The sequence below is a fragment of the Saccharothrix luteola genome (genome assembly GCF_020859565.1).
Taxonomy (GTDB): Bacteria; Actinomycetota; Actinomycetes; order Mycobacteriales; family Pseudonocardiaceae; genus Actinosynnema; species Actinosynnema luteola.
This window is the reverse complement of record NZ_JAJHUO010000008.1, coordinates 1-57,671: the sequence shown is the minus strand read 5'-3', so window position 1 is coordinate 57,671 and position 57,671 is coordinate 1. Positions and strand designations below refer to the sequence as shown.

Annotated in this window: 49 protein-coding genes, 1 other RNA gene and 1 pseudogene (1 of these 51 running past the window's edge); 35 read left to right on the top strand and 16 right to left on the bottom strand. The window is 72.0% G+C overall.

Annotation, left to right across the window (positions count from 1 at the left end; translation table 11 throughout):
* Positions 1-431 carry the 5' portion of a neutral zinc metallopeptidase gene (locus tag LNK82_RS13040; protein ID WP_268996313.1) on the bottom strand. Its footprint begins 757 nt before the window's first position, so the window shows 431 of its 1,188 coding nt (coding positions 1-431); the start codon lies at positions 429-431; its stop codon lies beyond the left edge, outside the window.
* Between the two features lie 135 nt (positions 432-566).
* Here LNK82_RS13040 and LNK82_RS13030 point away from each other — a divergent pair, with 135 nt between their 5' ends.
* The 5 genes from LNK82_RS13030 (at position 567) to LNK82_RS13010 (ending at position 7,664) form a co-directional block, all read left to right on the top strand.
* On the top strand, positions 567-2,207 hold the full coding sequence (locus LNK82_RS13030) for a DUF2207 domain-containing protein (protein WP_230567223.1): 1,641 nt from the start codon (positions 567-569) through the stop codon (positions 2,205-2,207).
* Positions 2,208-2,543: 336 nt separating this feature from the next.
* Positions 2,544-3,830, top strand: a complete 1,287-nt coding sequence (locus LNK82_RS13025; protein ID WP_230567222.1) for a M16 family metallopeptidase — start codon at positions 2,544-2,546, stop codon at positions 3,828-3,830.
* Positions 3,827-5,215 (top strand): M16 family metallopeptidase, encoded by a 1,389-nt coding sequence (locus LNK82_RS13020; protein WP_230567221.1) that lies wholly within the window; start codon positions 3,827-3,829, stop codon positions 5,213-5,215. Before LNK82_RS13025 ends, LNK82_RS13020 begins: the two co-directional genes overlap by 4 nt.
* Positions 5,212-6,162: an NAD(+) diphosphatase gene (gene nudC / locus LNK82_RS13015; RefSeq protein ID WP_230567220.1), complete on the top strand. Its 951-nt coding sequence runs from the start codon at positions 5,212-5,214 to the stop codon at positions 6,160-6,162. Before LNK82_RS13020 ends, nudC begins: the two co-directional genes overlap by 4 nt.
* Before the next feature lie 299 nt (positions 6,163-6,461).
* Positions 6,462-7,664 carry an ROK family transcriptional regulator gene (locus LNK82_RS13010; RefSeq protein ID WP_230567219.1) on the top strand — a complete coding sequence of 401 codons (1,203 nt, stop codon included), beginning with the start codon at positions 6,462-6,464 and terminating at the stop codon, positions 7,662-7,664.
* A gap of 38 nt (positions 7,665-7,702) precedes the next feature.
* Here LNK82_RS13010 and LNK82_RS13005 read toward each other — a convergent pair whose 3' ends face one another.
* Positions 7,703-8,776, bottom strand: coding sequence for an alkene reductase (locus LNK82_RS13005; RefSeq protein ID WP_230567218.1), 1,074 nt, complete (start codon positions 8,774-8,776; stop codon positions 7,703-7,705).
* A 113-nt stretch (positions 8,777-8,889) separates the two neighbouring features.
* Between LNK82_RS13005 and LNK82_RS13000 the strand changes: the two genes are divergently transcribed.
* On the top strand, positions 8,890-9,264 hold the full coding sequence (locus LNK82_RS13000; RefSeq protein ID WP_230567217.1) for a MerR family transcriptional regulator: 375 nt from the start codon (positions 8,890-8,892) through the stop codon (positions 9,262-9,264).
* Here the strand turns inward: LNK82_RS13000 and LNK82_RS46710 are convergent.
* From LNK82_RS46710 to LNK82_RS12980, 3 genes are read right to left on the bottom strand one after another with little or no spacing between them, the layout of a single operon-like run.
* Entirely contained in the window at positions 9,261-13,475 is a 4,215-nt protein-coding gene (locus tag LNK82_RS46710; protein ID WP_308257203.1) for an SbcC/MukB-like Walker B domain-containing protein, read from the bottom strand. The two genes, LNK82_RS13000 and LNK82_RS46710, sit on opposite strands and share 4 nt — an antisense overlap.
* Positions 13,472-14,638 (bottom strand): TIGR02678 family protein, encoded by a 1,167-nt coding sequence (locus LNK82_RS12985; RefSeq protein WP_230567216.1) that lies wholly within the window; start codon positions 14,636-14,638, stop codon positions 13,472-13,474. Before LNK82_RS12985 ends, LNK82_RS46710 begins: the two co-directional genes overlap by 4 nt.
* Positions 14,638-16,119: a DUF2397 domain-containing protein gene (locus tag LNK82_RS12980; protein ID WP_230567215.1), complete on the bottom strand. Its 1,482-nt coding sequence runs from the start codon at positions 16,117-16,119 to the stop codon at positions 14,638-14,640. The genes LNK82_RS12985 and LNK82_RS12980 overlap by 1 nt, the downstream gene beginning before the upstream one ends.
* 51 nt (positions 16,120-16,170) lie before the next feature.
* On the opposite strand from LNK82_RS12980, the gene LNK82_RS12975 reads away from it, so the two are divergent.
* On the top strand, positions 16,171-17,139 hold the full coding sequence (locus tag LNK82_RS12975) for a cobalamin biosynthesis protein (RefSeq protein WP_230567214.1): 969 nt from the start codon (positions 16,171-16,173) through the stop codon (positions 17,137-17,139).
* Here the strand turns inward: LNK82_RS12975 and LNK82_RS12970 are convergent.
* From LNK82_RS12970 to LNK82_RS12955, 4 genes are all read right to left on the bottom strand, one after another.
* A complete protein-coding gene (locus LNK82_RS12970; RefSeq protein ID WP_230567213.1) occupies positions 17,081-17,884 on the bottom strand; it encodes an SURF1 family cytochrome oxidase biogenesis protein in 804 nt (267 codons plus the stop codon). The two genes, LNK82_RS12975 and LNK82_RS12970, sit on opposite strands and share 59 nt — an antisense overlap.
* Positions 17,885-17,900: 16 nt before the next feature.
* Complete coding sequence (locus LNK82_RS12965) at positions 17,901-18,464, bottom strand: DUF1349 domain-containing protein (RefSeq protein ID WP_230567212.1); 564 nt, start codon at positions 18,462-18,464, stop codon at positions 17,901-17,903.
* Between the two features lie 7 nt (positions 18,465-18,471).
* Positions 18,472-19,314, bottom strand: coding sequence for a fructosamine kinase family protein (locus LNK82_RS12960; protein ID WP_372470476.1), 843 nt, complete (start codon positions 19,312-19,314; stop codon positions 18,472-18,474).
* Between the two features lie 489 nt (positions 19,315-19,803).
* Entirely contained in the window at positions 19,804-20,259 is a 456-nt protein-coding gene (locus LNK82_RS12955) for a low molecular weight protein-tyrosine-phosphatase (protein WP_230567446.1), read from the bottom strand.
* 63 nt (positions 20,260-20,322) lie between these two features.
* On the opposite strand from LNK82_RS12955, the gene LNK82_RS12950 reads away from it, so the two are divergent.
* From LNK82_RS12950 to LNK82_RS12915, 8 genes are all read left to right on the top strand, one after another.
* On the top strand, positions 20,323-20,796 hold the full coding sequence (locus tag LNK82_RS12950) for a hypothetical protein (RefSeq protein WP_230567211.1): 474 nt from the start codon (positions 20,323-20,325) through the stop codon (positions 20,794-20,796).
* A 142-nt stretch (positions 20,797-20,938) separates the two neighbouring features.
* A complete protein-coding gene (locus LNK82_RS12945; protein ID WP_230567210.1) occupies positions 20,939-21,088 on the top strand; it encodes a hypothetical protein in 150 nt (49 codons plus the stop codon).
* Positions 21,089-21,172: 84 nt separating this feature from the next.
* On the top strand, positions 21,173-22,177 hold the full coding sequence (locus LNK82_RS12940; RefSeq protein WP_230567209.1) for a polyprenyl synthetase family protein: 1,005 nt from the start codon (positions 21,173-21,175) through the stop codon (positions 22,175-22,177).
* A gap of 27 nt (positions 22,178-22,204) precedes the next feature.
* On the top strand, positions 22,205-23,257 hold the full coding sequence (gene cobC, locus LNK82_RS12935; protein WP_230567208.1) for an Rv2231c family histidinol phosphate aminotransferase CobC: 1,053 nt from the start codon (positions 22,205-22,207) through the stop codon (positions 23,255-23,257).
* Complete coding sequence (locus tag LNK82_RS12930; RefSeq protein WP_230567207.1) at positions 23,254-24,087, top strand: Nif3-like dinuclear metal center hexameric protein; 834 nt, start codon at positions 23,254-23,256, stop codon at positions 24,085-24,087. Before cobC ends, LNK82_RS12930 begins: the two co-directional genes overlap by 4 nt.
* Positions 24,088-24,232: 145 nt before the next feature.
* Positions 24,233-25,204, top strand: coding sequence for a zinc ribbon domain-containing protein (locus tag LNK82_RS47665; RefSeq protein ID WP_230567206.1), 972 nt, complete (start codon positions 24,233-24,235; stop codon positions 25,202-25,204).
* Entirely contained in the window at positions 25,201-25,938 is a 738-nt protein-coding gene (locus LNK82_RS12920) for a zinc ribbon domain-containing protein (protein WP_230567205.1), read from the top strand. The genes LNK82_RS47665 and LNK82_RS12920 overlap by 4 nt, the downstream gene beginning before the upstream one ends.
* Positions 25,935-27,041, top strand: a complete 1,107-nt coding sequence (locus LNK82_RS12915; RefSeq protein WP_230567204.1) for a bifunctional RNase H/acid phosphatase — start codon at positions 25,935-25,937, stop codon at positions 27,039-27,041. The genes LNK82_RS12920 and LNK82_RS12915 overlap by 4 nt, the downstream gene beginning before the upstream one ends.
* Here LNK82_RS12915 and LNK82_RS12910 read toward each other — a convergent pair.
* Positions 27,038-27,598 (bottom strand): NAD(P)H-dependent oxidoreductase, encoded by a 561-nt coding sequence (locus LNK82_RS12910; RefSeq protein WP_230567203.1) that lies wholly within the window; start codon positions 27,596-27,598, stop codon positions 27,038-27,040. The genes LNK82_RS12915 and LNK82_RS12910 overlap by 4 nt on opposite strands.
* Before the next feature lie 221 nt (positions 27,599-27,819).
* On the opposite strand from LNK82_RS12910, the gene rnpB reads away from it, so the two are divergent.
* An RNA gene (gene rnpB, locus LNK82_RS12905) (RNase P RNA component class A) lies at positions 27,820-28,220 on the top strand.
* A 341-nt stretch (positions 28,221-28,561) separates the two neighbouring features.
* On the opposite strand, the gene LNK82_RS12900 is transcribed toward rnpB, so the two are convergent.
* A complete protein-coding gene (locus tag LNK82_RS12900) occupies positions 28,562-28,906 on the bottom strand; it encodes a ParB family protein (protein WP_230567202.1) in 345 nt (114 codons plus the stop codon).
* A 383-nt stretch (positions 28,907-29,289) separates the two neighbouring features.
* Between LNK82_RS12900 and LNK82_RS12895 the strand changes: the two genes are divergently transcribed.
* The 13 genes from LNK82_RS12895 to LNK82_RS12835 all read left to right on the top strand — a co-directional run bounded on the left by LNK82_RS12895 (position 29,290) and on the right by LNK82_RS12835 (position 45,417).
* The gene (locus LNK82_RS12895; protein ID WP_053721548.1) at positions 29,290-29,565 is read left to right on the top strand and encodes a hypothetical protein; all 276 of its coding nucleotides are present in this window, start codon (positions 29,290-29,292) and stop codon (positions 29,563-29,565) included.
* A 3-nt stretch (positions 29,566-29,568) separates the two neighbouring features.
* Positions 29,569-30,042 (top strand): hypothetical protein, encoded by a 474-nt coding sequence (locus LNK82_RS12890; protein WP_230567201.1) that lies wholly within the window; start codon positions 29,569-29,571, stop codon positions 30,040-30,042.
* Between the two features lie 25 nt (positions 30,043-30,067).
* Complete coding sequence (locus LNK82_RS12885; RefSeq protein WP_230567200.1) at positions 30,068-32,884, top strand: ATP-binding protein; 2,817 nt, start codon at positions 30,068-30,070, stop codon at positions 32,882-32,884.
* On the top strand, positions 32,881-34,779 hold the full coding sequence (locus LNK82_RS12880; protein ID WP_230567199.1) for a hypothetical protein: 1,899 nt from the start codon (positions 32,881-32,883) through the stop codon (positions 34,777-34,779). Before LNK82_RS12885 ends, LNK82_RS12880 begins: the two co-directional genes overlap by 4 nt.
* Positions 34,779-35,387: a hypothetical protein gene (locus LNK82_RS12875; RefSeq protein ID WP_230567198.1), complete on the top strand. Its 609-nt coding sequence runs from the start codon at positions 34,779-34,781 to the stop codon at positions 35,385-35,387. The genes LNK82_RS12880 and LNK82_RS12875 overlap by 1 nt, the downstream gene beginning before the upstream one ends.
* Before the next feature lies 1 nt (position 35,388).
* Entirely contained in the window at positions 35,389-36,390 is a 1,002-nt protein-coding gene (locus tag LNK82_RS12870) for a C40 family peptidase (protein ID WP_230567197.1), read from the top strand.
* 12 nt (positions 36,391-36,402) lie between these two features.
* On the top strand, positions 36,403-36,933 hold the full coding sequence (locus LNK82_RS12865) for a hypothetical protein (RefSeq protein WP_230567196.1): 531 nt from the start codon (positions 36,403-36,405) through the stop codon (positions 36,931-36,933).
* 37 nt (positions 36,934-36,970) lie between these two features.
* Positions 36,971-37,159 (top strand): hypothetical protein, encoded by a 189-nt coding sequence (locus tag LNK82_RS12860; protein WP_230567195.1) that lies wholly within the window; start codon positions 36,971-36,973, stop codon positions 37,157-37,159.
* 21 nt (positions 37,160-37,180) lie between these two features.
* The gene (locus LNK82_RS12855) at positions 37,181-38,587 is read left to right on the top strand and encodes an RNB domain-containing ribonuclease (RefSeq protein ID WP_230567194.1); all 1,407 of its coding nucleotides are present in this window, start codon (positions 37,181-37,183) and stop codon (positions 38,585-38,587) included.
* Positions 38,588-38,985: 398 nt separating this feature from the next.
* Entirely contained in the window at positions 38,986-40,578 is a 1,593-nt protein-coding gene (locus LNK82_RS12850) for an FAD-binding oxidoreductase (RefSeq protein WP_230567193.1), read from the top strand.
* Positions 40,579-40,600: 22 nt separating this feature from the next.
* The gene (gene fgd / locus LNK82_RS12845) at positions 40,601-41,605 is read left to right on the top strand and encodes a glucose-6-phosphate dehydrogenase (coenzyme-F420) (protein WP_230567192.1); all 1,005 of its coding nucleotides are present in this window, start codon (positions 40,601-40,603) and stop codon (positions 41,603-41,605) included.
* Between the two features lie 150 nt (positions 41,606-41,755).
* Entirely contained in the window at positions 41,756-43,321 is a 1,566-nt protein-coding gene (locus LNK82_RS12840) for a 4-hydroxyphenylacetate 3-hydroxylase N-terminal domain-containing protein (RefSeq protein ID WP_230567191.1), read from the top strand.
* 95 nt (positions 43,322-43,416) lie between these two features.
* Positions 43,417-45,417, top strand: coding sequence for a carbamoyltransferase family protein (locus LNK82_RS12835; RefSeq protein ID WP_230567190.1), 2,001 nt, complete (start codon positions 43,417-43,419; stop codon positions 45,415-45,417).
* A gap of 472 nt (positions 45,418-45,889) precedes the next feature.
* Here the strand turns inward: LNK82_RS12835 and LNK82_RS12830 are convergent, their stop codons facing one another.
* From LNK82_RS12830 to LNK82_RS12820, 3 genes are all read right to left on the bottom strand, one after another.
* A complete protein-coding gene (locus tag LNK82_RS12830) occupies positions 45,890-46,828 on the bottom strand; it encodes an LLM class F420-dependent oxidoreductase (protein WP_230567189.1) in 939 nt (312 codons plus the stop codon).
* Between the two features lie 133 nt (positions 46,829-46,961).
* Entirely contained in the window at positions 46,962-47,948 is a 987-nt protein-coding gene (locus LNK82_RS12825) for a sigma-70 family RNA polymerase sigma factor (RefSeq protein ID WP_230567188.1), read from the bottom strand.
* Between the two features lie 362 nt (positions 47,949-48,310).
* The gene (locus tag LNK82_RS12820) at positions 48,311-49,258 is read right to left on the bottom strand and encodes an LLM class F420-dependent oxidoreductase (protein ID WP_230567187.1); all 948 of its coding nucleotides are present in this window, start codon (positions 49,256-49,258) and stop codon (positions 48,311-48,313) included.
* Positions 49,259-49,575: 317 nt separating this feature from the next.
* On the opposite strand from LNK82_RS12820, the gene LNK82_RS12815 reads away from it, so the two are divergent.
* The 5 genes from LNK82_RS12815 to LNK82_RS12795 all read left to right on the top strand — a co-directional run bounded on the left by LNK82_RS12815 (position 49,576) and on the right by LNK82_RS12795 (position 54,519).
* Positions 49,576-51,216 (top strand): amidase, encoded by a 1,641-nt coding sequence (locus LNK82_RS12815; protein WP_308257202.1) that lies wholly within the window; start codon positions 49,576-49,578, stop codon positions 51,214-51,216.
* Between the two features lie 183 nt (positions 51,217-51,399).
* On the top strand, positions 51,400-51,789 hold the full coding sequence (locus LNK82_RS12810; RefSeq protein WP_230567186.1) for an SgcJ/EcaC family oxidoreductase: 390 nt from the start codon (positions 51,400-51,402) through the stop codon (positions 51,787-51,789).
* 112 nt (positions 51,790-51,901) lie between these two features.
* Positions 51,902-52,867: an LLM class flavin-dependent oxidoreductase gene (locus tag LNK82_RS12805; protein ID WP_230567185.1), complete on the top strand. Its 966-nt coding sequence runs from the start codon at positions 51,902-51,904 to the stop codon at positions 52,865-52,867.
* A 13-nt stretch (positions 52,868-52,880) separates the two neighbouring features.
* Positions 52,881-53,630, top strand: coding sequence for an SDR family NAD(P)-dependent oxidoreductase (locus tag LNK82_RS12800; RefSeq protein ID WP_230567184.1), 750 nt, complete (start codon positions 52,881-52,883; stop codon positions 53,628-53,630).
* A 19-nt stretch (positions 53,631-53,649) separates the two neighbouring features.
* A complete protein-coding gene (locus tag LNK82_RS12795) occupies positions 53,650-54,519 on the top strand; it encodes an NAD(P)H-binding protein (RefSeq protein ID WP_230567183.1) in 870 nt (289 codons plus the stop codon).
* A 109-nt stretch (positions 54,520-54,628) separates the two neighbouring features.
* Here LNK82_RS12795 and LNK82_RS12790 read toward each other — a convergent pair whose 3' ends face one another.
* Both LNK82_RS12790 and LNK82_RS12785 read right to left on the bottom strand, forming a co-directional pair.
* A complete protein-coding gene (locus LNK82_RS12790) occupies positions 54,629-56,284 on the bottom strand; it encodes an FAD-binding oxidoreductase (RefSeq protein WP_230567182.1) in 1,656 nt (551 codons plus the stop codon).
* 237 nt (positions 56,285-56,521) lie between these two features.
* Entirely contained in the window at positions 56,522-57,181 is a 660-nt protein-coding gene (locus tag LNK82_RS12785; RefSeq protein WP_230567181.1) for a peroxiredoxin-like family protein, read from the bottom strand.
* Between the two features lie 215 nt (positions 57,182-57,396).
* Between LNK82_RS12785 and fbiC the strand changes: the two are divergent.
* Positions 57,397-57,671 (top strand): annotated as a pseudogene (fbiC, locus tag LNK82_RS12780) (7,8-didemethyl-8-hydroxy-5-deazariboflavin synthase); the annotation flags it as partial.

The following is a 57,671-nucleotide window of genomic DNA, read 5'->3' as shown; positions in this document are numbered from 1 at the left end:
GTGCTGCTCGACGTGGTGGACGCCGTCGTCGTGGTCGTCGTGGTGGTGGTGGGTTCGGGGGTGTATGTGTAGCTGTCGTACCCGGCGTTGGCCGAATCGCTCGGCTTCTTGGAGCTGCTGTTCGCGGCCACGATGCCGATCGTGGCGACACCCAGCACGAGGAAGCCGACGACCAGCGCGGCCACCAGCGGGCCCTTGCTCTTCTGCCGCGGCAGCGGCGGGTACGGCATCGGGGCGGGGCCCCAGCCCGGGGGCGGTCCGGGCGGTGGGCCCCAGTTGACCGGTGGCGGCTGCGGCGGGGCCATGGGCGGCAGGTGCCGCGGGGTCATCGGCGGCGGCATCGGGGGCGCCTGCCCCGGCCAGGACTGCGGTGGCGGCGGCTGCTGGGCGGGCCACTGCTGGGGCTGTTGGTGGTGGAGCGGGGCGGGCATCGGCGGCGGCCCAACCGGTCGTGGCGGCGGCCAGCCACCCGGCGGCGGTGGTTGCGTCATCGCTGGTGGTCCCCCATATCGCGGATGCCCGAATCAGCACAAGAGCTTAGGGGAACTCCGCTATTCTCCGCGGCCGTGTTGAAAAACTGGGGAGCGGCGGCCATCTGCGCGGTCGCGCTGTGCGCGGGTGCCGGCACGGCGACGGCGCAGCCGAGCGACGCGGCCGGGCTGCCCGGGACGGTCGGCGCGGACGTGCGGCTCAAACTGGAGCGCGACGGCAGGCTGACCGTGACCGAGGTGGTCACCGTCCCCGAGGGCGCGACCGCCACGCGGGTCGTCCCGCTGCGCGTGCCGGTCTCCGCCGATCGCGAGCGGGTTTTCCAGGTCGGCGACGCGGCCGTGGACGGCGCGGGCACGGCCACCGCGTCGGACGACGAGCTGAGGATCGCGCTCCGGGCGGGCACGTCCACCGTCAAGTACTCCGTGGTCGGCGCCGTCGCCAAGATCGGCGACACGCTGGAGCTGAGCTGGCAGCCCGCGAGCGGCTGGGACACCCCGCTCGACTCGGTGAAGGCCTCCGTGATCACGCCGGACGTGCCGCGGTCGGTGAACTGCCTGGCCGGCGAGCCGGGCACGTCGAAGCCGTGCACCAGCGCGGACCTGGGCGACGGGCGCGGCGTGCGGGTGACCGAGATCGGCCTGGCCGCCGGCGAGCGGGTCGACGTGACGGTCGGGTTGCAGGAGGGCGCGGCCCCCGCCAACGCGCGTGTGGAGGAGTCGTCCGGGCTGGCGGCGGCGTTCGCGTTAACCCCCCTCACCGGCGCCGGGCTCGGTGGGCTCGTGGTGCTGCTGCTGTGCGGCGGGTTGTTGTTGTGGTACCTCCGCGGCCGTGACGCGCGGGCGTTGGCCGGTGAGGTCGGGCCGGTGAACGTGCTGGTCACCGACGGTTCCGGGCGGGTGGCGTTCGCCTCGCCGGACGGCGTGCTGCCCGGCCAGGTGGGGACCGTGGTGGACGAGCACGTGGACGTGGTCGACGTGACCGCGACGATCGTGGACCTCGCGGTGCGCAACTACGTGTGGATCGAAGAGGTCGACGGGCACGACTGGCGGTTCGTGCGGCGCAACCCGGCCGACCCGGCGCTCTCGGGGTACGAACGCGCGGTGTACGAGGCGTTGTTGCCCGACGGTGTGGACGCGGTGTCGCTGTCGGAGCTGCGGGGCAGGCGGATCGACCTGTCTCGCGTGCGGGACGCGCTGTACGCGGACGTGGTGGCGAAGAACTGGTTCGCGCGCCGGCCGGACGCCGAGCGCAACCTGTGGTGGTGGGCCGGTGTCGGTGTCGGCGTGCTGGGCGCGGTGCTGACGGTGGTGCTGGCGCTGGCCGGCGGGGCGGCGTTGTTCGGGCTGGTGGTCGTGGTCGCCGGGGTGGCGTTGGCGGTGGGCGCGCGCACCATGCCCGCGCGGACCAAGCGCGGCAGCGTCTTGTTGGAGCACGTGCGGGGGTTGCGCGGGTACCTGCACACGGCGACGCCGCAGGACATCCCGGAGTCCGATCGGGAGATGGTGTTCTCGCGGTCGTTGCCGTACGCGGTGGTGCTGGGGGAGACGGAGCGGTGGTTGGCCACGTTCGCCGGCACGCGGCCGGGGCTGTACTGGTTCGGCGAGGCGGAGCAGGGCGGTGACCTGCGGCGGTTCGCGCAGCGGTTCCCGGCGTTCCTGGGCGCGGTGGACGGGGTGCTGGCGCAGGCGGGTCACCTGCGGTCGTTGCGGGGCTGACCCGACGTTCACTCGAAAGTGATCTTGCACATCTCGAACAGAAGTTCGACACTGGAGCCATCCCCCAACACGAACCCGCGGGCGGCGGGCGAAGGTCCACGGGGGGCGCAGCCGCAGTCGACCCGGTGTCCACACGCGCCGGCTCCACCGGGTTGGCGGCCTGCTGAGACAGGTGGTGGTCCGGACCGGCGCGGGCGCGTGCCCGGTTCCGGATCGGCGGTCGAGGCGCTGGTCGGCCGGTCGGAACCCGGTCGGTTCGCGCTGGGCGTAGCGGGATGCTTCGGTGGGTGGGCGACCATCGAGCCCGGCGGTGGTGTGAACCCGTAGGCTGCGTTCATGGCGCTACCCGAACTGCACAGGTTCACGCTTCCCAACGGTCTGCGGGTGGTGCTCGCACCCGACCGCAGCGCCCCGGTCGTCGGGGTGAGCGTGCACTACGACGTGGGTTTCCGCTCCGAGCCCGAGGGGCGGACGGGGTTCGCCCACCTCTTCGAGCACCTCATGTTCCAGGGCAGCGAGAGCCTGGAGAAGCTGGCCCACTTCCGGCACGTGCAGTCCTCGGGCGGCACGTTCAACGGGTCGACCCACCCCGACTACACCGACTACTACGAAGTGCTGCCGTCGGCGGCGCTGGAGCGGGCTCTGTTCCTCGAGGCGGACCGCATGCGGGCGCCGAAGATCACCGAGGAGAACCTGCGCAACCAGATCGACGTCGTGAAGGAGGAGATCAGGCTCAACGTGCTCAACCGACCGTACGGCGGGTTCCCGTGGATCCTCCTGCCGCCGGTCCTGTTCCAGACCTTCCCCAACGCGCACAACGGCTACGGCGACTTCACCGATCTGGAGAACGCCACCGTGGACGACTGCGCCGCGTTCTTCGACACCTACTACGCGCCGGGCAACGCCGTGCTGACGGTGGCGGGCGACTTCGACCCCGAAGGGGCGAAGGCACTCGTCGAGAAGCACTTCGGTGACGTGCCCGCCCGACCGGTGCCGTCCCGGCCGTCGTTCGCCGAGGCCGCGCCGAAGGGCGAGCTGCGGGCCGAGCACACCGACAAGCACGCGCCGATGCCCGCCATCGCCGTGGGCTACCGCATCCCGGACCCGGTGAACGAGGTCGAGGGCTACCTCGCGTACCTGGTCCTGGCCGGTGTGCTCACCGACGGCGACGGGTCGCGGCTGCAGCAGCGACTGGTGCACCGCGACGCGATCGTGGTCGACGTCGGCGCCGGGTGCGGTCTGTTCGGGCCGTTGGAGGCGCGCGACCCCGACACGTTCAGCATCACCGCGATCCACCCGGCGGAGGTCACCTCCGAGCAGGTGCTCGCGGCGGTGGACGAGGAGCTGCTGCGGTTGGCCGAGGAAGGGCCGACGGAGCAGGAGTTGGCGAAGGTCACCGCCCGCTGGGTGTCGACCATGCACCGCGAGCACGACCGGCTCACCAGCCGGACCCTGGGGCTCGGGTCGGCCGAGCTGCTGTTCGGGCGGGCGGAGCTGCTGTACGAGCTGCCGGAGAAGCTGGCCGGCATCACCACCGACGAGGTCGCCGCGGCGGCCAAGGCGTTGCGGCCCGACTCGCGCGCCGTCCTGATCCTCAACCCCGCCGACGGAGGTACCGAGTGAGCGCCCCGACCAAGCACCGCAGCGCCGAGGAGATCGGCCGTACGGAGCTAGGGCCTCGCCCGTTCCCGGAGCTGGGCGAGCAGCGGGCGGCGGCGGACCTGGACACCGTCGACACCACGCTGGCCAACGGCCTGCGGGTGCTGGCCGTGCGCCGGGACTCGGTGCCTCTCGTGGAGGTGCGGCTGCGGATCCCGTTCGGCGACCCGGCGGCGAGCAGCGTCGGCTCGACGCACGCGGCCCGCGCCGAGGTGCTGGCGAACACGATCCTCACCGGCACGGCCACCCGCAGCCGGGTGGACGTGGACACCGAGCTGGCCCTCGTCGGCGGCGAGCTGGACGCGGTGGTCGACCCGGAGCGGCTGGCGTTCTCCGGCAACGCGCTGGTGTCCGGTTTCGAGACCGTGCTGGACGTGCTGCGGGACGTGCTGACCGGCGCGACCTACCCGGCCGACGAGGTCGAGCGGGAACGCGCGCGGTTGGTGGAGCGGATCCGGTTGGCGCGCTCGCAGCCGAACGTGATCGCGCGGGAGGCGTTGCAGCGCCACCTGTACGGCGACCACCCGTTCGCCAAGGAGATGCCCGAGGCGGACGAGGTCGAGGCGGTGACGCGGGACGACGTGCTGGCGCTGCACTCGTCGGCCGTGCTGCCGCGCGGTTCGGTGATCGTCGTGGTCGGCGACGTGTCGCCGGACGCGGCGGTGCGCGCGGTCGAGGGCGCGCTGGGCGGCTGGACCGGCGAGGGCACCGCGGTGGCGTTGTCGCCGCTGCCGCCCGTGCGGGGTGGTGACGTGCTGTTCGTGCACCGCCCCGGCGCCGTGCAGTCCCAGATCCGGCTCGCCGGGCGCGGGCTGGAGCGCACCGACGACCGGTACCCGGCGTTGCAGCTGGCGAACCTGGTGTTCGGCGGGTTCTTCTCGTCCCGGCTGGTGGAGAACATCCGCGAGGACAAGGGCTACACCTACAGCGCGCGGTCGCACCCGGAGTTCACGCCGGGCGGCGCGACGCTGCTGGTGGACGCCGACACCGCGAGCGAGGTGACCGCGGCGGCGCTGCTGGAGACCCGGTACGAGCTGGGCAAGCTGGGTCTCGTGCCGCCGACGGAGTCCGAGGTGGACACCGCGCGCCGGTACGCGATCGGGTCGCTGCTGACCGCGACGTCGTCGCAGGGCGGGCTGGCGTCGTTCCTGATGAACCTCGCCGGGCTCGGGCTGGACGTCGAGTGGTTCACCGGGCACCCGGGCCGGCTGGCGGCGGTCACCGTCGAGCAGGTCACCGAGGTGGCGTTGGAGTTCTTCGCGCCGACGTCGTTCACCGGCGTGCTGGTGGGTGACGCGGACCTGTTGACCCCGCAGCTGCGGGCGCTGGGCGGCGTGACCCTGCCGTGAGCTTCGAGTTGGTGGACCTGCCCGCCTTGTCGCGGTTCACGGTGGATCGGCGGGAGCCGTTGCGCGGCGACGCGGAGCGGGTCGCGCAGCTGTGGCCGAAGGCGCGCGTCCTCACCGTGGACGTGCACGGCCGCACGTTGGTGGCCGACCAGGCATCGCGCCTGGTCGACCGCCCCGCCACCGAGTTCGGCGACGGTCCGCCGGACACGGCGGTGCTGCTCGGCGAGCAGGACGGCGTGGCGTACTGGGCGGTTCCGCTGACCGAGGACGAGACGGACGTCGGCGCGCCCTCCGGCCGGGCGTGGATCCGGCCGGAGCTGACGGACGAGCCGCAGTGGCTCGACCTGCGGGCGTGCGGCGCGTTGCTGGACGACACCGGCGCGGGCCTGTTCACGTCCGCGGTGGCGTTGTTCCACTGGCACCGGTCGGCGAAGTTCTGCGCGGTGTGCGGCGGGACGACCGAGTCGATCAAGTCCGGGTGGGCCCGGGTCTGCGAGCGGTGCGGGCACGAGGAGTACCCGCGCACGGACGCGGCGGTGATCTGCCTGGTCCACGACGGCGCGGACCAGGTGCTGCTCGCCCGCGGCGCGGGGTGGCCCGAGGGGCGGTACTCGGTGCTGGCCGGGTTCGTCGAGGCGGGCGAGTCGCTGGAGGCGTGCGTGGCGCGGGAGATCGAGGAGGAGGTCGGCGTCGAGGTCGTCGGCATCCGCTACCTCGGCAGCCAGCCGTGGCCGTTCCCGCGGTCGTTGATGGTGGGGTTCGAGGCGGTGGCCGACCCGACCGAGCCGCTGAGCCTGGCGGACGGTGAGATCGCGCAGGCCCGGTGGGTGAGCCGGGCCGACGTGCGGCAGGCGCTCGCCGAGCCGGGCAGCGTGCCCGACCTGCTGCTCGCGCCGGGCGCCTCCATCGCCTACCGGATGATCCAGTCGTGGGCGGCGGTCGACTGACCCGCCGCACCGCCTGCTGATGTCCGACCTGCTCCCGGTCGGCCCCCGGCGGCGTCACCCGGCCGGCCGAACGGCCGGTGCGGCGTGGCCGGGTCGCGCGCGAGCAACAAGCCGACCGCCGCAGGGTCGTCAACGCCGGGGCGGCCGCCGACGGGCAGCAGGTGCCGGCGACGCCGACCTGCACCGAATCGGGCGGACACTGCCGGAAGCGCACGGCAATTGGGGCACCAAGCGGATCGCAACCGACTAACGTCGAAAGTTCTACGCGCCGGTGTGGCGGCCGTGGTCATACTCGCCCGATGGGGGTCGCCGTGCACCGCAAGCTGACCGTGCGCGACCTGCGTGCCGGTAACCGGGCGCGGGTGTTGCGCGCGCTGTACTTCGACCAACCGCGCAGCCGGCAGGAACTCGCGGGCGCCACCGGGCTCAGCCAGGCGTCGGTCAGCAACGTCGTCGCCGAGCTCATGGCGGACGGCGTCGTGGTGGAGGCCGGGCAGGTCGACTCGGACGGCGGGCGGCCCCGCGTGCTGCTGCGGGTCGACCCGGGGCACGCGGCGGTGGTGGGTGTCGACGTCGGCGAGACGCACGTGCTGGTCGAGGTGTTCGACCTGACGCTGCAACGGCTGGCGGAGGCGACGTTCCCGATGGAACCGGACGTCCACTCGGTCGACGACGTGGCGCGGCGGGTCCTCGAAGGGCTCGACCGGTGCCTCACGGCCAGCGGGGTCGGCGACGTGCTCGGCGTCGGCATCGGCGTGCCGGGGCAGGTCGAGCACGGGCTGGTGTACGCGCAGACCGTCGGCTGGCGCGGTGTCGCGTTGGAACAGCTGCTCCGGACCGGGACCGACCTGCCGTTGTTCCTGGACAACGGCGCGAACACGCTGGGGCAGGCGGAGGTCTGGTTCGGCGCGGGCCGCGGCACGGGTGACGCGGTGGTCGCGTTGATCGGGTCGGGCGTCGGCGCGAGCGTCATCACCGGCGGCGTGCTGTACCGCGGCTCGTCGGGCGGTGCGGGGGAGTGGGGACACACCACGGTCGCGCTGGACGGCCGCCCGTGCCGGTGCGGCGCGCACGGGTGCCTGGAGGCGTACATCGGCGCGTCGGCCGTGGTGGAGCGGTACCGCGCGGTGAAGGCGGACGTGCCGGCCGAGCAGGAGGCGGCGTTGGCGGCGCTGGTCGCGGACGGTTCGCGGGCGGCGCGGGACGTCCTCGCCGAGACCGCCCGGTACGCGGGCCTCGGCATCGCGAACCTGATCAACCTGTTCAACCCGTCCCAGGTGATCGTCGGCGGCTGGGCCGGGCTCCTGCTCGGCGGGCGGATCCTGGACGACGTCCGCGCGCAGGCCTCCCGCCACGCCCTGCGCCGACCGTTCGAGCAGGCGTCGATCACCCTGTGCGAACTGGGTCCCGAATCCGTCGCGCTCGGCGCGGCCACGCTGCCGGTGGCCGAGTTCCTCGCCGCGGGTGGCGTGCGCCGCCGCACCCCCAGTCACGTGCTCTAGCGACGGCGCTCGCCCGCGCGAAGCGGACCCCGCTCCGGTCAGGCGGTGTGCTGGTACGTCGAGTAGGTGAGGTAGCCCGCGTCGCCGCCCTGGTAGTACGTGTCGGCGTCGACGGGCGCGATCGGCAGCGTGGCGCGGAGCCGTTCCACCAGGTCGGGGTTGGCGATGAAGGCGCGGCCGAAGCTGATCAGCTCCGCGCCCAGGCCGAGCCAGTGGTCGGCGGCGGCCCGGTCGGTCTGCTTCGGACCCATCGGGACCACCGGGTTCATGACCAGGGTGCCCGGCCACGCGCGGCGCAACCCGATCAGCACCTCCTCGTCGGCGGTCGCCTCCAGGTGCACGTAGGCGAGGTCGAAGCGGGCGAGCTCGGCGAGCAGCGCCGCGTACAGCTCCGGTACCTCGGTCTCCTCGACGCCCCAGAACGTGGCGCCGGGCGAGAGCCTGATCGCGGTGCGCTCCGCGCCGACGGCGTCCACCGTGGCCGCGACCGCCTCGACGGCGAACCGGATGCGGTGGGCGATCGGGCCGCCGTAGGAGTCGGTGCGCAGGTTGGCGTTGGACGACAGGAACTGCGAGATCAGGTAGCCGTTCGCGCCGTGCAGCTCGACGCCGTCGAACCCGGCGTCGACGGCGCGGCGGGCGGCCTCGGCGTACGAACGGGCGTGCTCGGGCACCTCGGCGGTGGCCAGGGCGCGGGGCACCGGCGCGGGCCGCGGTCCGTTCGGGGTGAACACGTCGCCCACGGCGGCGACGGCGGACGGTCCGACCGGCTGGAGACCGGTGGTGTCGGGGTGCGACACCCGGCCGCCGTGCATGATCTGGGCGAAGATGCGTCCGCCGTTGACGTGCACGGCGTCGGTGACGGGCCGCCAGGCGGCCACCTGCTCGTCGGTGTGCAGGCCCGGTGTGCTCGGGTTGGACTGCCCGATCAGGCTGGGCTGCACGCCCTCGGAGACGATCAACCCGGCCGTGGCGCGCTGGGCGTAGTAGGTCGCCATGGCCGGGGTCGCGAGACCGCCGGCCGCGGCCCGGACCCGGCTCATCGGCGCCATCACGACGCGGTTGGGCAGGTCCAGACCACCGAGGCGGTAGCGGTCGAACAGCGTGGTCATGCCGGAACTCCTTCGCACTGGTCGAGGCCCGCGACGGGCCCGACCGGTACGCTAAAACCTGACATCAATGTGAGAGGCAAGCCGTGCGGCCGGCGTCACAATCGGAGGGTCGGATGAGGATCGGTGACCTGGCGGCGCGAGCCGGGGTCAGTGTCCGTTCGCTGCGGTACTACGAGGAGCAGGGACTTCTCAGCAGCACTCGCAGCGCGGGCGGGCAGCGGCAGTACACGGAGTACGACGTCGAGCGGGTCGCGTTCGTGCAGCGCCTGTACGCGGCCGGGCTGTCCAGCCGCACGATCACCGAGCTGCTGCCGTGCCTCGACTCGCCGAGCGACGAGAACTCGGACGCCGCGATGGAGCGCATGGCCAGGGAACGCGACCGGCTCTCCGACCACATCGAGGAGCTGCTGCGCACCCGTGACGCGCTCGACGTCCTGATGATCACGGCCCAGGCCCACCGCGACGGCCGCCGCGTTGCCGCCTGCTAGGGGTCGACCCGGTCCAGCGCCGCGCCGTCCCACGTGGTCTGCGTGCACGCCACGCCGCGGCCGTTCTTGGGTCGCAGCACGTCGTAGATGTGCATGCGCGGGATCTTGTCGGACACGCCCCAGCCGCTGGGCCAGGTGATCACCCAGTCCATGTCGAGGTCCACCAGCAGGCCGAGCATGCGCGCGATCGTCGGGTCGTCCAGCCGCTCGAACGCCTCGTCCAGCAGCACCAGGCGCAACGGCGAGAACTCGCCGCTCACCGCGTCGTAGAACGAGGCCGCCGCCGCGAACAGCGTCACGTACGAGATGAGCCGCGTCTCGCCGGACGACAGCTGCCGGAGCCTGCGTTCCCGCGGGTTGCCGTCCGGGCCCGTGTCGGCGACCGTGACGGTGAACTGGTGCCACGTCCGGTAGTCCAGGGCGCGGGACAGGATTTCGGCGTAGTTGCCGGTGTGCGCGTCGCGTTCGGCTTCGATGCGTTCGGTGAAGACGCGGCGCAGCGTGGCGTCCTGCTCGGGATCGCGTTGCGCGTAGGGGAGGCGGACCAGCGCCAACGCGTCGCGCGTCTCCTCCTCCAACGCCGACGACGGCTTCCACGCCAGCTTCACGTGCACGCCCTGGCTGGACCGGGCCTTGCCGAGCACCTCGTTCATCCGCTTGCACAGGTCCTCGGCGACGGCGATCTGCCCGCGCAGCCACTCGGCCAGGTCGCGGATCAGGTAGTCGGCGAAGATGTTCTGGTACTGCTCGTCGAGGAAACCGCGCTGTTCGGCCAGTTTCGCGGTGACCTGCCGTGCGGCGACGGCGACCGGGCGGGCGCCCTCCTCACCGGTGACGGTGACGGTGAGCAGGCCGACGTGCTGCTCGGCGGCGATGTCGTGGCTGCCGGCCAGGGAGGTCTGCAACGCCTGGAGCTTGGTGATCACCGTGGCCTCGCCCGCGCCGCGCCGGTCGGACGCCGCCAGGGCCGTGCGGACCGACGTGACGTCGTCCGGCGTGTCCGGCAGGGCGGCGACGAGGATGCCGGGCGCCTGCACGGTGGCCTTGAAGTGCTCGGTCGCGCGGGTCAGGGTGTCGCGGGCGGTGGCGAGTTGTTCGGCCGAGGTGTCCAGTTGGGCGTTCAGCTTCGCGGCCTGCTCGCGTGCAGAGGTGACTTGTTCGCGCACGCCCTTGAGCTCATCGCGCATCTCGCGCCGCGAACGCTCCAAAGTGGACAGTTGGTCAGCGATTTCCCTTGCCTCGCCCCCGATCGCGTCGGTCAGCTCGGCCAACGTCGACGCCTGGGACGCGTAGTCGACGCACCGCGCCTCCGCGTCCGCCTCCGCCGCGGCCCGATCCTCCACGGCCGCGTGGTACCGGTGTGCCGCGTCGGTCAGGTCGGCCACCGTGCCGCGGCACTGGCGGCGCAGGACGTCGCCCAACCGGTCGGCCGTGCGCTGCGCCTCGGCCGCCGCCTGTTGGGCCTGGTGCAGGCCGTCGGTGGTGGCGGGCAGGTCCGCGTCGCCGGCCTGGCGCACGACTTCGGCGGCGGCGGCTTCGCCACGCGCTTGGGCGGCGGCGAGCTCGTCGCGCAGCTCCTCGGCGCGGCGGGCGGCGCGGTCGGCGGATTCCTGGGCGGCCTGGAGGCGGCCGTGGCGGGCGACCAGTTCGCGGTCGGCAGGGAAGCGGTCGAGGTGGGTCTCCCACTGCTCGACCAGGCCGTGCGCGGCGGCCAGGTCGGCTTCCGCCGCGCCGAGGTCGGCGCGCAGGGCGGCCAGCTCGTCCTCGAGGTCCGCGATCCGGCGCTGGCGGGCGGCTTCGCGGGCGCCGGCGCCGATGAACTCCGCCGCCTCCTTGTGCCACGCGCCGGTCAGCACGCCTGCCTGCCACCGGCCGTCCGGGGACACCGCGAACGCGCCGGCGGCCGGGGCCAGGGTCCGCAGGGACACCGAGGCGAGCAGGTCCGCCACCACCGCGGCCGGGACCGGTGAGGCCGGCTCGACGGCCGGGATCAGCACCGTCGCCAGGGACGGGCCGTCCACCGGGGTGCCGGGGATGGCCAGCACGTCCTGTCCGGGTGCCTCGGGTGCGGGGTGTGCGGCAGCTGCGGGGTGGGTTGGGTCGAGGGTCAGGTCGGCGGGGTCGGCGGTGAGGGTGTGGTGGGCTGGGTCGGGGCGGTCGGGGGTGGTTTCGGCGGGTCCGCTGGTTTTCAACCGAGGTGCGGTAACAGTGTTTCCGTACATATTCGGGGCAGGTTCACCCGTTTGTGTGACCCAGGCGTCCAGAAGGCCCGATGCCTCAAGGGCTGCCTCAAGGCCTGCGCGGGAGCTGTCGTCGACGGTGGGGTGGAAGTCGACCAGGCGGTAGAACGGGGCGCCCGTGGTGGGGTTCCGGTCCGACGCGGTGAAGCGGCCGCGGGCCGGGGTTTGGGCGGTTCCCGAGCGCAGGCGCGACAGTTCGGCGTCACGGCCGTTGATCGACGTGACCAGGTCGGCACGTCGTCGCGCGGCCGTGTGCGCGCCGTCCCGGGCGGCGGTGACCAGGGGACCCACCCACTCCCGGGCGGCGGTGGTCAGGGTGCGGGCGGTGGCCGGGTCGATGGTGGTCGGCAGGGAGAGCGGTGAGTCGGGGTGGCCGGTCGCCAGGGGGCCGGAGGTTCGCCACGACTCGACGTCGGCCAACCACCCTTGGGCGACCTCGGCCAGTTCCTGCGCCTCCTGGTTGCGCAACGCCGCCGCCTCGGTCGCCGCGTGCTGAGCATCCCGCGCCGTCTGGCGCAGCGCCTCCACCTTCCGCTGCGCCGAATCCAGCTCGGCCGCCCGCGCCGCCAGCGCCAACGCCAACGCACCGCGCTGCCGCGCCGCCGAAGCGATCTCCGACGTCCGCGCCGCCACCTCCGCCAACGTCCCCTCGTCGACCGACACCGAAGGCGGCACGCGGCGTTCGATCGGCAGCGGCTCGGCTTCCGGGTCCGGCTTGGCCCGCACCGACTCCGTGCGCACGACCGCCTCCGAGCTCGACACCCGCGGCACGTCCGGCACGGTGTCGGTGGGCAGACCCGCCACGCGCAGGTGGTGGCGCAGCGGCTCGACCAGCTCCTGCGCCGAACCCAGGTCCTCGGCCAACCGCCGCAGCAGCCGCAGCACGCCGTCGACCGCGCCGTCCTCCTGCAACCGCTGCTTGTTCGCCATGTCCAGCGCCGCCACCGCCGACGAACGCTTCTCCGCCACCAGCTTCTCGCGCGTCTGCAAGTCCTGGAGATCGCGGAACGCCGGCAGTTCCTTCAACGCGCCGATGGTCTCCTCGGCCTGCTGCTCACCGGCCTCCAACGACGCCACCGAGTGCTCCGCCGCCGCACGCGCCGCCAGCGCCTCCTCCAACGACGCCGCCAACCGGGCCGACGTCCGTTCCAGCTTCCGCACCCCGTCCTCGGCCCCGCCCAACCGCTCCGCCGCCGCGCGCAGCCCGCCGAACGCGTAGTCCGAGTACGTCTTCAGGAACGTGCCCAGCGCCGCGTCGGCCGACGACAGCCGCGTGATGTTCTCCCGGATCGACTCCAGGTCGTCGAACGACGTCGCCAGCTGCTCGACCATCGCCTGGTCCAACGGCGGCAGCGCGTCGGACAGGATCTGCTCCAGCTGCCCTTCCAGCACCTTCAACCCGACGTCCGGGTTGCGCAACGTCCGCTGCAGGTGCAGCAGGTCGCCGTACCGGGGCCCGGGCACGCCGTACACGGTCTCGGCCACGCGCGCCCGGAACGCCGCCTCCTCCAGCACGCAGTCCGCGCCGATCAGGTCGCGCAACTGCACCGGGCCCAGCGGCGTGCGGTCCGCGCCGACCAGCGTCAACCCGTGACCCACCCGCGACGAGGTGATGAACCGCCACGAGTCGGTGATCGCCTGCGAGGTCTTGGACGCCTTCACGCCCAACCCGCAGGTCAGGTACTCCCCGGCACCACGGGTCAGCTCGACCCACGCGTACCCGATCCGGTTCGGCCCGCCGTCGTAGTCGTCCAGCATGAGCCGCCGCAGCGACACCGTGTCGAAGCCCTTGGAGCCGACCTGCCGCAGGTCACCGTCCAGGCACAGCGGCAGCAGCAGCTCCAGCGTGCGCGACTTGCCGGACCCGTTGGTGCCCTGGAAGATCGCGCGCCCGCCCGAGAAGTCGAACGTCTGCTCGGTGTACTGCCAGATGTTGACGATGCCGCCCCTGTGCAGCCGCCACCTGTTCACGCGGTCTCCTCATCGAACAACGACCAGCTGGGCACGTCCGGCACGACCACCGGCTCGACTTCACGTTCGGGGTCGCCGTCGGGCGAGGGCAGCCACCGGTGGGCGGCGGCGTTGAGCAGCCACCCGTCCTCGGAGGCGACCGCCAACCCCATGCGGCGCAACAGCTCCAGCACCTCGTCGACCAGTCGGTCCAGGTCTTCGGTGAACTGCTTGGACCACGCGGTCGGGTAGTCCTCGACCAGCCGCGAGCACACCTCGGACAGCCGCGCCCGGTCCACGGCGTGCCGTCCACCGGCGAGAGGGTCGGACTCCAGCAGCTCCGGCAGCGCCAGCAACGCGATCCGCGCCACCGTGGACGTGCCGGGGAAGTACAGGTCGGTCAGGTAGTCCTCGGGATCGGCCGCCAGCACGCCCTCGACCCGGCACTCGGTGTGCAGGCCGAAGCACGTCTCCAGCAGCGCGGACTCCTTGCGCTGGTTGCGCCGCAACCACTCCGCCTGCTCCGGCGGCAGGTCCGCGTACAGGACGACGGGGTTCTCCACCAGCTTGCGCCGCACCGCGTGCTCCACGCCGCGCGGACCGGGCCGTGCCGCCAGCTCCACCAGCCGGGCCGGCGACGACGCCTCCGCCACCGGCCCGGTCAGCAGCTGCCCGAGCAGGTCGGTGTCGATCGTGATCAGCGCCTCGGCCTGCACGTCCACCGTGCCCTCGGTCTCGTGCAGCACGCCGAGCGAGACCAGGTGCCGCAACGCCGCCGTCAACGCCCGCCGGTCCGCCACGTCGTCCACCACGGTCAGCCCGGCCTCCACCGCGGCCGCACGGATGTCCGCCACCAGCCGCGACAGCAGCGCCTGCCGCCCGACCCCGGTCAGCACCGCCATGGTCAGCGCCACGTACGCGTACCCGCGCGGCGACATGCCGAGCACGCCGCGCGAGTCGTCGGGACCCGGGCCCGCCTTGTAGAGCCGGGCGAACCGCCGTTCCACCACGAGCCGGTAGCCCAGCTGCCGGGCGAACAGGTCCTGCAACGCCGCCCGGTGCCGGTAGACCAGCGCCAACAGCTCGCCGTCCGGCCCGTCGGCGCGCAGCAGCGGCCGTCGCAGCAGGGTGCGGGCGCAGCGCACCACGTTCGCGGCGTCGATCTCGGAGAGGTCGTCGAACATCAGTCGAGCACCAACGTCGAGTCGTGCAGCGTCAACGTGCCCGCCGCCGAACGGATCCGCGTCGAACTCCCGGCGGTGTGCGAGACGGTCACCCGCAGCCCGCGCACCGGATCCGTCGCCGAACCGGAGTCGGCCGCGGTGTCGCGCTGCGCCATCGCCAAGGTCAGCAGCTCGCACAGCACCTCGAGCGCCTCACCGGACAACGTCGTGGACGACAGCCGGGGCGCCGCCGCCGCCAGCTCGGCCACCGACGCCGCCCGCCGCTCGTCGGCCTCCCGCGCCTCGGCCAGCAGCGACTGCTCGGTCATCGGGTCGTCCAGGATCCGCGAGGTCCGCCCGCGGGCGCCGCGATCACCGCGGCTGCGCACGCTCACCTGCACGTCGACCACCGGCCCGTCACGCCACGCCGTGCGCTCGTTGTCGCGGTCGTGCTCGGGCGCCGGCGACACGTGCCGCGCCGCGTACAGCCCGAACGCCGCCGCGTAGAGCTCGTGCGCCTCCGAGCGCGTCCCCGCGTCGAACCACCCGGCCAGCTTCAGCAGCTCCGCCCGCCTGCTCGGCAGCAGCCCGCCGCCGGACGTCGCCCGCTTCACGCTCGCCAGCAGCGACCCGATCGCGCGCGCCGTCGCCTCCCGCAACGCCGTCACCTGGCTCGGCCGCCCGGGGCGGTCCACGAACCAGTCGGTCAGGTCCTGCCAGTCCTCCGCCGACCGCCCGCGGGCCCGTTCGACCTTCTCACCGAGGTCGGCACGGCCCAGCAGGCGCAGGAGCTCGGACCGCGCGGAGGTGACGCGGGCCAGGGCGTCCGCGATGGCCGGCGTGTGCCGCAGCACGTCCTCCACGACCATCTGGATGTACTCGACCAGCAGGTTGCGGAACCCGGAGATCTCCTCGGGCGCGAGGTGGTGCCGCGTGACGACCTGACCCAGGTAGGCGTAGAAGTCGCGCACGGTCGCGGCCAGCTCGGCGTGCTGGAGGAACAGCGTCGTGACCTGCTCGGCCAGCACCTCACGCGAGCGGGGCGCGCCGCTGATCAACGCCTCCGACAGCGACTGCCCGAGCCGGTCGAGGCCGCGTTCCACGGCGGGCAGCAGCTCCCGGGACACCTCCCGGGCGCCCTCCGGCACGCGCAGCAGCTCGTCCACGTCGCGCTGCACCCGGACCGCGAGCTTGCTGACCTGGTAGCGCACGCTGCCGTGCTGGAACTCGGCGATGCTGGAGGCCACCACCTCGCGCCTGCCCTGCACCAGGTTGCCCCACTCGACCAGCTGCCGGAGCCGGTTGATCACGTTCTCGATGCGCGACTCGCCCGCCTCGACCCGGCCCTCCCGCTCGGCGCCCGCCAACGCGCCCGCGACCTCACCCGCCGACAGGTCGGCCAGCAGCGTGGACGTGAACAACCGCATGATCGCCAGGTACGTGCGCTGGTGATCGCGGGCGTCCAGGTACGCGTAGAGCTTGAGGCGGCCGGCTGGTTCCACGGTGCGCCACCCTAATGCGGCGGTCCGACACGTGCGGGCTACCGTGCCCGTGTGAGTCTGGGGCGCGCGGTGGGGTTGGTGCTGGGCGTGGCCGCTGACGCGGTGTTCGGCGACCCCGAGAGGTATCACCCGGTAGCGGGATTCGGACGGGCGGCGGCGGCGCTGGAGCGCAAGCTGTACCGCGACCACCGGGCGGGCGGTGTGGCGCACACGGTCGCGCTCGTCGGCGGCACGGTCCTCGCGGGAGTCGCGGTGGAGCGGCTCGGCAAGCGCAGCCAGGTCTTCCAGGCCCTGAGCACGGCCGCCGCCACGTGGATCGTGCTCGGCGGGTCGTCGTTGGCCGACGAGGGCACCGCGATGGGCCGCGAGCTGGACGGCGGCGACCTCGAAGCGGCGCGCAATCGTTTGCCCAACCTGTGCGGGCGCGAGCCGCGCAAGCTCGACACGATGGGCCTGGCGAAGGCGACCGTCGAGTCCGTGGCGGAGAACACGTCCGACGCCGTCGTGGCCCCGCTGTTCTGGGGCGCGGTCGCGGGCGTGCCCGGTCTGCTCGGCTACCGCGCGGCGAACACGCTCGACGCCATGGTCGGCCACCGCAACGAGCGCTACCGCCGGTTCGGCTGGGCCGCGGCACGGCTGGACGACGTGGCGAACCTGCTGCCCTCGCGGCTGGCCGCGCTGCTCACGGCGGCCGGTGCGCCGGTCGTCGGCGGGTCGGCGGGCGAGGCGTGGCGGACGTGGCGGCGGGACGCGGCGGCCCACCCGAGCCCCAACGCCGGCCAGGTCGAGGCGGCGTTCGCGGGCGCGTTGGAGGTCCGGCTGGGCGGGCGCACGGTGTACGCGCACGGCGCGGAGGACCGGCCGGTGCTCGGGCACGGCCGCAACCCCGACGCGGGTCACGTGACGCGGGCGGTGGAGCTGTCGCGGGTGGTCGGCGCGTCGGCGGCGGCCGTGACCGCGGTCATCGCGCTGGCGCGGCCTCGTCTTCGGCGAGCTGTTCGGCGACGGACTTCCGCCTGACCTTCTTGCCGGTGGTGTCCGCCTGGAGCGCGCCGCCGGGGCGGATCTCGCGGACGGTGAAGTACAGCCAGCCGCCGAGCGCCATCGCGCCGAACGCGATCCACTGCAACGCGTAGGAGAAGAACGGTCCCGCGTCGAGCTTCGGCAGCGGCAGGGACTCCTCGACCCCGGGCTGGCCCTCGGTGAGCTGGAAGTAGCCCGGCCGGAGGTCCAGCCCGGCGGCGCGGCCGACCACGGCGGAGTTCACCGAGTACACCTGCCGGTGCTCGTCCTCCTGGAACGCCTCCCGGGTGTCCGACTCGTCCCGGCGGACCAGCGCGACCAGCGTCACGTCACCGGTCGGCACCGGCTTGAGGTCGGGCACCTTGATGCCGTTGACCGGCCGCACGTAACCCCGGTCGACCAGCACCGTCGGCCCGTCGGCCAGCCGGAACGGCGTCAGCACCTCGAACGCCGCCTCGCCCTGCACGGTCCGCAGCCGCGCCACCGCCTGCCCCTCGGGCAGGTAGCGGCCGGTCAGCGTCACGCGCCGCCACTCGACCTCGGCGGCGGGCCGGTCGAGCAGCGTGGCGACCGGCACCGGGTCGGTGCGCAGGGACGACGTGACCGCGTTGTTCTGGGCGTCGCGCTCGGTGTCGCGGTCGAACTGCCACGGCGCCAGCAGCGTGAAGCACGCGCCCGCGAACACCCAGACCGCCAGCGTCAACGCCAGCCACCCGGGCTGCAACAGGAACCTCAACCGCACGTGACCACGGTAAGCCCTAGGCCGTTGTGACCTGCACCCGGTCGAAGCGGGCGGTGAAGCCCGGGCCCGTCGGCGCCGCGACCATCACGCCGACCAACGCCTCCACCTCGGGCGGGAAGTACGCCAGCCGCAGCAGGGTCGTCGGCTCGGTGTCGCCGGTGCCGTAGCGGACGGTCACCGCGTCGCCCTCGCGCACCGCCGCGATCGTCACCCGACCGACGCGTCCGGCCGGCACCACCGACCAGTCGGAGAAGTCCCTGGTCACGACGGTGCTGACCTGGAACTCGTCGTCCACGAGCTCGACGCCCGCCTTGATCCAGTTGCGGTCGTCGAGCCACAGCGCGATGCCCGCCTGGTCGTACTGGGCGGCGTAGTCCGCGGTGAACGAGGCGGCGATGGTGAAGTCACCGGTCAGCGGCACGCCGAGGACGTGGCCGCTGTCACGGTCGTAGCCGTAGTGGGTGGTGCGCCAGAAGTCCGTTTCCGGGTCGCTGGTGACGGTCAGCCCGTCCTGGTCGCTCCACGCGCGCGGCTCGTTGAGCCACCGCCAGTCGTCGCGGTCGAACGCCTTGATCCCCATGCGGTCATCATCTCAGCGACCGGGCCAGGGACAACGCCTGTCCGGCGTAGCCGCCGCCGAACAGCACGGCGTGCACGAGCACCGGGAACAGCTGGTGCAGCGGCACCCGGTCACGCCACCCGTCGGCCAGCGGCGCGGCCTCGTCGTAGGCGGCGAGCACGCGGTCCAGGTGGGGGCAGCCGAAGAGGGCGAGCATGGCCAGGTCGCTCTCCCGGTGGCCGCCGTGGGCGGCGGGGTCGATCAGCCACGCGCGGCCGTCGGCGGCCCAGTGCACGTTGCCGTTCCAGAGGTCGCCGTGCAGGCGGGCGGGCGGTTCGTGCGGCGCCTCCACCCGCACGGCCTCTATGGTCCGGGCCTCGGTCGGGGTCAACACGCCCGCGTCCACCGCGAGTCGGGTGTAGTGGGCGATCCGGTGCTCGGCGAACCACTCGGGCCAGTTGTCGGAGGGGACGTTGCGCATCGGCGCGAGGCCGATCGTCGCCTCGGTCGGCCCGCCTGGTGGCGGCACGCCGAACGCCGGGGCTCCGGTGGTGTGGAGGGCGGCGAGCTTGCGGCCGAACTCCTCGGCGGTGGTGGGGGTGGGGTGGCCCTGGTCGATCCGGTCCATCACCAGCCACTGCGCGTCGTGGCCGTGCAGGTGTGGGACCGGTGGGCCTTTGGGTTCGGTCAGCCAGTGCAGTGAGGCGGCTTCGGCTTGGGTCGCGTTCGGGGTGCTGTGCCGTTTGACGACCACCAGGTTGCCGTTGGCGAGGGTGACTTCCCAGGTGGTCGGGCCGAGGTGGCGGGTTTCGGTGCCTGGGACGCCGGTCAGCTCCGTCGCGGCTTGGGCCGGTGATCTACGGCTGTCCACGGGGGTGCGTCCCTTCGGCTTGGCGTAGAAGCTTGAAAAGCATGTCCTCGCCGGACGGGCAGATCAGCAGGATGACCTGGGGTTGGGTGGTTCTGTGCCGGGTCCGTCGTTGGTCCGGGTTTCGTGTCATCCCACCGACCTCCACAAGGGCTACCACACGTATCAAGGGGGGCGCCCACGGTCGAAGCCGCGGGTATCGCTGAACAGCGCCCCCCTTGACACGCGCGGTAGGGCTGCGCCAGGTCGGCGGGATGACGCGAAGCCCTACTTCTGGGGAAGGGCATGCCAGTGGACGGTCCGGGGGTCGCCGGCGGGCCCGGGGTCGGGTCGGGCTGGGGCGTGTGCGGCGGCGATGCCCTCACCTCCCCAGAGGGATGACACGAAACCCGGACCAACAACGGACCCGGAACATCCAGCGGTGCTTGGGGTCATCCTGCTGATCTGCCCGTCCGGCGAGGACGTGCTTTTGATCTTTGTGTCACATCTGCCTTATAGGCGTTCGCGGACCCAAGCCAGCAGACCGGGGACCGCGGCCTCCACCATCTCGACCACGCGGTCGAAGCCGGCCTTGTCGCCGTAGTAGGGGTCGGGCACGTCGACGCCGTCCGCGTCTGGGTCGAAGGAGCGCAGCAGCCTGACCCGCTCGGGATCGCCGACCAGTCGCCGCAGCGCCCGCGCGTGCCCCGAGTCCAACGCCACCAGAAGGTCGGCGTCGAGGTGGTTGTCGTCGACCTGGGCGGCGCTGTGCTCGGTCGGGTAGCCGTTGTCGGCCAGCGACTTGGCCGCCCTGGGGTCGGCGGGGTCGCCCACGTGCCACCCGCCCGTGCCCGCGCTGGTCACCTCCACAAGATCACCCAGGCCGGCCCGGCGCAGGTGCTCGCGGAATATGATCGCGGCTACGGGGGAACGGCAGATGTTGCCGGTGCAGATGAACGAGACGGTCAGCGTCACGGCAGGGGAGTCTGCCAGGTCGAGCGCTCCGCGACCGCTCGCTTTGGGGGTCCAAGCATGTCCGGGGTCGTGGTTGGTGTCGTCGTGGTGCTCGTGGTCCTGGCGACCGCCGGGGTGGTGGTGGCGGTGCGCCGCCGGTCGTGGCCGGAGACGCCCGCGTTCGCCCGACCACGGCCCGTGACATCGCCTGGTGGGCCGGTGCCCGACCCGAACGCGGGATTCTTCACCCATCGCCGTTTCGCGTTCCGGAAAAGGCATTTCTTCGTCGGCACGGGATGTCCGCCGGTGCTGGTGGCCGATTTTTCGTCACTCGACGTGTTGCGTCGGGAACAGCCCGTGCGCATTGCCCGTTACGGCATTCGGGTGTGGTGGTGGTTCGAGGACGAATTCTACCGGGAAGCGGTCGGCCTGGGTGCCGACGACGTGCGAACATGGGTGCGTGAGCGGGAACGGAAGCGGCTGGCCCGGCAGGACCGGGCCCGACTGCTGTCAGCGGCGGAAGAGAGTCTTCGAAAGCGTGTTAACGAGTAACGTGTCGACCCGCGCTGCCGACGCCAAAGGCGTGGGGAATGTGTCGGGAAGGAAAGTGAATGACTTGCACATGTCTGGCGTGGCGGGTTCGTCCGTCCAATTCGGAACGGGTGTCGCACTCGAGGACCGGGTGGTCCCGCCGGTGTCCGCGGCCGACGCCGGGAGAGTCCGGCGACCGGTGCTGACCGAGCGGTCGCTGTGCCCGGGCGGCCGGCCCGAGGTGCCCTCGCTCGTCCACCTGGTGCTGAGCCTCGCCGTGCTGTGCTTCGCGGTCGCCATCTCGGTGCTCTGACGGCGGCAGTCCGGGCTGCGGTCCGACCGGCGCTCGAGCGGCGGTCTCAGCGGGCTCTCAGGCGCCGCGAGCGACGATCACCGTGTGTCCACAGTGCAGTCGAACGAAGCGCAGTCGACCATGCCGACCATGCCGGCGCTCGCCCGTGCGCTGCCGAAGGTCGAGGACGAGATCCGGGCCTTGGCGACCTCCTCGTCCCTGCCGATCGTCAACACCTTCTCCGGCCGCATCACCGCGGCCGGCGGCAAGCGGCTGCGCTCGGTGCTGGTCCTGGCCGGGTCGCTGGCCGTGTCCGGTCGCATCACCGACAAGGCGGTCACCGCCGCCGCCTGCGTCGAGCTGCTGCACGCCGGCTCGCTGGTGCACGACGACCTGATGGACAACGCCGAGGAACGGCGCGGCGTGCGCACGGTCAACGCGGACTGGGGCACGGGCCCCGCCGTGCTGGTCGGCGACTTCATGCTGGCCCGCGCCAGCCAGGCCGCGCTCGACCGGATCTCGCCGTTCGCCGCGAGCACGCTCGCCAAGGCCGTGACGGACCTGGTCGAGGGCCAGGTGCTGGAGGTCGTCGACCTCTACGACGCGAACCGCGACCCGGCCGCCGCGCTGCGGTCCATCGAGCTGAAGACGGGCGCGCTGTTCGAGGTCGGCTGCGTGCTGGCCGCGCACTGCGCCGACGCCGACGAGGCGACCACCGGCGCCATGGCCCGCTTCGGCGGGCTGTTCGGGCTGATGTTCCAGATCCTCGACGACCTGCTGGACCTGGCGTCCACCTCGCAGCGGCTGGGCAAGCCGGTCGGCAACGACATCCGCCAGGGCGTGTACACGTTCCCGCTGCTGCGGGCGTTGACCGACGACCAGCGCGCGCTGCTCGCGCGACGCGGCCGTGAGCTGACCGACGCGGAGCTGACCGGGTTGCTGGCGCAGCTGCGGCAGAGCAGCCTGGTCGCCGACACCCTCGCGCACTGCACGTCGCTGGCCGGGCAGGCGGTGCGCGCGCTGCCGGACCTGCCCGACTCCGACGCCCTCGGCATCCTGCGCGAGCTGCCCGGCGCCTACCTGGACTGGGCCGCCTCCCAGATCGGGTGACGACGCTGATCGCCTAGACTCGCGGCGATGACCAGCCAGGATTCCGGCCGGGCGCTGCTGCGCCACCACGGGGACGTCGACGCCGCACCCGGGCTCGTGGACTTCGCGGTGAACGTGCGGACGCCCGTGCCGCCCGCGTGGCTGCGCGACCGGCTGGCCGCCGCGCTCGACGGCCTCGGCTCCTACCCGGCCTCCGCCGCCGACGAACGCGCCCGTGCCGCCGTGGCCGCCCGGCATGGGCGCACGTCGGACGAGGTGCTGGTCCTCAACGGCGCCGCGGAGGGCTTCGCGCTGCTGCCGAACCTGCACCCGTGCCTGGCCGCCGTGGTGCACCCGTCGTTCACCGAGCCCGAGGTGGCGTTGCGCGACGCGGGCGTGCCGGTGCAGCGGGTGCAGCTGTGGCCCGAGGCCGGCTACGGGCTGCGCGCCGACCTGGTGCCCGACGAGGCCGACCTGGTGGTGCTGGGCAACCCGACCAACCCGACGTCCGTGCTGCACCCGGCGGAGGTCGTGGCGTCGCTGAGCAGGCCCGGCCGGGTGCTGGTGGTGGACGAGGCGTTCGCCGACGCCGTGCCCGGCGAGCCGGAGTCGCTGGCCGGTCGCGCCGACGTGCCCGGGCTGCTGGTGCTGCGCAGCCTGACGAAGACCTGGGGCCTGGCGGGCCTGCGCGCGGGCTACCTGCTCGGCGCGCCGGAGCTGCTGGCCCGGCTCGCGCTGCCCCGACCGCCGTGGCCGGTGGGCAGCCTGGTGCTGGAAGCCGTCACGGCGTGCTGCGAGCCGTCGGCCGTGGCGGAGGCCGAGGCGTGGGCGCGGGAGACCCGGGAGCACACCGCGCGCGCCGTCGCCGCCCTGGGCGCCCTGGGCGACCTGGTGGTCGTGCCGCCGGACGCGCCGTTCGTGCTGCTGCGCGTGCCGCACGGGCAGCGGGTGCGGGAGGCGTTGCGCGACAAGGGGATCGCGGTGCGGCGCGGGGACACGTTCCCCGGCCTGACCGCCGACCACCTCCGGGTCGCGGTCCGCGCGCCCGAGGAGTTCGCCCTGCTGGTGGACGCTTTGCGAGTCGTGCTGGAGGAGCTGTGACCACGCTCGGGGACGTCCTGGAGGTCCTGGAGGCCGCCTACCCGCCCGCGACCGCCGAGTCGTGGGACGCCGTGGGCCTCGTCTGCGGCGACCGCGCCGAACCCGTGACGAGGGTGCTGTTCTGCGTCGACCCGGTCCAGTCCACAGTGGACGAGGCGCTGGAGGTGGGCGCGCAGCTGATCGTGGCGCACCACCCGCTGATGCTGCGCGGCGTCACGGGCGTCCCGGCCGACGACCCGAAGGGCGGGCTGGTCCACCGGCTCATCCGCGCACGTGTCGCCCTCTACACCGCGCACACGAACGCCGACGTGGCCAACCCCGGCGTCTCGGACGCCCTCGCCGAGGCCCTGGGCCTGCGCGTCACCGGCCCGCTGGAGCCCGCGGACGCCGAACCCGGCACCGCCACCGGCATCGGCCGGATCGGCGAGCTCGACCAGCCCGAACCGCTGCGCGACTTCGCCCGGCGCGTCGCCGAGGCCCTGCCCGCGACGGCGTGGGGCGTGCGCGCGGCGGGCGACCCGGACCGGCCGATCCGCCGCGTCGCGGTGTGCGGCGGCGCGGGCGACAGCTACCTGGCCGCGGCGGCACGCGCGGGTGTGGACGCCTACGTCACCGCGGACCTGCGCCACCACCCGGCGGGCGAGCACCTGGCCGCGGGCGGGCCCGCGCTGGTCGACGTGGCGCACTGGGCCAGTGAGCAGCCGTGGTGCGGACAGGCGGCGCACATCGTGCGCGCCGCGTTCGGCGGTACGGTCGAGGTCCTCGTCTCGACCCGCCGGACCGATCCGTGGACCGTGGGCGTGACGAGCCGAACAGGAGAGGTGACGTAGTGCGAGTCCCTGCTTGCTCCTGCTCGGCGCTGGTCACCGTGGTCGGGATGGCGACGAGCCGAGGGTCCGAGCCGCTGGTCGGCAGTGCCTGTTCTGTCGTGCGTGGGTGGGCGCGGGACGATTGCACCCTGACCGGTGGTGCGCGGTGAAGGCCACCCGTGTCGGCTACTCCGCGGACCTCAACGCGGGAAAGTGCGAGCAGCTCGTAGAGCAGGCGCGCCGGCTCGGTGCCATCCGCTCGAAAGTGTGGCGGGAGTACGGCTCGATCAACGGTGTCGTGCACTACACGATCGACGCGAGCGCGGTGAAGTCGTCGAGAAGGCCCTGCGGTGACCGCGGGATCGGCGTGGACAAGGGGTGCAGCGAGGTCCTCACCGACTCCGACGGGCTGCACCACGGTCCCGCACCCGGTGAGTTGTCGACGAGCGAATCCGATCACCGGAAAGCGAAGAACTCGCGTCGCGCGAAGCTCCGGGGTGTCGCCGAGAAGGCAGTCCGACGTGGGCATCACGCGAAAGCCCGACGGATCAGGGACCACAACCTCGGCGTGATCAAGAGGAACCGCCGCTCAGCCGCTTGGCAGCGCCGAGTCCGCGACATTACGTTCAAGGCCGTGCATGCTGTGGTCGACAAGGCCCGGTTCGTGGTGGCCGAAGACCTGACAAGGACCTTCACCTGCCGCAAGCGGCTGGGGAGGGATACGAACCGACGGTTGGCAGCCTGGACCAAGGGCGTCACCGCCGAGGCACTGGCGAACGTGTCGGAACGCAGAGGTTCTGCGTTGCGGCTGGTCAACGCCGCTTGCACGTCACAAGTCATTCCCGGTACCGACTTCTTCGGAAGACGGGCGGGGGACCGGCTTCACTGCATCCGGTGCGGGGCCGGGTGGCAGGCCGACCACGCCGCTGCGATCAACATCCTGGATCGAGCCGCCGACCCCGACGTCGGCCTGTACACCCGCCACACGCGGGTGAAGCAGCTCCTCCAGGAGCGGGATCGCCAACGGTCCAGACTGCCGGACCAGGACTCCAACACCGCAGATCGCTGCCGGTGTGGAGAGCGAAACATCCACAACCGATCGTTTTCGATCGACGAAAAGGAAGCAGGACCTCAGTGAAAGCCGATCCCGCCGTGCAGCGCAGGCTGCTCGACCTCGCGCAGGTCGACGCCGAACTGTCGCGCGTCACCCATCGGCGCCGCACGCTGCCCGAGATCGCGGAGATCGCCGAGGCGGAGAAGCAGTTCCGCGCCAAGCAGGACGCGCTGACCACGATCGAGACGACCCTGGGCGACCTGAACCGCGAGGTCAAGCGGCAGGAGACCGAGATCGACCAGGTCCGCGCCCGCGAGGAGCGCGACCGCAAGCTGCTCCAGGGCGGCTCCGTCGGGGCCAAGCAGCTCACCGACCTGGAGCACGAGCTGGCCACCCTCGGCCGCCGTCGCGGCGCGCTGGAGGACGACCTGCTGGAGCTGATGGAACGCCGCGAGGCCGTCGAGGCCGACATCCAGCACGCCCGCGTCTTGCTGGACAAGGCGCAGGAGGCCCTGTCCGACGCAGCACGTCGCCGCGACAGCGCGCTGGCCGACCTGGAGTCGACCGAGACCAAGCGCACCGCCGACCGCGGGCTCATGACCGGCCAGTTCCCCGAGCCGCTGCTCGCGCTCTACGAGCGGGTGCGCAAGCAGAAGAACATCGGCGCGGCGCTGCTGCAGTCGCGGCGCTGCGGCGCGTGCCGCATCGAACTGGACCGCAACGCGTTCGCCAAGGTCAAGGAGTCCGCGGCGGACGAGGTCATCCAGTGCGACGAGTGCGGCGCGATCATGGTGCGCACCGGGGAATCGGGGCTGTGAGGGTCGTCGTCGAGGCCGACGGCGGCTCGCGCGGCAACCCCGGGCCCGCCGGGTACGGGGCCGTCGTGCTGGACGAGTCGGGCGCGGTGCTGGCCGAGCGGTCGGCGGGTCTCGGCGTCGTCACCAACAACGTGGCCGAGTACCAGGGGCTCATCGCGGGGCTGCGGGCGGCGGCCGAGCTGGGCGCGTCCGAGGTGTCCGTGCGGATGGACTCCAAGCTCGTGGTCGAGCAGATGTCCGGCCGGTGGAAGGTCAAGCACCCGTCCATGCAGCCGCTGGTCGCGCAGGCCCGCGAGGTGGCGCGGGCGTTCGACCGGGTGGGCTACGAGTGGATCCCGCGCGAGCGCAACCAGCGGGCCGACCGGCTGGCCAACCAGGCGATGGACGAGCAGGCGGGGGTTCCCAGGAAGGCCCAGCCGGAGAAGGCCGAGCCGCAGCAGCCGGACGCCGCCGCGACCCAGTCACCGGTGTCGTGGACCGGTGCGGTCGGCGAGCCGACCCGGCTGTACCTGCTGCGCCACGGGCAGACCGAGTTGTCGGTCGCCCGCCGCTACTCCGGGCGCGGCAACCCGCCGCTGACCGAGGTCGGACGCGGGCAGGCCGAGGCCGCCGCGCGCCGGCTGGCCAAGGTCGAGGGCCTGACCGCGATCGTGTCGTCGCCGTTGGGGCGGGCGCGGGAGACGGCGCTGGCCGTGGCGACGGCCACCGGCGCCGAGCTGTCCTGGGACGACGACCTGATCGAGACCGACTTCGGTGCGTGGGAGGGGCTGACCTTCACCGAGGCCGCCGAACGCGACCCCGACGTGCACCGGCGCTGGCTCGGCGACCCGTCCGTGCCCGCGCCCGGCGGCGAGAGCTTCGACCAGGTGCACCACCGGGTGCGGCGGGCGCGCAACGCCGTCGTGTCCCGCTTCGGCGGCGCGAACGTCGTCGTGGTCAGCCACGTCACGCCGATCAAGTCGCTGCTGCGGATGGCGCTGGACGTCGGCCCGTCGCTGCTGTTCCGGCTGCACCTGGACCTGGCGTCGCTTTCGGTGGTCGAGTTCTACCCCGACGGCCACGCCTCCGTGCGGCTGGTCAACGACACGTCGCACCTCGGCTAGCCGGCGGGGCGCAGCCGGGCGCGCTCGTCGCGCCGGAACCGGGCGTCCTCGACGGCCAGCGCGAACCGGTCCACCGCGCCGCGAATCGCTTCGGCGGCTTTCGGCGCGATGGTCCCGTTCCCGATGTCCGGGTCGAGCACGAATTCGCCGCGCAGGACCGAATCCGCGCCTTTGCCGGCGAGCAGCGGGTTCAACGCGTAGTCCATCGCGACCAGGAATCCCTGGCTGCCGCCGGTCGCCAGGGGCAGGATCACCCGGCCGCGCAACGCCTTCTTCGGCAACAGGTCGACCAGCGCTTTCACGAGTCCGCTGTAGGCCGCGCGGTAGACCGGGCTGGCCACCACGATGCCGTCCGCGCGCAGCACCGCGGCGACCGCGTCACCGATCTCCGGGTCCCTCAGGTCCTCGGTGAGCAGCGGCAACGTCGGCAACTGGCGCACGTGCAGGGTGTGCACCGCGTACCCGGCCGCGCGCAGCAGCCCTTCGACATACGTGACGACGACGCCGGTCCGGGACGTCGGCGACGGGCCGCCGGAAATCATCAGAATGGAGGACATGGGTCGCTGACACCTTTCGGGAAAAGGCTCGGAGTGCGAGGTAAAAGGGTCAGTGGCAACAGATCGCGGCGGCGGTGCGGCCGAAGTCGACGTGCCGTCGGCGGGTGAGTCCCCCGATTCCTGCCATGGTTTCGAGTAGAGCAGCAAGCCCACATCGCGACAAGGTTCACCGGCCCTGGTTCCACAGCCTGGGAAGCCGCCGGTATCCTGGTGCCCGCGGATGAGTCGGCAGGGCGGTCGCGTCGACGGGTTCACGGATCCGTCGCCGAGGAAAGTCCGGACTCCACAGGGCAGGGTGGTTGTCAACGGCAACCAGGGGCGACCCTCGGGACAGTGCCACAGAGAACAGACCGCCCCGGCGCGAGTCGGGGTAAGGGTGAAACGGTGGTGTAAGAGACCACCAGCGCCCCCGGTGACGGGAGCGGCTAGGTAAACCCCACCCGGAGCAAGGCCAAGAGGGTGCCCCAGGGCACCTGCGCAGGCGTTCGAGGGCTGCCCGCCCGATGCCTGCGGGTAGGCCGCACGAGCCTGTCGGCAACGGCAGGCCGAGATGGATGGCCGCCGAACGGGACCGCCGCGAGGCGCCCGGGAACAGAATCCGGCTTACATGCCGGCTCATCCGCCCCTTCCGGCCAGTCGGCCGACGTCGCCCATCCGGCGCACACGTCCGTCCGGTCGTGCCCGTCCCTCGGGGTCACCGGCCAGTTCAGGCCTATTCGCCCGCCTATACATCCCTTGCGCGCCAACGGCGTTACACAAGTGAAGCCGTTCGAGTGGTTGTCGGTATCAGCCCCGCTCGCCGCGAGTCCTCCTCTGTGCCACCACCTGGCTCCCTCACCGGCCTGACGGACGCGGCGGCGATCACGGTGGGCAGAGGGGGTCCCTTCCTCGCCTGGGGGTGGGAAGGGGCCCCGTCCCGCGTCGAGGCGGCCGGCGTCGGCCGGGAAGGGCGCGTCGGCCGGGTCAGGCGCGGCGGGCCGGTCGGCCGGGCGGCATGCGGAACACCGGGCGGAACGCCGCGCCGCCGTTGTAGCGGCGCTCCAGCTCGGCCACGTACGCCTCGACGGCCGGGTTCACGATGTCGGCCAGGCTGCGCACGCCGGCCTCCGCCTCGTACGCCGCCAGGTAGGTCGCCGCCGCCCGCGCCCGCTCCAGCACGTCCTGGTCGAAGTTGACCGTCCGCTGCACCCGCCGCCCGGTTTGCCGGTCGCCACCGGTAACCTGATCATCGTCCGAGACGGCCACGGAGACGGTGATTTCGTTCACTCCGCCGGCTGGTTCGGGCGCGGCCTCGGGCGGCTGGGTCATCGGCGAGCCTCCTCGGCGTCGTCACTCCGGCCTGCGGACCGTTCGGGTGCCCGCCGCTGAGCCGGACGGGGGAGTCGTCGTGGCCGGCGGGAAGTGGGCTGGTGGTCTTGCACACTGTGCGTGACCAGGGGCTTCGCAGGCGGGTGAACTATCTCAGCAATCGGGAGAATCACGGGACGTCGGTTCTCCACCGGCTCCCCCCGATCCATGATGTCCGTGGTCAGATTAGACGTAATCGACTACCAGGGGAACGCTTATTGATCTACGCACCGCTGATCGCCAGATACACCTGGTGACGAAGACGTGTTCTACTCGATAGCGCACCAACCGGACGGGCACCCCTCGGCCCGCCCGGCGAAGTCCTGCGTACTCAGGAGTACGAGATGACCGCCATGACCCTGGTAACACTCGCCCAGCAGCCGCCCGCTTTGGGCACAGGCGGGGTGCGCCAGTGGATCCTCGACAACCTGGTCCCCCTCCTCTTGTTGACCGTCGCGGTCCTGCTGCTCTGGCTCGGCGGCGGCAAGGGTGACAACGCCGGGGTCATGCGCCGCCTGGGCGGCGTCATCATCGCGTTGGCGATCATCGGCCTGGCCGTCACCACGAACGCGGGCGCCAACATCGGCCAGTGGATCGCCGGCCTGTTCACCGGCGGGTGACCCTTGCGGGTACGCACTGACGACGAGGTCTACCGGGTCGACGCCGTCTGGCTCGGCCCGCCCAAAGCAACCTTCCCGTGGCGTGCGCGGTACGTCGCGTGGGGTGTCGGCATCGTGGTCTTCCTGCTGGTGACGGCTGTCCAGCGGCAGGTCGGCTTCGGTTTCGACGTCATCAACACCGGCTGGGGCTTCGTGATCACGGTCGCCCTGACCAGGTTCATCTGCGCGCGGATCAGCCACGAGCGCCCGCTGTCGTCGGTGGTGGCGATGTGGGTGCGCGAGCTGACCGCGCCGCGGGAGACCACGGCGGGCCGGGGCGGCGCGGCCAGCGCCGCGCGGATCCGGGTCAACGCGCACCGCCCGCGCAAACGTCCTAAGAGGGGTGCGAAACGCGCGAGCGCCGCCACCCGATCCCAGCACCGCACGCAGCAAGACCGCCGTCAGAAGGAGGTGCGCGGTGTTCGGACGCCGGCGTGACCGTGACCGACGATCCGCTGCGCACGTGGCCCAGCACGCGGCTGCGGGGCGCGACGACCGCAAGGTCTACAGCAAGCGCGGTCGCCGCCTGCCCGGCGAGCAGGCCGTGCCGAGCTACACCCCGTCCATCGCGGCCCGCAGCATCGACGGCCACCTGCTGCGCACCGGCCAGGAGGTCTACGCCTGGTACCGGCTCGCGCCGCAGCGCTGGTCGTTCCGGTCGGACTCGCAGCGCCAGGACCTGATCGCCGCCATCGCCGGCCAGTACGCCGAGCTGCAGGGCCGCTGGATGCACCTGCGCGTGACGAACCGGCCGTACCCGATCCGGATGTGGGCCGAGGCGCACGTGCACAACGCCGTGCGCCGGCTGCCGGACACCCCCGGCACGCTGAGCTTCGACGACTACATGGTCGGCGAGCAGCAGCAGCTGATGGGCCGGTCGATGGCCGAGAAGGAGGTCTACCTCGGCGTCCAGGTGCAGACCCGCAACATGATGGACCGCGCGGTCGAGCGCGCCGCGCCCGTGCTGCGCAAGGTCTTCCCGGACGCGGTGGACGCCGAGCTGGTCGCGATCGAGTCCGAGATCGACCACCTCGACCAGGTGATCGGCTCCGCCGGCCTGGAGGGCCGCCCGGCCACGGCCGAGGAGATGGCCTGGCTGATGCACCGGTCGTGCTCGCTGGGCCTGCCCGCGCCGCGCAACCTGCCCGCCGTGCCCGGCGCGCCGTGGGAGCCGGAGGACCTGGCGTCGTTCACCGACGCGGCGGACTTCCACCAGGAGCCGTACTCGCCGACGGTCACCGTGCGCGGTCGCACGGGGTCGAACGCGGGCATCAAGCGGCACGTCGCCGTGCTCACCGTGGGCCTGATGCACGGGCTGCAGATCCCCGAGCAGGACGACCCGTGGGTGCAGCGCTCGGACCGGCTGCCCGCGGCCGTCGAGTGGTCGGCGCGGATCTACGTGCGGCGGCCCGAGGAGGTCTCCGGCGAGTTGCAGCGGCAGATGAGCAAGGTGCGCTCGCAGGTGCGCCACTACACCGACGAGCACGAGCTGGACCCGCCGCAGTCGCTGGCCCGCCAGGCGTCCCGGGTGCTGGAGATCGACGACGAGATGACGTCGGGCTTCACCGCGCTGGGCACGCGGGTGCGCAGCTGGTGGCGGCTCGCGGTGTCCGGGCCGACCGAGCGCGAGGCGCTGCGGCTGGCCCAGGGCCTGCTCGACCTCTACAAGCCGAAGGTGGCCATCGAGCACCCCGAGGCGCAGTACGCGATCGCGCGGGAGTTCATCCCGGGCGAGCCGCTGTCCTCGTCGGCCTACCTGCGCCGCGGCTCGGTGCTGTGGGCGGCCTCGGCCGTGCCCACCGCCACCGCCGAGGTGGGTGACCGCCGCGGCATCCTCCTGGGCGAGACGGTGACCGCGACCCGGCGCCCGGTGGCGTGGGACCCGTGGATGGCGCAGGAGCTGCGGGACTCGTCCGGCCTGACCGCCATGGTCGCCGGGCTGGGCGCGGGCAAGTCGTTCCTCGGCGGCGGCATCGTCTACAAGACGTTGCGCGCCGGGGCGCACTGGACGCTGCTCGACCCGTCCGGGCCGCTGGCGGCGTTGTGCGAGCTGCCCGAGCTCAAGCCGTACGCGCGGCCGATCAACCTGCTCAACGCGCAGGCGGGCATCCTCAACCCGTACCGGGTGGTGGCCGAGCCCCAGCTCGACCACTTCATGGACGAGGAGGACCCGGAACGGGCGTGGCGGCGTGAACGCGCGCTGGCCGCGGCCACCCGTCGTCGTCTGGTGCTGGACGTGCTGTCCGGCCTGCTGCCGTACGAGGTGTCGCGGTTGCCGCAGACCCGGATCGTGCTGCTGCGCGCGGTCCGCACGGTCGGCGGCCGGCCCGACGCGCACCCCGGCATGGTGTTCGAGGCGCTGCGGCGTGACGCGAGCGAGCACCACGAGCACGCGGTCGTCGTCGCCGACTTCCTCGACGAGATGCGGGAGCGCATGTCGCTGCTCATCCCCGAGCAGGACCTGGACCCGTACAACGAGGCGCGCGACGACCGGTTGACCGTGCTGACCATGGCGGGGTTGAACCTGCCGAAGGACGGCGTCGGCCGCGAGCACTGGACGGACGCGGAAGCGCTCGGCGTGGAGATGCTGAACCTCGCCGCGTGGCTGACCCAGCGCTCGATCTACGAGCGGCCGAAGGACCTGCGCAAGGGCGTCTGGATCGACGAGGCGTTCTTCCTGTCCGAGGTGCCGACGGGTCGCGTGCTGATGAACCGGTTCGCCCGCGACTCGCGCAAGTGGAACGTCCGCGTGCTGCTGTCGTCGCAGATCCCGGCGGACTTCCTGAAGATCCAGGGCTTCGTCACGCTGCTCGACTCGGTGTTCGTCGGCCGGTTGGACGACGACCAGGCCCAGTCCGACGCGCTGCGCCTGCTCAAGGTGCCGATCGGGGCGGGCTACGAGCAGGTGGTGGCGTCACTGGGCCGTCGCCCGGGTGGCGTCCGCACCAACCTCGAACGCGACCGCGCGCCGCGGCAGTTCATCTTCGGCGACGGCGCGGGCGGCGTGGAGCGGATCCGCATCGACTTCTCCGGGCCGCACCTGGAGCACCTGCGCAACGCCCTCGACACCACCCCGGACGCCATGCGCGAGGGTCCGGAGTCGACCGAGGTGGAGGTCTCCTCCCCGCCGCAGGACCCGTTCGCGTACGCCGAGCAGTACACCGACGAGTACGACGACGAGCTGGCCGCCGACCTGGAGGTCGGCCTGACCGACGAGCTGGTCGACTCGGCGCACGGCGAGGGAGGAAACCGCCGACCGGGCCGGGAAGGCGGCGCATGAGCACCCTTCTGCTGGTGGCGCTGGTCGCCGTCGCGCTCTACGCGCGACGGCGATTCAGACACGCCCAAGAGCACGCCGAGGCGCACGGCCGACCGGCGCGCGCCCGGTGGCGTGCGATGGCCGTGGTGGTCGCGATCGTCGGCCTCCAGGTGGTCATCGGCGCCACGCCCGCCAGCGCCGCGCCGTGCGGCGAGGCGCCCAACCCCGAGCGGCCCGGCTCGGGCATGGTCGGCGCGATCGACCCGCCGATCGGCAACGGCCTGCCGAACACGCCGTACCTGAACCACGGGTACGCGGGCATGGTCTGGCACACCTACCAGGAGAAGTGCCTGGTGCCCAACGCCAGCCCGGTGCTGGACACCTGGATGGGCAACGAGCTGTTCAACGTCGGCAAGAACATCGTCGGCGCGACGAACGCCCTGCACTACACCGTCGTCGGCCAGGGCCTGCTGCAACCGCTGGACGAGGCGGTGAAGACGGGCGTCCAGAAGGTCTACGACAACGTCTACCTGCGCTGGTTCGGCCTGGTCGCGCTGATCCTGGCGGTGTTGATGTTCCGCCAGATCTGGCAGGGCGACCTGGCCTCGATCAGCAAGCGCGGGCTGTGGGCGCTGGCCGCGATGTGGCTGGCGACCTCGACCCTGGCGCTGCCGCAGTTCTACAACCTGCTCGACAGCACCCTGGTCACCAAGACCTCGGAGATCCAAGCCGGCTTCATCGACGTGGACGCGAACCAGGACACCCTCGACAAGCTCCCGTCGGACCTGCACCAGACCGTGGTCTACCAGAGCTGGCTGCGCGGCGAGTTCGGCACGCCCGACGCGCCGCAGGCCAGGGACTTCGGCCCGAGGCTGCTGGCCGCGCAGTCGTGGACGGTGCAGGAGCTCGCCGAGCACAAGGACGGCGACCAGGCCGCGCTCGACGCCAAGAAGGCCGAGTACAAGAACATCTACGCGCAGCTCGGCCCCACGAAGGGCTACTTCAGCGGCGAGGACGGTGGCCGCACGGGCGCCGGGTTCCTGTCGTTGCTGCAAGCCGTCGCGTTCTCGTTGTTCCAGCTGTTCGCGAAGGCCGCGGTGCTGCTGGCGCAGCTGCTGCTGCGGGTGCTCACGCTGGCGGGTCCGCTCATCGGCCTCGTCGCGCTGATCCACCACGACCTGCTGCGCAAGGTCGCCCGAGCGGCGGCCGTGACCGTGTTCAACGTGCTGGTGCTGGCGGTGCTCGCGGGCACCCACGCGTTGCTGCTCCAGGCGATCTTCAACGCCAGCGGGCTGACGCTGCTGACCAAGGCGCTGCTGGGGCTGATGCTGACCTTGGTCTGCTTCATGGTCGGCAAACCGCTGCGCCGGATGTGGCAGATGGTGGAGATGTCGGTCGGCTCGGCCAGCAACGCGCTGCCGATGCGCGGCGGCGTGCTGTCCAGGCTGCGCAAGAAGAAGGAAGGCCCCTCGCCGCAGGAGGAGTTCTGGGACACCGTGCGCGACGCGGACCCGGACGGGCCCGAGGTGCCGCAGCGCGACCGGCGGCGGGTGCGGCCCGAGGCGGCCAACCCCGTGGCCGCCACCGCGCAGCGGTTGGACCGGGCCGGGAACAGCGTGGGCGAGCTCGGCAGCGGTGGTGGGAACGGCGCCGCGGCGCTGCCCGGTGGTGGGTACGCCGGTCCGGCGGCGTTGCCGTCCGGGCGGTCCAGGGTGGTCGACACGGTGCCCATCGCCGATCGGAACTACGACCGGGTGGACGACGCGGTGCTGGTGCCCTCGCGCGTCAACGGTCGGGTCCTCGACGCGCCGACCGCCGTGCCGGGGCCGCGCCGCGCCGAGACGGAAGTGGTGGCGGGACGGCAGGTCCACGTGATCTACCGCCCGTCACGCGGGCTTGAGGTCAGGGACAGCTGATGCCGATCCGAACCAACCGCGGCCGGGCGGCCGTGTACCGACGCCTGTGGGGCTGGCCGTTGCGCTCGCCGCGCCACCTCGTGGCCTCGATCGTCGGCGTGACGGTCCTGGTCACGACGATCAGCGTGGTCATCCCCAACGCGATCAAGCCGCGGCAGGGCGGCGGCACGGCGGGGACCACGTCCACCGTGGTGACCGGCGGCAGCGGCGGCAACCAGGTCGGCGTGCTGCCCACCGCCACCTCCACCGCGCTGCCGACCAAGGCGCAGAGCCCCACCGCCGCGCCCACCTCGGCCCCGGTGAACCCCAACGCGCAACTGGTCGCCGACATGTGGGTCGACGCGTTCAGCGCGTTCGAGCCGGGCAAGACGACCAAGGAGCAGTGGCTGGCCGGGCTCAAGCCGCACACCTCGAACGAGCTGTTCCCCCGGTTGGAGTCGGTGGAGCCCGCGAACGTGCCCGCGGTGATCGACCAACCGGTCAAGGCCATCAAGTCGTTCACCGAATCGGCGGAGTTCGAGGCCCGGTTGGAGGACGGCAAGCTCTTGGTGACCGTGGTGAAGCTCCCCGAGGGCTGGCGCGTGCACGACTGGACGAAGGGGGCCTGACGTGCTCAAGATCGGGCTCGTGGTCGTCGCGGTGGTGGCCGTGGTCGCCGTGACCGTGACCAACGGCGTGTCCACCGTGCTCAGCGAGAACACCCCGTCGGAGGAAGCCGCCGGCATCCGCATGGCGAGCTGCAACGCCTCGATCGGCCCGTGGGGCGGCGGTGGCGAGGAGAAGGGCCGCCGGGAGGCGGAACGGCTCACCGACGAGCAGCGCACCACCGTCGCCAACATCATCTCCATCGGCCGCGAGCGCCAGTTGCCGCCGCTGGCCTGGCAGATCGCGATCCAGGCGGGCATGACCGAGTCGGGGCTGCGCAGCCTGGACTACGGCGACCGCGACTCGCTCGGCATCTTCCAGATGCGCCCGTCGATGGGCTGGGGCACGCCCCAGCAGGTCACCGACCCCCACTACGCGATCAACAAGTTCTACGACGTGCTGCTCAAGCTGCCGGACTGGGAGGAGCAGCGGCCCGGCGACTCGGCCCAGGACGTGGAGCGGTCGGCGTTCCCCGACCGGTACCACAACTGGGAGGCCATGGCGGCGTTCCTGATCAGCAAGGAAGGGGACGTCAGCGACCCGGCCGGGTGCGGCGAGAGCGTCGGCGACTTCCTGCTCGCCTCGAACGCGGCCGGCACCGCGATCGAGTTCACGAAGCAGCAGCTCGGCGAGCCCTACCTGTGGGGCGGCAACGGCCCGGACGCCTGGGACTGCTCCGGCATCCTGGTCAAGGCGTTCGCGGCGGCGGGCGTGAAGATCCCGCGGGTGGCGAACGACCAGTACATGGCCGGCGGCGCGTACCTGCCCGTGCGGGAGGCCAAGGCGGGTGACCTGATCTTCTGGGCGACCAACCCCGCCGACCCGGTCACCGTCCACCACGTGGCGATGTACCTGGGCAACGACGAGTACATCCACGCGCCGCAGACCGGTGACGTGGTCAAGATCAGCAAGGTGAACTGGACCTACCACGAGTTGATGCCACTGGCCGTCCGGCCGGGCGTGTAGGGAGGCACGACGGTGTTCAACCACGAACCCATCCAGCGCCACGCCGGGCCGCCCGCGTCGAGCACGCCGACGCGGGACTACCTCAACACCCGGCCGCCGGGCACCGACCAGGCGTACGCGGTGCTGCCGCGGTCGCTGGTCGAGGCCATGCCGCTGCCGTGGCAGCAGCAGATGGCGCACCTGCTCGCCGACTTCCACCGCACGTACGCGCACCTGAACTGGCCGGTGTACCGGGTGGTGCCGTCCCGGATGGAGCGGCTGGTCGACCTGGACGAGGAGCAGTTGGCCGAGGTCGGCGCGATCGTGGAGATCGACTCGGACGGCGAGCTGGTCTACCGCGACCGCAGCGGCGCGCTGATCACCGACCCGGAGCACAAGACGGTGCTGGTGTCGGTGCTCGACCCGATCCCGGGCGAGTTCGCCAACGCCAACCAGAACACGCCGCCGCGCGGCTTCCCCCAGCCGCCGCCGGCCGTGCCGCAGCCGACGTTCCCCCAGTCGGGCCCGGTGCCCGTGCAGGCGCCCCGACCGCCCCAGTGGTGAACATGACATGCGCTCCGGCGCATGCAAACCTGGACGCATGGCTTCTGACCCGAACGCTTGGTACTACTGCCTGACCCACCGGACGGTCGAGCACGGCGTCGGCTGTCGCGGCGGTGACCGCATGGGCCCCTACCCGGACGAGGCCACGGCGCAGCGCGCGCTGGAGCTGGCGCGGGAGCGGACGAAAGCCGAGGACAAGGCCGATAAGGACTGGGGCAAGCGCTGAGGCCGGCCTAGGGTGCACCCCATGGTGATCCGCACCGGCCGAGCGGACCTGGACTTCGGCGGCATCCGGACCGAGTTCGGCCTGCCCGAGGAGTTCCCGGCCGACGCCCTGGCCGAGGCGCAGGCAGCGGTGTCGCGCGACGTCGGCACGGCCGACCGCGAGGACGCGACCGACCTGCCGTTCGTGACCATCGACCCGCCCGGCGCGAAGGACCTGGACCAGGCGCTGCTGGTGCAGCGGGTCGGGTCCGGCTTCCGGGTGCACTACGCGATCGCCGACCTGGGCGCGTTCGTGGTGCCCGGCGGCGCGCTGGACGCCGAGGTGCGCAAGCGCGGCCAGACGCTGTACCTGCCCGACGGCAACGTGCCGCTGCACCCGCCGGTGCTGTCGGAGGGCGCGGCGAGCCTGCTGCCCGGGCAGGCGCGGCCGTCGGTGCTGTGGACGTTCGAGTGCGGCCCGGACGGCGAGCCGGTCGAGGTGCGGGTGCGCCGGGCGATCGTGCGCTCGACCGCGCAGTTCGACTACGAGGGCGTGCAGGCGCAGTTCGACGCGGGCACGCCGCACCCGTCGGTCGAGGCGCTGCCGGACTTCGGCCGGTTGCGGCGGGAACGCGCGGCCGAGCGCGGCGCGGTGGAGCTGCAGCTGCCCGAGCAGGAGATCGTGCCCAACGGTGACGGCGACTGGAAGCTCGCGGTCCGGCCGCGCGCCGACGTGGACTCCTGGAACGCGGAGATCTCCCTGCTCACCGGCATGTCCGCGGCGAAGGTCATGATCGCGGCGAAGGTCGGTGTGCTGCGCACGCTGCCCGACGCGGACGACGGCGCGGTGGACGCGTTGCGGCGGTCCGCGCACGCGCTGGGCGTGCCGTGGCAGGCGGGCGTGACCCCGTCCCGGCTGCTCGCGGGCCTGGACCCGAGCCGGCCGGAGGCGTTGGCGCTGTTCGTGGACGCGACCCGGCTGCTGCGCGGCGCGGGCTACACGGCGTTCAACGGCGAGGTGCCCGCCGTCTCCACGCACGCGGGCCTGGCCGCGCCGTACGCGCACGTCACCGCGCCGCTGCGCCGGCTGGTGGACCGCTTCGCCACCGAGGTGTGCCTGGCCGTCACGGCGGGGGAGGACGTGCCCGAGTGGCTCACCAAGGCGCTGCCCCTGCTGCCCGGCCTGATGGGCGGCTCGGACGCGCTGGCGAGCAAGGTCGACCGGGCGTGCCTGGACCAGGTCGAGGCGTGGGTGCTGGCCGACCGGGTGGGCCAGCACTTCGAGGCGGTCGTGCTGCGGGCGGACGGAGGAGGCGCAGACGTCTTCGTCCCCCAACCGCCGGTGATGGGCCGCTGCACGGGCGAGGACCTGCCGGAAGGCGAACGGATCGCGGTGCGCCTGGTGGAGGCCGACCCCGAGCGCCGGAAGGTCGTCTTCGAACGCCGCTGAGCCCGCCCGTCGACCCGACCGCCCTCCGGCGCTTGCTCCCGGGTCGAACCGACCGCCCTCCGCGCTCAACGACGCACCTCCGCCGACCGGCTTCGCGCCGCGCGGACCGGTTGCGATCATGCGCCGCCGTGGGCCGGCCCGGTCCGATCACCTGTGGTGTGATGACCCGATGACCGGGTCCGCACGTCCGCTTTCAACGCGCCCGGAACCGCCGTTGTGCGGGCCCAGGCGCGTGCGCGATGCCCGTTCGGGCGGAGCCGACCGAAGTCTCGGGGGGAGTTGACCGAAGCCGATTCTTTTGCCGCTCCGCTGTGGTCACATACGGCAGTCGGAAGAAACGGGGTCGGGGGACCTGGCGGTGGCCGCCATCGCCGGTGGGACCAGGGATGGGGATTGCCATGATCGAAGACGTGGCGCAGGGTGCGGTCATAGTGGTGCCGCCCGCTGACGACATCGCGATCGGTGTCGTGGACCGGCAGTACGAGGACCTCGTCCGCGGGGTGAACCAGCGCTGGGTGGCCGCGCCCGAGCGGGTGGTCGTCGCGACCTCCGCGGAGGACGTCCGGCGGACCGTGCGCGACGCGGTCCGGGAGGGCAAGCGGATCACGGTGCGGTCCGGGGGGCACTGCTTCGAGGACTTCGTCTACAACTCCGAGACGCAGGTCGTCGTCGACCTGACCGAGTTGGACGAGGTCTACTACGACCGCAGGCACCGGGCCGTCGCGGTCGAGGCCGGGGCGACGATCCTGCGCATGTACGAGACGATGTACAAGAAGTGGGGCGTCACGGTGCCGGCCGGGTTCTGCCCGACCGTCGGCATCGGCGGGTACGTCAGCGGCGGCGGGTGGGGCACGCTGGGCCGCCAGTTCGGACTCATCGTGGACCACCTGTACGGCGTCGAGGTCGTCACGGTGGACGACCGCGGCAAGGTGCGCATCGTGGTCGCCACCCGCGAGGAGCACGACCCGAACCGCGACCTGTGGTGGGCGCACACCGGCGGTGGCGGCGGCAGCTTCGGCGTCGTCACGCGCTACCTGTTCCGCACGCCGGGCGCGGAGGGCGACGACCCGCGCGCACTGCTGCCGCACCCGCCGCGCGAGGTCATCCTCGCCGCCGTGGGCTGGTCGTGGGCGAGCATCGACCGGGCCGAGTTCGGCCGGCTGGCGCGCAACTACGCCCAGTGGCACCTGGACAACTTCGCGCCGGACAACCCGAACCGCGACATCGCCGCGTTCATGGGCCTCAACCACCGCTCCGCCGGGCAGATCGGCCTGATCGCGCAGATCGACGCCGACCAGCCCGACGCCGAGGAGCGGCTGACCGAGTTCTTCCGGTTCATGAACGAGGGCATCAACGTCGAGCCGGAGGCGTTGACCGCCTCCGTGGGCGACCTCGGCGCGCTGCCGCAGTTCTTCTTCCAGCGCAGGCTGCCGTGGTTGCAGGCCACCAGGTTCTTCGGCATGTCCAACGTCCAGGTGACCGACCCGACGTTCCGGGCCGAGTACAAGTCGACGTTCATGGTCGGCAACTTCCCGGACGACCAGCTCGACGCCCTGCACGCGCACCTGACCCGGGACGACATCAACAACCCGAACGTGACGGTGCAGCTCACGCCGTACGGCGGTGAGATCTCCGCGGTCGACCCCGCCGACACCGCCGCGGTCCACCGCGGCGCGGCGTTCAAGATGCTCTACTCCGCGTACTGGACCGACCCGGCCGACGACGACCGGTACGTCGGCTGGGCGCGGGACATCTACGGCGAGGTGTACGCCGCCACGGGTGGTGCGCCGGTGCCGAACGACGTCACCGACGGCTGCTACGTCAACTACGCCGACATCGACCTGAACGCCCCGGAGTTCAACCGGTCCGGCGTGCCGTGGCACGACCTGTACCACAAGGAGAACTACCCGAGGCTTCAGCAGATCAAGAAGAACTACGACCCGCTCGACGTCTTCCGGCACGGTCAGTCGGTCCGGCTGCCGGCCGTGTAGGGGGCGAGCGGCAAGGAGCGTCATGGCATTGCAGATCGGCTACAAGGCGTCCGCCGAGCAGTTCGCACCACGTGAGCTCATCGAGTTCTCGGTGCGCGCGGAGGAGGTGGGCCTGGACAGCGTGATGGTGTCCGACCACTTCCTGCCGTGGCGGCACCAGGGCGGGCACGCGCCGTTCGCCCTCGCGTGGCTGGCGGCGGTGGGTGAGCGCACGTCCCGGGTGCGGATGGGCACGAGCGTGCTCACCCCCACCTTCCGGTACAACCCGGCGGTGATCGCGCAGGCGTTCGCCACCCTGGGCCTGCTCTACCCGGACCGGGTGATCCTCGGCGTCGGCACGGGCGAGGCCCTCAACGAGATCGCCGTGTCCGGGCGGGAGTGGCCGGAGTTCAAGGAGCGGCTGGGACGGCTGCGCGAGTCCATCGCGCTGATCCGCGAGCTGTGGACCGAGGACCAGGTGAACTACAAGGGCGAGTACTACACCCTCGTCGACGCGAGCATCTACGACCGACCCGAGCGACCCGTCCCGATCTACGTGGCGGCGGGCGGCCCGCAGATGGCGAAGTTCACCGGCCGGGTGGGAGACGGCTTCATCTGCACGTCGGGCAAGGGGATGGAGCTGTACTCGGACAAGCTCCTGCCCTCGTTGGCCGACGGCGCGACGGCGGCCGGGCGTGATCCGGGGCAGATCGACCGGATGATCGAGATCAAGCTGTCCTACGACCGCGACCCGGCGGCGGCGCTGGAGAACGTCCGCTTCTGGGCGCCGTTGTCGCTCACCGCCGAGCAGAAGCACACCGTGCACAGCGCGGAGGAGATGGAACGGCTCGCCGACGAGCTGCCCATCGAGCAGGTGGCGCAGCGGTGGATCGTCGCCTCCGACCCGGACGAGGCGCTGGCCGGCATCAAGCCCTACGTGGACGCGGGGCTGAACCACCTCGTCTTCCACGGGCCGGGCCACGACCAGGAGCGCTTCCTCACGCAGTTCGCCGAGGACGTCCTCCCCCGGTTGCGCGAGCTCGGCTGACGGCTTTCCCGCCGGGCACTCCGGTGCCCGGCGGGAAAGGCAGTTTGGAAGTAGCCCGAGGCCTCCCACCAGCGACAGGATGATTCCAACCGAGAGGGCACCGCGTCGTGCCCGTCGGCTCGGAGCCCCGACCTCTGCTGGAGGCCAGCGATGACGATGACCGAAGGGGCAGCCGAGACCGTCGCGGCGCCCAACGACGTCAGGCCGATGACCGGCCAGGAATACCTGGACTCGTTGCGCGACGGCCGTGAGGTCTACGCGTACGGGGAACGGGTCGCGGACGTCACGACCCACCCCGCGTTCCGCAACAGCGCCCGCTCCATCGCCCAGCTCTACGACGCCCTGCACGCGCCGGAAGCCCAAGGCTCGCTGAGCGTCCCGACCGACACGGGCAACGGCGGCTTCACCCACCCGTTCTTCAAGACCCCGTACTCCGTGGACGACCTGGTCCAGTCCCGCGACGCGATCGCCGGCTGGCAGCGGATGGTCTACGGCTGGATGGGGCGCACCCCGGACTACCAGGCGGCCTACTTCGGCACGCTGGTGGCCAACGCCGACTACTACGGGCCGTTCAAGGACAACGCCCTGCGGTGGTACCGCGACGCCCAGGAGCGGGTGCTGTACTTCAACCACGCCCTCGTGCACCCGCCGATCGACCGCAGCAAGCCGGCCGACGAGATCGCGGACGTGTGCGTGCACGTGGAGCGGGAGACCGACTCCGGGCTGATCGTGTCCGGCGCGAAGGTCGTGGCGACCGGCTCGGCGCTGACGAACGCCAACTTCGTCGCCCACTACGGACTTCCCGTCAAGGACAAGAAGTTCGGCCTCGTGTTCACCGTCCCGATGGACGCGCCGGGGCTCAAGCTGATCAGCCGCACGTCCTACGAGATGGCCGCCGGCGCGCTCGGCAGCCCGTTCGACTACCCGCTGTCGAGCCGGTTGGACGAGAACGACGCGATCATGGTGATGGACAACGTCCTCGTGCCGTGGGAGAACGTGTTCGTCTACGACGCGGACGCCGCCAACGGCTTCATGAACGTCTCCGGCTTCGCCGAGCGGTTCACCTTCCACGGCTGCACGCGGCTCGCCGTCAAGCTGGACTTCATCGCCGGGTGCGCGATGAAGGCCGTCGAGCTGACCGGCACCTCCGGCTTCCGCGGCGTGCAGGCGCAGATCGGCGAGATCCTCAGCTGGCGCGACCTGTTCTGGGGCATGTCCGACGCGATGGCGAAGTCGCCGGACACCTGGCTGAACGGCATGGTGCAGCCCAACGTCAACTACGGGTTCGCGTACCGGATCTTCATGGGCATGGGCTACCCCAGGGTCAAGGAGATCCTGCAGCAGACCCTCGGCAGCGGCCTCATCTACCTCAACTCCCACGCGAGCGACTGGCGCAACCCCGACGTGCGGCCGTACCTGGACCGGTACCTGCGCGGCTCGGACGGCGTCGAGGCGGTCGACCGGGTGAAGCTGATGAAGCTGCTGTGGGACGCCGTGGGCACCGAGTTCGGTGGGCGGCACGAGCTCTACGAGCGCAACTACTCCGGGGACAACGAGTCGATCCGGGTCCAGACGCTGATGATGTACCAGGCGACCGGCCGCGCCGACCCGCTGAAGGCGTTCGCGGATCGCTGCATGTCCGAGTACGACCTGGACGGCTGGACCCGGCCGGACCTGTTCGACGGCAGCGACCTGCGCCTGACGGGTGGCCTCTGAGGACGTTCCGAGGACGTTCGGGCGGGCGGTTCTTTTCCCCGCCCGGGACGGTCTCTACTGCGACGGTGCGAGTTCCGGATTGGATCGGTGACGCGATGCTGGCATTGGGATTGAGCGGTCATTTCGGCGGAGAGGACTCCGACCTCGTACCCGGACTGCCCGAGTCGTACTCGCACGACGCCGCGGCGTGCCTCGTCGCCGACGGCAAGCTCGTGGCCGCGGTGGAGGAAGAGCGCTTCAACCGCATCAAGAAGACCACCAAGTTCCCCGTGAACGCGGTGCGGGCCTGCCTCGACATCGCGGGCGTCGGCCTCGACGAGGTCGACGTCGTGGGCTACTACTTCGACGAGACCTTCAGCGACAACGCGCTCAACACCTGGTACGCGGCCATGCCGCAGATCCCGGTGCGGTCCGCGCGGCGGCTGATCCAGGACAAGCTCGCCGAGGGCCTCGGCGTGGAGGTGCCCGACGAGCGCGTCCGGTTCACCGGGCACCACTACGCGCACGCCTGGTCGTCCTTCCTGCGGTCCGGGATGGACGAGGCGCTGGTGGCGGTCCTCGACGGCCGCGGCGAGGAGGAGTCGGGCACGCTCTTCCGCGCCGACGCCGACGGCATGCACCCGTTGACGACGCACCCCGTGCACGCCTCGCTGGGCCTGTTCTACCAAGAGGCCATCAGCATGGTGCGGTACGGCTTCGGCGACGAGTACAAGGTGATGGGCCTCGCGCCCTACGGGGACGCCAAGAAGTACCGCGAGGTCTTCGACAGCCTCTACACGCTGCACGACGGCGGGCACTACGAGCTGACGCCGGGCACCCCGTGGCTCAACACGGTGGCGTCGCGGTTCCTCGCCGAGGGCTTCGCGCCGCGCCGGGCCGGCGAGCCCGTCACGCAGCAGCACCAGGACTTCGCGGCCGGTGTGCAGGAGATGCTGGAGAACGTCGTCGTCCACGTGCTGCGGCACTGGGCCGAGGTGACCGGGCTGCGCACGTTCTGCTTCGGCGGCGGCGTCGCGCACAACAGCAGCCTCAACGGCCTGCTGCTGCGATCCGGCCTGTTCGACGAGGTCTTCGTGCACCCGGCGTCGCACGACGGCGGCGCGTCGGAGGGCGCGGCGCTGGCCGGGGCCTTGCAGGCGGGCTGGAACCGCCCCAAGCTGTCCCGCATGCGCACCGCGAGCCTCGGCCCGGACCTCGGTGACCGCGACGCGATCGGCAAGCGCCTGCACGCCTGGCGCGACCAGGTGGAGGTCGAGCACCACGAGGACATCGTGGAGGTCGCGGCGAACCTGATGGCCGAGGGCAACGTGCTGGGCTGGGCGCACGGCCGGTCCGAGTTCGGCCCCCGCGCCCTGGGCAACCGCAGCATCCTCGCCGACGCCCGCCCGGCCGACAACCGCACCCGGATCAACGCGATGGTGAAGAAGCGGGAGGGCTTCCGGCCCTTCGCGCCCGCCGTCACCGCCGAGGCCGCCGACACCTACTTCGACCTCACGGACACCAAGGCGGACCACGACTTCATGTCGTTCGTGGTCTACGTCCACGAGGACCGCCGCGAGGAGCTGGGCGCGGTGACCCACGTCGACGGTACCGCGCGCGTGCAGGTGGTCGACCCGGAGCACAGCCCGCGGTACCACCGGTTGATCCAGCGGTTCGGCGAGATCACCGGGACGCCGGTGCTGCTCAACACCTCGTTCAACAACAACGCCGAGCCCATCGTGCAGTCGGTGGACGACGTGGTGACCAGCTACCTGACCACCGACCTGGACTACCTGGTGGTGGAGGACTTCCTGGTGCGCCGCCGCCCCGAGGCCGTGCTCGACGACCTGGTCGTGCGGTTCCGACCGGTCACCCGGCTGCGCAAGTCGTGGAACCACGTGGTCGGCCCGGACGCCGAGCACGAGATCTACCTGGACTACACCGGCGGCCCGCGCTCGACGGTGTCGGCGGAGGTCTTCGCGCTGCTGCACGCGGCGGACGGTCGCAAGACGCTGGCGGAGCTCGTCGGGGGCGAGGTGTCCGACGAGGTGCGGAAGGTGTTCTACGACCTCTGGCAAAGCAGGCTGTTCGAGCTGCTGCCACGGGAGGACGGCTGACCATGACCGCGTCCGACCGGGACCCCGACCTCCCGCCACCGGTCCACCTGGGCGTGCAGCGGCTGCTCGACACCGTGCGCCAGCAGGCGGAGCTGCCGTGGATCGACGCCGCGGGCCAGTGGGACGACCCGCTGTTCGACGCCTGGGTCAACTGCCTGGAAGCCGCGACGACGGTGGGCCGGGCGTTCTCCGCGCGCACCGCCCGGGGCGGCGCGGACGAGCCGGACGCGCAGCTGGTCGACGACCTGGTCGACCAGCTGCGCGGGGGGGGGCGCCCCCCCCCCGGGCGCCGGGGGGGCCCCCCCCGGCCCCCCCCCCCCCCGCGGCGCGCTGTCGGCGGCCCGGGCGGCGACCGCGTCGATCAGCTTCTCCCTGGTGGACACCACGGACCGGCAACGCCGGGGCTGAGGTTCCCGACCACGCCGCACCGCCCGCGTCACCGAGCACCACCGGTGACGCGGGCGGTGCGCTGTCAGGCGAAGGCCGTGGCGAGCTCGCGGATGACGTCGAGCCGGGTCGGGTCCTCGAAGCTGATGGACAGCTCCTGGATCCCGGCCGCCTCGTACGCGGCGATGCGCTCGCGGATGGTGGCGATCGTGCCGATCAGGCCGTACTCGCCGAGGTCGCCGGGGTAGTTGTCGGGCGCCCACACCGGGATCGCGGCGCGGGCCTCGGCGTCGGTGTCGCGGATGATGCAGTGGGTCGTGGTGGTCTTCCAGATGTGGTCGTAGTCGCGGCCCAGGTCCTCGCAGTGCTTGCGGAGGATGTCGAGCTTGCGCCGGATGCCGTCCGGTGACTCGATGACGTTGCAGGCGTCGGCGAACTCGGCGACGATCTTGAGCGTCACCTTCTCGCCGGAACCCGCGATCATCATCGGGATGTGCGGCGACTGCACGCCCTTGGGCTGGTTGATCGCGCCCTTGATCTGGTAGTGCTTGCCCTCGAAGGTCGCCTCGTCCTCCGTCCACATGCGGTGGATCACCTGGACCGCCTCGCGGAGCTGGCGCAGGCGCTCGCCGGGGGTGCCGTACTCGTAGCCGTAGCCGACGTAGTCCGCTTCGTACCACCCGGCGCCGATGCCGAACGTGAGCCGCCCGCCCGAGATGACGTCCACAGTGGACGCCATCTTGGCCTGCAGGGCGGGGTTGCGGTAGTTGTTGCCGGTCACGAGCGGTCCGAGTCGGACGTGCTCGGTCTCCCTGGCCAGCGCCGTGAGCGTCGACCAGACCTCGAAGAAGGTCTCCTGCGACGGTGGCACGGTGTGGAAGTGGTCCGGCGCCCACAGCGAGTGGTACCCGCTGTCGTCGGCGGCCTTCGCGATCCGGACGATGGTCTCGAAGGCCTCCGCCGGGTCCGGGATACCCGCCAGGTCGTGGCCGAAGCCGGTGGGAAGGAACAGGCTGTACTTCATGCTCGCGGCCTCCTGTGGTCAACGCACGGCGTGCGGACATCCGACCGGGGGGAAGGGAAGAGCGAGCGGCCCCCCGGGAGTTGAGACCCGCCAGGGGGCGGAAAAGAACCGGGCTCGACTGCGGGAAGGCGAATCAGGCCGGCGCGGTCGCGGGCAGCCCGAACTTCGCCACCAGGTCCGAGTCGACGAACAGCACGATCCTCGCGATCCCGTCGGTGGCCAAGGTGAGCACGGTGACGCCGAACGCCCGGTGCACGCCGTCCTCGCCCCGCCGGTACACGGCCGTCCCGGGCTGGCCGTTCGCCCCGACCGGCACCAGGCGCCACTCGCCGGGCGTGCCGATGGCGTGCCGGGCGATGAACGGCGCGCAGGTCCGCTTGCCGGCGAACCACGTCGCGGTCGGCACGGTCTCCAGCCTGGCGTCGGCGCGCAGCAGCCGTTCCAGCGCGGCGGCGTCGGACTCCTCGAACGCCTTGATGTACTGGTCGACCAGGGCCCGGATCTGCGGCTCGTCGGGCTCGGTGACCCGGTCCACGTCGGCGGAGACCTCTTCCAGCCGCGCCCGCGCGCGTTGCAGCATGCTCTTGACCGCCGTCGTGGTCGTGTCGAGCATCTCGGCGACCTCGCTGGCCGGGAACGCCAGCACGTCCCGCAGCAGGAGCACGGCCCGCTGCCGGCCCGGCAGGTACTGCAGGCTCGCCACCAGCGCCAGCCGCAGGCTCTCCCGCTCGCTCACGATCACCGCCGGGTCGCCGGCCTCCCGGGCGCCGTCGTGGCCCCAACCGGCGGACGTGGAGATCGGCTCGAGCCACAGGACGCCCGGGCCGGCCGAGACCTGCGGCGTGTCGGGGTCGCCCGCCGGACCGCCCAGCCCGGACGGCAGCATCCGCCTGCTGCGCTGCTGCAACGCCGTCAGGCTCGCGTTCGTCGCGATCCGGTACAGCCAGGCGCGCACCGACGACCGGCCTTCGAACCCGCCGTAGGACCGCCACGCCCGAAGGTACGTCTCCTGGACCACGTCCTCGGCGTCGTCGACCGAGCCCAGCATCCGGTAGCAGTGCGCCAGCAGTTCGCCCCGGTAGCTCTCGGTGTCGCTGGCGAACTGCGTGTTGTCGGGCATTCAGCCTCCCGTGCGTGGCCGCCGACGCCCTTGACCCCGGCGGCGGCGCTGCGGTCGGCGGTCATGTGGGACGCTTCTCGGTGCACACGGTACTCGCTGGGTGACGCTCGCGAAGGCGGCCCGGCGATCGCGCGGGCACCCGTCGGGCGGGCGCGCGGAGGCCGTGCCGGGAGTGCCAGGCGGGTATACGCGCAAAAGCGGGTGTCCGCGCGAAGGCGCACACCCGCTTGCCGGGACCGCGGTCCCGTCGTGGACCAGCCTCGTCGACCCGCGACCCGCCTGCGGAGCGCACCGGCGCCGCAGGCGGTGCCGGCCGGGCTTCGGTGCGCCCGGGCCGACTGCCGCTGATCAGCGAGCTGCGATCACTTGATGAACTCCGACGCGTAGCCGCGCAGCACGTCGTGGTCGAACGGGTTCAGGAACGACACGGCCAGCTCCTGCACCCCGGCCTCCTCGTAGGCCGCGATCCGCTGGTGGATGGTCTCCACGGTGCCGATCAGGCCGTACTCGGCGACGTTGCCCGGGTAGATGGCGCCGACGAACGGCGGGGTCGCGGCGACGGCCTCCTCATCGGTGTCGGCGATGATGCACAGCGTGGAGGTCGTCTTCGTGATGGAGTCGTAGTCGCGCCCGACGGTCTCGCAGTGGTCCTTGAGGATGCCGAACTTGCGCTTGAGGCCCTCGGGGCTCTCGATGACGTTGCAGGCGTCGCCGAACTCGGCGACGATCTTCAGCGTCACCTTCTCGCCGCCACCGGCGATCATCATCGGGATGTGCGGCGACTGGAGGCCCTTGGGCGAGTTGATCGCGCCCTTGATCTGGTAGTACTTGCCCTCGAAGGTGGCCTCGTCCTCGGTCCACATGGCGCGGATGACCTGGACGGCCTCGCGCAGGCGGCGCAGGCGCTCGCCGGCGTCGTGGAAGTCGTAGCCGTACGAGACGTAGTCCGGCTCGTACCAGCCCGAGCCGATGCCCATGGTGAACCGGCCGCCGGAGATGACGTCCACGGTCGAGGACATCTTGGCCTGCAACGCCGGGTTGCGGTAGCTGTTGCCGGTCACCATGTGGCCGAGCCGCACCCGCTGCGTCTCCCGGGCCAACGCCGTCAGCACCGACCACGACTCGAACAGGAACGCCTGCGAGGGCGGGACGGGGACGAAGTGGTCCGGCACCCAGGCGGCTTCGTAGCCGGCCTCGTCGATGGTCTTGGCGACACCCACCAGCGCCTCGAACGCCTCGACCGGGTCGGTGAAGCCCGCCAGGTCGTTGGTGAAGCCGCTGGGCAGGAACGTGCTGTGTTTGATGGCCATCCTAGCTCTTTCCTCGTGGTGCGATCGGGCCGCGTCGGCCTGGCGGCGCGCGACGTCAGGCGGTGGTGCTGGAGTAGAGACCGCGCGGCGGACCGAAAGGAATCGGGCATCCCGTAGGTCCCTCGCTATTCGCACCTGACGTGGAATACCGACCCGCCGAACGGGTGCCCCGCAGGCTCGCGCTTGACAGCCGTCCCCCGGATGGGGGAAATGTGATGCGCGCCCACGCGGAATTCCCGGCTCGGCGCCGGTTCCCGCGTCCACCCGCTCGGCTCGCGCCCACCTTCACCAGCACCGGACGAGGAAGCAGGCCCGTGATGCCCGAACTGCCCCTGACCCTGACCGACGCCGCGGCCGCGCTGCGCTCCGGCGAGGTCACCAGCCTGGAGCTGACCGAGGCGGCCATCGCGGCCGCCGAGAGAGCCGACGGCCCGCTCGGCGTGTTCCTGTCCCGCTTCGACGACGAGGCCCGCCGCGCCGCGCAGCGCGCGGACGACGAACTGGCCGCCGGCACCGACCGCGGGCCGCTGCACGGGATCCCGATGGGGATCAAGGACATCATGCCCACCGTCGAAGGGCCGACCACGTCCCAGAGCCTGGTGTTCGACCGCGACTGGGGCGACGGCCACGAGGGGCCGGTCATCGCGCGGCTGCGCGAGGCGGGCGCGGTGATCACCGGCAAGACGACCACGATGGAGTTCGCGCTCGGCCTCCCCGACCCGGACAAGCCCTTCCCGTTGCCCCGCAACCCCTGGGACCTCTCGACCTGGGCCGGCGGGTCGAGCTCGGGCAGCGCGAGCGGTGTCGCCGCGGGCATGTTCTACGCGGGCATGGGCACCGACACCGCGGGCGGCATCCGCATGGCGGCGGCGTTCAACGGGGTCAGCGGGCTGATGCCGACCTTCGGTCGGGTGCCGAAGTCCGGCTGCCTGCCGCTGGGCTACAGCCTCGACCACATCGGCATGATCGGCCGCTCCGCGCGGGACTGCGCGGTGGTGCTCGCCGCCGTCGCGGGCAGGGACGAGAGCGACCCCGACTCGGTGGACGCGCCGTTCGCCGTGCCCGAGCCGCAGGCGCCCGACCTGTCGGGACTGCGCATCGGCGTCGTCCGGGACGGGCACTTCCCCGACCACGGCGACCCCGCCACGGCCACCGCGTTCGAGGCGGCGCTGGCCCGGTTCGAGGCGGCCGGCGCGGAGCTGGTGGAGGTGTCGCTGCCGTACCGGGCCGAGGTGATGACGGTCCACCAGATCACGATGACCAGCGAGGGCCTCGCCTACCACCGGCCGGACCTGCACAAGCGGTGGGACGACTACTTCGCCGCGACCCGGTGGATGCTCGCGCAGGGCGCGCTGGTGTCGGGCGCGGACTACGTGCAGGCGCAGCGGGTGCGCCGGGTCGCCCAGCACGCGGTGGCCGAGCTGTTCGGCACGGTCGACCTGGTCGTGTGCCCCACGGCGTCGATGGGCGCGCCCTCCTACGCCGACCTGTCCGGCGACATCACCGCCCTCGGCGCGCTCATCCACACCGGCTACTGGGACTGCATCGGCAACCCGGTGCTGGCCGTGCCGATGGGGTTCACCGCGTCGGGGCTGCCGCTGTCGCTCCAGATCGCCGCGCCGGCGTTCGGCGAGGCGACGGCCGTGCGCGCGGGTGAGGCGTTCCAGGCGGCCACCGACTGGCACCTGCGGGTGCCGGGGCTCGACCCCGGGACCGCGGTGGAGCCGCCGGCGCCGGGCGCGATGCCCGCCGCCGATCCCGCCGAGCTCGCCGCGGTGCGCGTGCTGTTCTCGGGCGCGACGCTGGCGCCCGCCGAGGGCGAGTTGCAGGCCTTCGCCCTCGGCTACCCGGACGTGCGGACTGCCGTAGCGGCGCTCTACGCGGTGCCGGAAGCCCGTTACGCCGACCCCGCGCTGCGCTTCGTGGCGGGTAGTCGGATCGTCGACTGGAGGCGGTGACGGCGCGGGAGCCGCGACCACGGCGATTCCGCCCGATCGGGAATACTTCGGGTGCGGCAATCTCGAAGTAGGCCGTGCCGTGCGAAAGTCAAGATTATGGAGTCACGGGTTCGGCCACCAGGCCGGGCAGCTCAGCCGGATTCCAAGGGGTTCCCCATAATGACTGTCCAGGAAACTACGGGTGTGCGGGAAGTGATCGACGGTATCGCGAAGGCGTGGGCGAACAACGACCCGGACGCGTTCGCGGACCTGTACACGACGAACGCGAGCATGATCCTCTCGGGCGACCGCTACCTCAGCGGGCGCGAGGTCATCCGCGAGGTCGTGACGCAGCAGTTCAAGTCGGCCCACGCCGGGACGACCCTGCTGCAGAACATCGTGGACGTGCGGTCGATCGCGGACGACGTGGCCGTGGCGATCACCGAGGGCGGCGTGCTGGCCCCCGGCGAGGACGTCCCCTCCGACGAGCGCTCCATCCGCGCCACCTGGGTGCTGCGCAAGGGCGGCGACAGCTGGCTCATCGCCGCCTACCAGAACACCCGCACCTCCGAAGCGGCGCTGCCCGGCCTGTAGCCGTCAGCCCTCACCACAACCCTGGCCGCAGTGCCGGGTGGTCCACGTCGTCGCACCACATCGGAAGCCTCGTGAGCCGTAGCGGTCGGAGGCGTTGAGGAGGATCAGGGTCATGGCCGCTGTGCAAGTCGGCATCGCGTTGCCGGTCCGGGAGACGGCGATATTGGGCTACCCCGACGCCGGCCCGCTGATGAAGATGGCCCAGCAGGTGGAGGAACTCGGTTTCGACTCGGTGTGGGTCGGCGACTCGTTCGTCGCCCGGCACCGGCTCGAGCCGCTCACCCTGCTGGCCGCCATCGCGATGATCACCAACCGGGTCACCATCGGCACGGCGGCGCTGACCGCGGTGCTGCGGGACCCGCTCTACCTGTCCCACATCCTGGTGACGCTCGACCAGCTCGCCGGGGATCGGCTGCGGATCGCGCTCGGCACCGGCTTCCCGTTGCCCGCCAAGGAGGAGCTGGACGCGGTCACGACCACGTACGGCCAGCGCGCGGGCCGGATGGACGAGGCCGTCGGGTTCTGGAAGCGCCACTGGAGCGGCCGGGACGGCGACTTCGTCGGCAAGCACGTCGACCTGTCGGAACTGGTCAACCAGTCCCCGCCGACCACCCCGGGCGGGCCGCGGATCTGGTTGGCCAGCAACGGCAAGCCCCGCGCCGTCGCCCGGGCGGGCGCGCAGTACGACGGGTGGCTGCCGGTCCGGATCGAGCCCGCCGAGTACCGGGAGTCGCTGCGGGCGATCCGGGACACGGCGGAGGCCGCCGGCCGCGACCCCGGCGACATCGAGCCCGCGCTGTACGTCACGGTCAACATCAGCGACGACCCGGCCGAGGCGCTCGCGGGTCTCGAGGACTACACCGACCGGTACAACAACATGCCCATCGAACCCCTGCGGGCCTACCAGCTCTACTACGGGGGTTCCGCCGCGGACTTCACCGACTGGCTGGCGGAGTACGTCGAGGCGGGCGCGCGCCACATCGTGCTGCGCATGGGTTCCTTCGACCACTACGAGCGCAACGTCCGGGCGATCGCGGACGGCGTCATGCCGGGCCTGCACGCCATGAAGGTCGACTGAGATCGGGAGAGCGATGCGTTTCGCGGGCAAAGTGGCGCTGGTGACCGGTGGCGGCACCGGCATCGGCAGGGCGACGGCGGAGGCCTTCGCCGCGGAGGGCGCGACGGTCGTCGTGGCGGGCCTCGACGAGGAACCGCTGCGGCAGACCGTGAAGGCGATCGAGGCGGCGGGCGGCGAGGCCAGTTCGATCGTCCTCGACGTCACCGACGAGGCCGCCGTCGCGGAGATGGTCGCGACGACCGCCCAACGGCACGGCGGGCTGGACGTCGCGTTCAACAACGCGGGCGTCATGGTGGGCGGCCGGGTCGCCGACCTGGACGCGGGCACCTGGGCGAGGGCGCTGTCGGTGGCGACCGGCACCTGGCTGTCGATGAAGCACGAGATCGGCTACATGCGGGAGCACGGCGGCGGCGCCATCGTCAACATCTCCTCGATCATCGGGCCCCACAAGAGCATTCCCGGCACCGGCGGCTACGCGGCGGCCAAGGCCGCGATCACCGCCCTGACCAAGACCGCCGCGCTGGAGCACATCCGCGACGGCATCCGGATCAACGCGGTCAGCCCCGGCCCGATCGCCACCCCGCTGTCGCTGATCCGCGGCGAGACCGAGGCCGAGCAGGCCGAGCGGATGAAGACCACCCTGCCGATCGGCCGGATCGGTGCCGTCGACGAGGTCGCGCGCGCCGTGCTGTGGCTCGCGTCCCCGGACTCCTCGTTCACCGTCGGCGCCGACCTCGTGCTCGACGGCGGCGCGACCGCTTGACCTCAACGACAGGAGAGACATGATTCTGGTGGTGGGAGCGACGGGCGTCGTCGGGCGCGAGGTCGTCGCGCAGTTGGTCGAGGCCGGGCAGGAGGTGCGTGCGCTGGTCCGCGACCCCGGCCGCGACCACGGTTTCGGCGGCGAGGTCAAGGTCGTCTCCGGCGACCTCGGCTCGGTGGCGACGCTGACCGCCGCCCTGACCGGCGTGGACAGCGCGTTCCTGCTCAGCGGCGGTGGGCCCGAGACGCCGCTGCACGACGCGAACTTCGCCGCCGCGGCGGCCCAGGCCGGTGTCCGCCACGTGGTCAAGCTGTCGATCATCGGCGCCGAGTACGGGTTCACCGACCTGGTCAGCACCTGGCACCTGGCCGGTGAACGGGCCGTCCGCCAGATCGGGCAGTGGCCCAACGGTCCGCAGTGGACGTTCCTGAGGCCGGGCGAGTTCAGCTCCAACGCGCGGCTGTGGGCCGTGCCCGTCAGGGAGCGCGGCGCGGTGTTCTGGTCGCAGGTGGACGTCAAGGTGGCCGTCATCGACCCGCGCGACGTCGCGGCGGCGGCGGTCACGGCGCTCACCACGCCGGGTCACGAGGGCAAGACCTACCGGATCGGCGGTCCGCGGGCGCTCGACGTCCGCGAGCGGGTGGACATCCTGTCCGCGGCGCTGGGCAAGCCCCTCAAGCTGATCGAGGTGCCGATCGCCGACGTGGCGGACGCGGCGGCCAGGGCGGGGCGGCAGAAGCTGGTCGTGGAGACCACGATGAGCAACCTGGGGCGGCCGGAGTTCCAGGAGAAGGCCTCCCAGGTGCTGCCGACGTTCCAGGAGCTGGTGGGCCGGCCGCCGCGCTCCTTCGAGGAGTGGGTGGACGACCACCTGGGTCTGTTCCGCTGAGTCCGGGTGTGCGCGGCGGTTCGTCGCGCACACCCGCGGCCTGGCTGTGGCGGAAGCGGTGTGCCTGCTCTCGGGCACACCGCTCCCGCGTCGTCGGCCTGCGCCGGTCTCAGCTCGGCAGCCGGATCGACTGCTGGTGGTTGAAGATGTTGCGCGGGTCCCAGGTCTTCTTGGCCCTCTGGAGCCGCGGGTAGTTCCCCTTGTAGTACAGGTCGTGCCACGGTACGGCCGACCTGTTCCACGCCGGGTCGTTGAGATCGGTGTCGGGGTAGTTGATGTAGCAGCCGTCACTGCGGCCGTTCGGCACCGGAACGCCGCCGGTGTCGGCGAAGACCGCGCCGTAGAAGTTCCGCAGCCACGTCCGGAACTTGGTGTCGTCGGCCGGGTTCGGCCAGTGCGTGATCCACAGCAGCTGGTAGGCGGAGTCGCGGTGGGAGTGGGCGGTGCTGTCGGGCGCGACGGCGTTGACCGCGCCGCCGTAGGAGGACAGCCCGACGCTGATCGCCGTGGTGTCCATGCCCGGCGCGGTCAGGTAGGTGTAGAACGCGTCGATCTGGGCGTCGGTGAACGTGGTCCGCATGTACGCCGACTTGTAGTCCGCGCGCAACGTCGGGTCGTTGAACGAGATGACCGCCTTGCCGACGTACTTCGTCGCCTGCAACCACGGCAGGGTGCGGGTTCCGCCCCCCGAGGGCCCGACGCCGTTGAGCACGGTGCGCAGGTACTCGTCCAGGATCGCCTGCGCGTTCGGCGCGGCGGCGTCGACCTGGGTCAGCAGCCCGAGGAAACCCTTCGACTGGTGGTTGAGGGTGATCTCGGCGTGCAGCACGCTGCCGGGGCTGTTGGGCGCGCTGTTGGCCACGTGCCAGTTGCCGAAGTTCCGCAGCAGGTTGGCCAGCCCCGTCTTGGTCAGGCTCGCCCACGGGATGCCGATCTCGCTGAGCAGCACGTTCGTGGGCGGTCGGGGCAGGATCTTCGCGGGTTCGGTCGTCGTGATGCCGGGGGAGCGGAACAGGTAGCGCGTGACGACGCCGAAGTTCCCGCCCCCGCCGCCGGTGTGCGCCCACCACAGCTCGCGGTTGGGGTCGGTCGGTTCCCGGGTCGCGGTGACGGTGGTCGCCCGGCCGTCCGCGCCGACCACGACCACCTCCACCCCGTACAGGTGGTCCACGATCAGCCCGTGGCGCCGGCACAGCATCCCCCAGCCGCCGCCCACGATGTGCCCGCCCATCCCCACCGAGTGGCAGATGCCGCCGGGCACCGTCACCCCCCAGGCGTGGTAGAGCTTCTCGTAGGCGTCGAGGAGGGTGGCGCCGGACTCGATGGCGATGGCGTTGTACTTGGGGTCGTAGTACACGGCGTCGAGGTTGGAGACGTCGAGCACGACCTTCACCGTGGGCTCGAACGGGAACCCCTCCAGGCAGTGGCCACCGCTGATGACGGTGATCCGCTTGCCCGCGTCCACCGCCGCCTGCACGGCGGGCGCCACCTGGTGGGCCGCGCCGACGACCCGCACCATCTCGGGTTTTCCGATGAACCGCTGGTTGAGCTGCCTGCGGACCAGGTCGCCGTAGTGCGGGTCGCTGGGTGTGACGGTGGCCGCGTCGATCGTGGTGCGGACGCCCAACTCGGCTTCCGCCGTCGCGGCGGCCGTGCCGGTGCCGAGCACCGGGGCGGCGGTGATCGCCACAGCCGCCGAGCCCTTGAAGAGGCGACGGCGGGAGAGTCTGTTGGGCGGTAACTCTGCGTTAAGTTCGCGGGGCATCCAGTAGTCCTTTCTCACTGCTTCGTAACCCGATAGGAGCACCGGATCGAGAAAAGGAACACGGATAGCGAACTTTACGCCTGGGGAGTAATAAATGTTACCCGCCAGTATGTGGCCGGAATCACACCCTCAACGGTGCGGGATTTCGTATTCATCGAAATGATTTCGCGCAATTCAGGCATGCCGAATCCACGCCCTCCCGGAATCGGAGGGCGTGGATTCGGCGCGGCTTTTCGTTCAGTCGAGGGTGTCGAGTGCCGCCAGGATGTCGGTGGTCTCGGTGCGCGCGGTGTAGTCGGGCTGGATGTCGATCCACCGCAGGACGTGGTCGCGGTCCACCAGCAGCACCGAGGGCATCGGCAGGCCGGTGGTGCCGTCGCTGTTCAGCTTCGCCACGTCGTTGCCGAGCCTGGCCAGGGTGGCCAGCGCGTCGGCGGTCGGCGTGGTGGCGAAGCCCAGCTCGGTGGCCAGCTTGTTGCCGGGGTCGGACAGCACGGGGAACGTCAGGGAGTTCTTGTCCCGCGTCGCGGCGGTGCCCTCGGGCTTCTGCGGGCTGAGGCCGATCAGGGCGATCCCCCGCTCGGCCAGCACCGGCAGCAACTCGGCCTCGTAGGCGTTCAGCGCCATGTTGCAGTAGGGGCCCCAGGCGCCGCGGAACGTGACGACCACGGCGGGGCGGCCGTCGGCCACCTCGTACAGCGACGTCGCTTCCCCGTCCGCGTCCAGCAGGGCCACGTCGGGCACCTTCGTGCCCGGCTTCGCGGCCCCGGCCGGCACCCCCGCGGCCCTGAGCTGGGCCTGTTCGACTTCGAAGGCGGAGAGCAGGCCTTCCGGCGCCTGGCTGGTCATGGAGGCCGTCAGCGCTGCGCTCCGGGCGCCGAGCGTCTGGGTGTTCATGTGCGTTCTCCTAGGTTCGGGTCCATCTGAGGCCCCCGCGGCACGGCCCGAGTCGGTCCGGGCACCGCCGGGGCGCTCCGATCTAGAGACCCGGTGCCGGGCGCAAAGGGATCGCTTGTGGCGAGCACGACGTGGACACGCCGATTCCTGTCCGGCCTCACCGGGGTCATAGGTGACGACGGAGCGACCGTCCGAGACCGACGAGGGGTGCCTGTATGACCGTGGACATCTCGATCGCCCCGCCGGATCCGACGCCCAGTGGGTCGTCGATGCGACGTGCGTTGCGCCGTGCTGCTGATGGTGCGGTGTTGGACGTGACCGAGGCCGCGGTGCTGTTGCACGCCCGTGGTGAGGATCTGGAGGCGTTGCTTCAGGCGGCGGGTCGGGTGCGTGACGCGCACCTGCTGGCGGAGGGTCGTGCGGGGGTGGTGACCTACAGCCGTAACGCCTTCATCCCGTTGACGCGTCTGTGTCGGGACCGGTGTCATTA

Bases quoted from the DNA above. Each gene is read 5' to 3' on its own strand.
- LNK82_RS12950 (WP_230567211.1), top strand. From the start codon at position 20,323: ATGTCCGGGGTCGTGGTTGGTGTCGTCGTGGTGCTCGTGGTCCTGGCG.
- LNK82_RS12820 (WP_230567187.1), bottom strand. From the start codon at position 49,258: ATGGCCATCAAACACAGCACGTTCCTGCCCAGCGGCTTCACCAACGAC.
- LNK82_RS12795 (WP_230567183.1), top strand. From the start codon at position 53,650: ATGATTCTGGTGGTGGGAGCGACGGGCGTCGTCGGGCGCGAGGTCGTC.
- LNK82_RS12830 (WP_230567189.1), bottom strand. From the start codon at position 46,828: ATGAAGTACAGCCTGTTCCTTCCCACCGGCTTCGGCCACGACCTGGCG.
- LNK82_RS12855 (WP_230567194.1), top strand. From the start codon at position 37,181: ATGGTGATCCGCACCGGCCGAGCGGACCTGGACTTCGGCGGCATCCGG.
- LNK82_RS12895 (WP_053721548.1), top strand. From the start codon at position 29,290: ATGACCGCCATGACCCTGGTAACACTCGCCCAGCAGCCGCCCGCTTTG.
- LNK82_RS12840 (WP_230567191.1), top strand. From the start codon at position 41,756: ATGACGATGACCGAAGGGGCAGCCGAGACCGTCGCGGCGCCCAACGAC.
- LNK82_RS13005 (WP_230567218.1), bottom strand. From the start codon at position 8,776: ATGACCACGCTGTTCGACCGCTACCGCCTCGGTGGTCTGGACCTGCCC.
- LNK82_RS12900 (WP_230567202.1), bottom strand. From the start codon at position 28,906: ATGACCCAGCCGCCCGAGGCCGCGCCCGAACCAGCCGGCGGAGTGAAC.
- LNK82_RS12875 (WP_230567198.1), top strand. From the start codon at position 34,779: ATGCCGATCCGAACCAACCGCGGCCGGGCGGCCGTGTACCGACGCCTG.
- LNK82_RS12790 (WP_230567182.1), bottom strand. From the start codon at position 56,284: ATGCCCCGCGAACTTAACGCAGAGTTACCGCCCAACAGACTCTCCCGC.
- LNK82_RS13000 (WP_230567217.1), top strand. From the start codon at position 8,890: ATGAGGATCGGTGACCTGGCGGCGCGAGCCGGGGTCAGTGTCCGTTCG.
- cobC (WP_230567208.1), top strand. From the start codon at position 22,205: ATGACCAGCCAGGATTCCGGCCGGGCGCTGCTGCGCCACCACGGGGAC.
- LNK82_RS12965 (WP_230567212.1), bottom strand. From the start codon at position 18,464: ATGGGGATCAAGGCGTTCGACCGCGACGACTGGCGGTGGCTCAACGAG.
- LNK82_RS12815 (WP_308257202.1), top strand. From the start codon at position 49,576: ATGCCCGAACTGCCCCTGACCCTGACCGACGCCGCGGCCGCGCTGCGC.
- LNK82_RS12800 (WP_230567184.1), top strand. From the start codon at position 52,881: ATGCGTTTCGCGGGCAAAGTGGCGCTGGTGACCGGTGGCGGCACCGGC.
- LNK82_RS12910 (WP_230567203.1), bottom strand. From the start codon at position 27,598: ATGTCCTCCATTCTGATGATTTCCGGCGGCCCGTCGCCGACGTCCCGG.
- LNK82_RS13025 (WP_230567222.1), top strand. From the start codon at position 2,544: ATGGCGCTACCCGAACTGCACAGGTTCACGCTTCCCAACGGTCTGCGG.
- LNK82_RS12880 (WP_230567199.1), top strand. From the start codon at position 32,881: ATGAGCACCCTTCTGCTGGTGGCGCTGGTCGCCGTCGCGCTCTACGCG.
- LNK82_RS12825 (WP_230567188.1), bottom strand. From the start codon at position 47,948: ATGCCCGACAACACGCAGTTCGCCAGCGACACCGAGAGCTACCGGGGC.
- LNK82_RS12850 (WP_230567193.1), top strand. From the start codon at position 38,986: ATGATCGAAGACGTGGCGCAGGGTGCGGTCATAGTGGTGCCGCCCGCT.
- LNK82_RS12805 (WP_230567185.1), top strand. From the start codon at position 51,902: ATGGCCGCTGTGCAAGTCGGCATCGCGTTGCCGGTCCGGGAGACGGCG.
- LNK82_RS13010 (WP_230567219.1), top strand. From the start codon at position 6,462: ATGGGGGTCGCCGTGCACCGCAAGCTGACCGTGCGCGACCTGCGTGCC.
- LNK82_RS12860 (WP_230567195.1), top strand. From the start codon at position 36,971: ATGGCTTCTGACCCGAACGCTTGGTACTACTGCCTGACCCACCGGACG.
- LNK82_RS12835 (WP_230567190.1), top strand. From the start codon at position 43,417: ATGCTGGCATTGGGATTGAGCGGTCATTTCGGCGGAGAGGACTCCGAC.
- LNK82_RS12785 (WP_230567181.1), bottom strand. From the start codon at position 57,181: ATGAACACCCAGACGCTCGGCGCCCGGAGCGCAGCGCTGACGGCCTCC.
- LNK82_RS12985 (WP_230567216.1), bottom strand. From the start codon at position 14,638: ATGTTCGACGACCTCTCCGAGATCGACGCCGCGAACGTGGTGCGCTGC.
- fgd (WP_230567192.1), top strand. From the start codon at position 40,601: ATGGCATTGCAGATCGGCTACAAGGCGTCCGCCGAGCAGTTCGCACCA.